The sequence below is a fragment of the Lentibacillus kimchii genome (assembly GCF_042666895.1).
GTDB classification, from domain to species: Bacteria; Bacillota; Bacilli; order Bacillales; family Amphibacillaceae; genus Lentibacillus; species Lentibacillus kimchii.
This window is the reverse complement of the sequence record NZ_JBHTGR010000015.1, coordinates 1-57,671: the sequence shown is the minus strand read 5'-3', so window position 1 is coordinate 57,671 and position 57,671 is coordinate 1. Positions and strand designations below refer to the sequence as shown.

Below are 57,671 nucleotides of genomic sequence, written 5' to 3'. Positions count from 1 at the left end.
CTGTGCGGCGCGGATCAATGCCAAAGCGCTCCGAAATTTGCTTGGCCAGGGAACCGACACTGATAATCGCAATGGTATTGTTAGCCGTTGACAGGTCAAACACCCCAACAATCCCGGCAATACCAACTTCAGCCCCTTTTCTTGAGTTAATGCGCTTGCTGATTGTCCGCAACAGAAAATCAATCCCGCCATTCACACGGATAAGTTCAACCAATCCGCCCAGTAAAATGGCTAACAGCGCCAGTTCCTGCATGCCTGCCATGCCATCGCCAAGCTTCGTCAAAAAAGCCATGACATTAAAGGAACTTTCATAAAAACCAACAGCTCCCGCTAACGCAATGCCGCCGATCAGGACATAAATGACATTAACACCTATAACAGCAAAAATAAGGACAGCAAGATACGGCAGCACTTTAATCAACTCAAATGGATGCTCACCGCTAATGGAGCCGCCGGCGTTCCATGTCAGAACACCAAACACAACCGCCGTTATAACAGCAGTAGGCAGCGCGATGAAAATATTCACCTTAAATTTATCGCTCATCTTCACAGCCTGCGTTTTGACAGCAGCAATCGTTGTATCCGAAATAATCGACAAATTATCCCCGAACATGGCACCGCTGATGATCGCACCCAAAATCAGTGGCATGCTCATGCCTGTCTCATCAGCCAAACCGACACCAATGGGGCCAAGTGCCACAACCGTGCCCACCGATGTTCCCATAGAAATGGAAATGAAGCAGCCAATCACAAACAAGCCCACAACCAAGAGACTTTCCGGCAGAATTGTCAGACCGAGATTCACCGTCGAATCAACAGCCCCAACGCCTTTAGCCACTTCAGAAAAAGCACCTGCCAGCAGGTAAATAATGACCATAAGCATAATATTCGGATGCCCTGCTCCTTTAGTCAGATAATCCAGCTTGTCGTTAAAAGGCATTTTCCGGTTCATCAATAAAGCTGCCAGAATAGCGATAAAGACCGCTACCAAAATAGGCAGTTTATAAAAGTCACCACTGATAATACCGGAACCGATAAACAGGACGAGAAAAATGACAAACGGGATTAACGCCGATGCACGCCCTTTATTCAAATCTGATGTATCCATGTCTACTCCTCCATTCATGATAGTTTCGCGCGTCTGCGTCCAGGACAGTTAAGCAAGGCAGACTGAACACTCGGCCTGCAAACAAATGGCTGTGCCGGCGTTTTAAGGGAATAAAAAAGCCCTCCGTTTTGGAAGGCGTTAGTCCGGACACCTTATCTGTCAAAACGCTCAAAACGCGAATTGCTGGATTTAGCACCTTGCATATTTGCAGGTTGCCGGGCTTCACAGGGCCAGTTCCCTCAGCCGCTCTGGATAAGTCATATGAAATTGGTTGATAATTCGAAAGTATAATAGAAGAAGCTGCATGTGTCAATAGCCGTACCTGTAAAAAGTGAATCGAATGGTGATACTTATGGCCGTAAGCCGCTTAAACTGCTTGATCATGCCCCTTCTGTTTATTATCAAATACAGGGTCCAGGACCGCCAGCAGTAATGAAAGAATCAGCTTGGTTCCACCCGAAAGTGTGATACTGTCTATAAACGCATCCACCGCCACAATAACTAACCAGTTCGACGCAAACGAAAAAAGCAATTGAACAAAAAATGCGAATCCCCTGCCTGTCATATTTTTAACAGACAGTTCAGCCATCGCCTCAAACGGCAGATCAACCACCGTTCCCAGGATAAAAAAGCTGGCCACAAACAACAGAAGGGACCAAATCGACTGGTACTGAACGCCCAGCAGCTCAAATGCACCCGCAAAACCAAAGAAGAACATCGCTAACACAAAACCGAGAACCAGGCTCATAAACAGCGTGGCGCCAATAACAGTAACGATTTTATCTTTTAATGTCATATCGCGAAACGAATGGTCCTGTTCATCAGACAAAAAGGGACCCTCCCAGCACGTTAATTAAAGAATAGTTCGATTGTAACATTTACCCATTAAAGGATCATATTGTGACGAATACCTACTTTCAAGCACCCTGCTTTATTTTTTCACGCCAACAATTTATGATGAACAGTGTACGGGATAAATTTGCGTTAGGAGACACACTAATATGCCTAAAAATATTCTAATGGTCGTAACCAATCATGAAAAGATTACAGAAGAGATCAAATCGGGTATATGGCTATCCGAATTTGCAGAAGCCTACAATGAATTTAAAGAGCAGGGCTACACGGTTATGGTTGCAAGTCCACAGGGCGGCAAATCGCCAGTGGATCAAAGCAGTATCGATGATCAGACACCACAGGCCATTCTCGATGCACAGCCCTATCTTGAGGAGACCGTCAAGCTGGATGAGCTGGATCCCCGGAACTTTGATGCGATATTCCTCCCTGGCGGCCATGGTGCCATGTATGATCTTCCGGAAAACCAAACGCTGCAGACATTTTTACGTGATTTCTATGAAGCTGATAAACCAGTAGGCGCTGTCTGTCATGGTCCAGCCGGATTGGTTGGTGTCACACTTTCGAACGGCGAACCGCTTATAGCCGGCAAGAAAGTCAACGCCTTCACAAATCTGGAAGAGCGCGATACAACACTTGATAACTATGTGCCTTTCTTACTGGAAAGCAAAATCCGTGATCTCGGAGCTATTTACGTCGCCGCTCCTAACTGGACATCACATGTTGAAAAAGACGGCAACCTGGTTACCGGACAAAATCCGCAATCAACGCTCGCCGTGACACAATCATTCATCAAACTGCTTGGCTAATAATGAATAGGGGATCAGCTGCGGCTGGTCTCCTTTTTTAATAGATGAAATAGAGTCTCCGGTCATGACTCGCCCATCATTAGCTAGTGCAACAGCCACTCCCCATTCAGAAAAAGCTATTCCACAACGACATCGACCACATCCGGAAGTGATACAACGCTGTCCGCTTGATCAAATCTTAAAACACCGGCAAACGTATCAATCATAAGCAGTCTCCCCCGGATTTTTTGAAAATCATGCAAGTCGTGATCATAGTACTCGGCTTCAATCATCAGATCATCGTTTATAGCCAGCTGCAGCTTTGTATCGATTTCCATCTGCTTCTGTTCATCAAGAATTGGTTTTTCTTTATATTCCTGCTCCTGCCATAGCTGTCTGAGCATTTCCTCATGTTCCGGCATCATCATAGCCGTCCATTTTTTAGTGCCGCGATCATTAATGTCAGCCATACAATCACTTCTTTCAAGAACATTTGTTCGTATTATATCATAAAAATAGCGATTGTCCAATGGTTACTTATATGGCAAATAAACTGAGACAACGAATGATGCCCGATCGAAATTGCAACACCAGCATTAAACTAAATGGTTCACAAAACACATTTTTATGGTATACTTTATACAGAATCTTCGTACATTAAAACCGGCAGTAAATCAGCGGTCAACAATAGACTGAACCCCTTTCGTCCCACGTCGAGCTGCCAACCCAGGGTGAGGTTTATTTGTTGGCCATGATGTACGATAAATTAGCGGTGTTTCTTCTATTATTGAAATGATTAAATTTGGTAAGACGAGCTATGAAAGGTGTGAGACCGTTTGAATTACATAAAATATTTAGAATCTGAGGATGGCACAAAATTATATACGAAGGTGAATGATGTCGCTGTCCCTAAAGCCAATTTGATTATATCGCATGGTATTGCTGAACATTTAGATCGCTATGATCAAGTTGCGGATTTTTTTCAAACGAATCATATAAATGTCATTCGATATGATCAACGGGGGCATGGACGCTCGGGAGGCAAATCCACCTATTATAGTCGCGTAGATGAAATTACAGAGGACCTTGACGCAATTGTGACATATACTCGGGCCAACTACAGCGGGAAAATTTTTTTACTCGGTCATAGTATGGGCGGGTATACGGTATCTCTTTACGGAACGAAATATCCTAACAAAATTGATGGCTATATTACCTCGGGGGCTGCAACTAGAATGAATAATAGTCCTTTCGGGGAAATCGATACCTCATTGTCAGATGACTATTATGTAGAGAACGCTCTAGCTGATGGCGTTTGTTCTGATCAAGAGGTAGCAGAAAAATATGAATATGATGACCTGGTAAGCAAAAAAATAGCGATGGGTCTTATCTATCGTTTAGCAGAAGGAATCGAATTTTTAAAACAAAATCCAGAATCATTTGTTGATCCTATCCTCATTATGCATGGCCGTCATGATGGTTTAGTTTCAACAGAAGATTCTTTTCAGTTTTATCGTGAAATTGCATCTAAGGATAAATCATTAAGAATATACGACGGACTTGAACATGAAATACTAAATGAATCATCCTATAATCATACAATATTCAATGATATGCTGAATTGGATTAATACCTATTTAGAATAAAACGGGCATTCAAACAAAGCAGCAATTGATAAAGCAAATTCTGCGTGAGTCTCCCCCACGCAGAATTTTTCGCAAAAGCATTCACCTGAAGTAACTTAGATATCTCCTGCTTAGTACGCACGCCATCCGCCGTCTACTGGCAGGGTGACGCCATTTCGAAGCGTTTTCTCCTAAGTCCCGGTAAACCGTGATAAAAGCATAATTGCGGGACGGCCAAATAGCCTATCTGATCATGTCAACCAGCCCTGCTGCGACGTCCATCGGGTCATTTTCGCCATGCGGATTAACGTCTGTCGCGACACTTCCCGGGTCGAGGAGTTCTACTTGCAGCCCATTAGCTTTTTCTTCTTCTGCAACTGTCTGAATCAGACCCTCGGCAGCTGCTTTGCCTGCCGAATAAGCACCGAATCCTTTCATATAAAAGTGCGCAAGACCTGATGTTACCGCAATAATAGCGCCACGCTCACGCTTGCGCAAAGCCGGCAGCATGTACTTGGTCACGAGGAATTGACTCGTCGCATTTTTATCGATTACCTGCTGCCATTGATCGAGTGTCAAGTCGTCAATCGGTCCTCTGGCAGGGACGCCGCCGACATTATTGACCAGAATATCAAGCCGCCCATCCGTTTGTTCCAGCAGTTCATCCCGAAGCTTTTGCACGCTCGCTTCGCTGGTCATATCACCCGGAATCACAAGCGTCTGCTGTTTGCCGATTTCCTCGCTGGCCTTCTGCAGCACGTCCTCCCGTCTGCCTGTCAGAACAACTGTCATGCCTTCATTCACGAGCGAGGCAGCAATCGCTTTACCCAAACCTGTGCCAGAACCTGTCACAAGCGCCACACGATTATCGTTTGCCATGAGTTCATCTCCTTAACGTTTTTTATCTATTTTTAAGCAGATCGTTGTTGTTTGGAAAGAACTATCCATTCGCGTCAGCCACTGCTTTTCAGTGAGGCTAATGACGTTTCGGAAAAAGGCCTCTAGTCCCCGCTGCCAGACAGTGATTAAATTAGAGCGTTTTAATATACCAAGCGTCCATTGCACCATGCTCCGAACCATCCAGCGGTTCATCCAGTTCCTGAAAACCAAACTTGTGATAGAGACTAGCGGCAACCTGGAGTTTCGTGGATGTTTCCAGATAACAATACGTATAATGCTGGCGGGCGAAGTCGAGTACTGTCGTCATTAATTGCTTGGACAGTCCTCTGCCTTGAAATTCAGGCGCAATATATAATTTCTGCAACTCGCCGACGTCGGATTCCTGTGCATAGGGAGCGATCCCCGCACCACCCGCGACTTCGTTCTTATCCGTCACGGCCACCCAATATTTGGCCGCGGTATACTCTTGGTAAAATTGCGCCAAATGACCCAGCTGAGGATCAAAGTAAGCTGTTCCGGGAATATCTAAGCCGGCATCCTCCAAACAGCGTCTAATAATACGTTCCAATGCCTGATTGTCCTTCGTTTCAATTTCGCGAATCTCCATCGTTTTTCCTCCCTCGTCTAAAGCCAGAACAAAGTCGAACGGCAATAATATGCAGCAATATCATGCCAAATTATGTAAGTTCTGCCGTAACAATGGCCGTACTCAGTAATGTTACCTTATAGCGTACCAATAGTCACTATTAGCTTTCCCGCCATGTCAGCTGTTAAACTAAAATGTGGAAAGTGCGGCCCGTCCAAATCAAACAACGGGGCCGTTGTGAAGCATGTTTTCAGGAATCATGCTTAATTGAATCACAATGCGCGCATACTGGAAAGGTGTGCCTTGTAACTTGCTCAGGCTGCATGATATTGTAACATTAGCTGAACGATTCCAGAGGAGGATCAATTATGACGCAGCCATTTTATAAAGATACACTCACCAGCACCGATTGGGTCAGCGATCATAAAGATGACCGCAACGTCCAGCTTGTTGAGGTTGACGTTGATAACACAGCCTATGAAACGGGACATATCCCGGGAGCGATTGCCTGGAACTGGACAACACAGCTCAATGATCAAACCCGCCGTGATATTTTAAACGGTGAGCAAATGGCTGAATTGCTCGGAAATTCAGGAATCACACCTGATACAATGATTATATTGTATGGTGATAACTATAACTGGTTTGCTGCTTACGCTTACTGGCAACTGAAAATGTTTGGCCATGAGCCTGTCAAAATCATGGATGGCGGCCATGTTAAATGGGAGCAGGAAAACCGCACCTATACAACCGACATTCCCGATGTCACGCCTGTCACCTATGAACCGACAACACTCGATCAATCGACACGCGCTGTACAGCCCGAAGTAGCCGAAGCGGTGAAACGCTCAGCCGCGCTCGTCGACGTCCGCAGCCCGCAGGAATACAGCGGTGACGTCATTGCACCGCCCGGCATGACCGAAACAGCTCAGCGCGGCGGCCATATCCCAGGCGCTGCCAACATTCCGTGGAGCCAGGCGGTTAATGCGGACGGAACATTCAAATCACCGGAAGAATTGAAAAAGCTGTATGCCGATCATGGCATTACACCGGATAAAGAAGTGATTACGTATTGCCGCATCGGCGAACGTGCCGCGCACACATGGTTCGCCCTGCATGAACTGCTCGGCTTTCAGAATGTCCGGAACTATGACGGATCCTGGACTGAATGGGGCAGCATGATCGGCGTCCCGATTGAAAAAGGAAACAGTGACCTTTAAGAGCACCTGATACGTAAAACAGCAGCCTTTTTAAAACTGGCAGCACAGAAGTTGTGCTGCCAGTTTTTATCGTTTTCTGTGCGGTGCTCGATCGACTTTCCAGTGCTCCCGATCGATTCTGTGCGGTGCTCGATCGACTTTCCGGTGCTCCCGATCGATTCTGTGCTGTGCTCGATCGATTTTCCGGTGCTCCCGATCGATTCTGTGCTGTGCTCGATCGATTTTCCAGTGTTCTCGATCGATTCTGTGCGGTGCTCGATCGATTTTCCAGTGCTCCCGATCAATTCTGTGCTGTGCTCGCGCGCCCCTGTGCGATGCTCGCGCGCTTTTGCGCGATGCTCGCGCGCCCCTGTGCTGTGCTCGCGCGCCCCTGTGCGATGCTCGCGCGCTTTTGCGCGATGCTCGCGCGCCCCTGTGCTGTGCTCGCGCGCCCTCGTCCTGTGCTCGCGCGGGCGCGTCCTGTGCTCGCGCGGGCGCGTCCTGTGCTCGCGCGCCTACTAATCCAAAGTATTCTTTTCAACTTTGCCGTCTTTCATGACCATTTGAATCGCGTCATTGGCGGCAAGAGAATCAATATCGTTAAGCGGGTTGCCGTTTACGACGAGCACATCTGCCAGTTTGCCGGATTCCAATGTACCAACCTGATCGTCCCATTCGAGGCATTCGGCAGCTGTTTTGGTTGATGCAACGATGGCTTCCATAGGTGACATGCCGATATCAGTCATGAGACTCAATTCACGCAGGTTTGTTCCGTGGTCCATGACGCCTGCGTCGGTTCCCATAGCAATTTTGACGCCTGCTTTATAGGCTTTTTCGATACTTGCTTTATGGGCTTCGATGACATCGCGTGCTTTTTGCACTGCTGTATCCGGCATGCCTTTTTCATCTGCCGTTTCGAGAACAGCGACCGGTGCCAGCAAGGTTGGTACGAGGAATGTATCGTTTGCAAGCATCAGTTCAATGGCTTCATCATCGAGAAAAATGCCGTGCTCAATGGAATGGATGCCTGCTTTGACTGCATTTTTAATGCCTTCTGACCCTTGGGCATGGGCCATGACTTTAGTTCCTCTGCGGAAACGGCCTTCTTCAACGATCACTTTTAATTCCTCAAGCGAAAATTGGGTGAATTCCGGATGATCGGTAGCGCTCATAACGCCGCCTGTTGCGTGAACTTTGATGACTTCTGCACCAGCGCGCAGCATCTCCCGTGTTTTCTTGCGGACTTCTTCTACCCCGTCGCAAATACCATTTGGCATGCCGCGATGGCCGGATGGCAGGATATCATTGGCATCCCCCGAAACCGTATAACCGTCACCATGACCGCCTGTTGTGGTTAGGGCGTTGATGCTTAATTCCATTCGTGGTCCGGAGATCAGCCCATCGTTCACAGCTTTTTTAACGCCGCGGTCGGTGCCCAGCGCATCACGCACCGAGGTGATTCCCGTATTCAGCGTCGTTTTCAAATACTGCTCCGCTTGATAATACATATAGGAGAATGGGGTTTCCAATTTTTCAGCTACTGGTTTATATTGCATCATCATATGCACATGGGAATCAATCAAACCTGGCATGATCGTTCCGCCCCCGGCATCCACGATTGTTTCATCACCAGTTGGTGTATAAGCCGCTTCCGGGCCTGCGAAAACAATCTGGTTATCCTCAACGACGACCGCACCATCAGGCTGAGCGTCGCCTCCGTTACCATCAATTAATTGGCCGTTTTTAATATATGTTCGCGTCATGGTGAATCCTTCCTTTCGCCATTAAATGTTTAAATCGTTTCGTGTCTTTGCTGATTCCTCAAAGCAGCGTTGCCGCATCCCCCCTTTTAAGAGTCGCCGCTCCGTATCGGATCATGCATACACCAATCAGCCTATCATATTTTCCATGCCTTTTACGTCACAAAAATCCGACTTTTCATATTATACTGTCTACAATGTGTTCACAAGCACGCCGGCTATCAGGACAGATACAACGGTTACGGTTGTAAACCCACCGATTAACATCGGTGATAACAATTCATTGAAAATAACATGCTCTTCCTGTTTAGTTCGTGCCACACTTCGGCTTGCCTCTTCACATAACAGGTAATCGCCGGGAAAGCCGAATAATGCCGTTAATGCAACAGGCATGCCTTTTAACGGATCCCAGTTCACCAGTTTGGAAACGATATAGCCGCCAAGTGACAAACCGGCTGTACCGAGAAGCAAAAGTGTGATGATCGCCGGCAGATTGGCCAGAACTTCCTGCGGTGTTACATCCGCCATGGTGCCAATAACGGCAAAAATAACGCCGATCATGGTAATGGTAAACGAATTGGCTTTCTCCAGGGACTTCTCTTCCAAAATCCCGAGCCGCAGTCCTATAATGCCAATCGCCAGGCACCACAGCGTGTAATGAATACCGGTGATATTGCCCAGCGCAACCCCGATGGCTGCCGCAACAAATACAAGGAACAATTTCAGCGTCATACTTGATCTGACAGGGCCCTCCGGCTTCGCTTCACTGGTTTGCGTCTCGTCTGCTGCCGCGGCTTGATCCGTTGCTGTGAACATGCCCTTATCTATCGCTCTCTGCACTTTTCTGGCGTACCTGCGGATGAAATTCAGCGCCAGCGGCATTCCCAGAACACCCTGGAAAGCAACCACCAGAGCAGGAATGACCACCAGACTCGCGCGCCCGACTTCTTTCAAGCTGTCTGTGGTGATCAAAAGAGCGATAAGGCCGCCATTAAGCGGGCCTACCCCAGCAACGGCGGTATGATAGTCAAATACCAGCGTGACAATTGTCAATATAAGGACGGCTGATACAACCATGCCCCCTAAAGCAACAAACACGGCTTTATACTGCTGTTTCAACAGCGAAAAGGGAATCATCGTCCCCATATGAACAATCGCAGGACCAATCAGGATCGATCCCAGCGCTGGAAACTGGGCCTTATCCAAAATGTCATCCGGAAAAACACCGGTCCACGATAAAACGAGAAATCCTACCATAGCCGTAAGCAGCATAGGGATTCTCGCCCGGGTTTTAATCGACAGCCACTCACCGAATGCGATGATGGCAAATACAAGCACCGTAGCTATCAACGGTTCGCTTAACATGAGAATCCCTCCGTTTAATCTTGTTGTTGTTTGTCACTTTTTAGCGAATTTTGTAAAAATAATCACGTGATAGTCGCTAATATAGCACCGTTCTTTTGTCTTGTCCATAGATTTTTTTCTGTTAATTTTTTATTTTCACTAATCTATTCGAAACCCTGACATAGCAAACTTGACGCATGACAATAACGTAAGCGGATACATGAATTCGATAAATTTTTAGGCAGAAAACGGCTTGAGTGATGGTTCTATTGACAACTGTATGTCATCATAATATAGTTGCCTTTGTTAATTATTAATAAAGGCAACTATATAGGAGGAGGAGCATGCAAGGGTTTTTTCAGCAATTTTTACGCTTGTACAGACCGCTTACCAATAAACTGAATGAGCTGCTGGCTGAATTCGGGCTGTCTTATTCGCTATGGCAGGTTATCTTTTATATTAAAAATATGGGCCCCTCACAGCTGTCATCGATTTCAGCTTATTTTTATATCGAACGGCCTTCTGTGACGAGAGTTGTGCAGCAGCTCGAGGAAAAAGGGCTTGTCGAACATGTCCCCGGGCAGGACAAGCGGCAAAAGAGTATTCAGCTTACAGAGCATGGTGTGGCGATTTACCATGCCTGCCGGGAAAAAATATCGGAACTGGAACACAGTATGCTGGCGGACATTCCAGACGAAACGCTGCAGACAGCTTTCGATCTGTTTCCTGAAATACGCCAGAATCTTATAGAGAAAGAGGAATAAATGTGACACCGACGAAACTATGGAACAAAGATTTTATTATCGTTTCGCTATCTAACTTATTTTTATATTTTATATTCTATTTATTAATTTCAACCATCTCTGTTTTTGCAATTAATCAGTTCGATGCCAGTACCAGTCAGGCTGGTTTTGCAGCTGGTGCCTTTGTGATTGGCATGCTCATAGCTCGCGTTTTTGCGGGACGGTATGTTGATTCATTCGGACCGAAAAAAATGCTGTATCTCGGATTCATTTTTACTGTTATAACAACATTCTTTTATTTTGCAGCCGGTAATTTAACGATGCTTTATATCGTCCGCATACTGCATGGCGGTTCGTTAGGCATCGCGATAACAGCAACAGGCGCGATTGTTGCGCGTATTGTGCCACCCGAAAAACACGGGGAAGGCATCGGCTATTATGCTTTAAGTATTCCCTTGGGCGCGGCAATAGGACCGCTTTTAGGCATGTTTATCACGCAGCACGCCCCATTTGATGTGAACTTTATTCTGTGCGCTGGTTTAGTTATCATCAGTTTCCTGTTTTCCCTTTTTCTAAAGGTTCCTAATGTGGCATTGACGGACGAGCAATTAGACGAAAAGGAAGGATTTAAACTCAGCAATTTCTTTGAATCCAAAGCATTGCCGATCGCGATTATTGCGCTGTTTGTCGGAACAGGCTATTCGAGTATTATATCCTTCCTGAATTCGTACGCGATCAACCTTGACCTCGTTGACATGGCCAGTTTCTTCTTTATTTTCTACGCAGCCGCAACGGTGGTTTCCCGGCCATTTGTCGGACGCTGGTTTGATTTGAAAGGCGAAAACGTCGTGATGTATCCAGCCTTTATAGCATTCGCAATTGGTTTGGCTGTCCTGAGTCAGGCCGATATTGCCGGCTGGTTCATTCTCCTGGCGGGCATCTTCGTCGGTCTTGGCTACGGCTCATTCATTTCCAGCGGACAGGCAATTGCTGTTAAAAACGCGCAAAAACACCGGGCAGGACTCGCAACGTCAACATTCTATATTTTCCTTGACGGCGGCGCGGGCGTCGGACCAAGCGTGCTCGGACTATTCATCCCCATGCTCGGTTTCCCCGGCCTGTACCTAACAATGGCCGGCCTCGTCATCATCAGCGGCATCCTGTATTACATGCTCCACGGCCGGAAAAAAAGCGCTGTGCAGCATACCGGCTATCAAGAAGCATCGTAATAATAATAAGAAGTACCAGGTACATACACAATTCTGAATAGTGTATGTACCTGGCACCAATGTATACCCGGCATTTTTCCGTCCAAACTATACGTAATACGACGAAAAAGATAGGATGAGTTAGATGCCATTATTAGAAAAGTTAACGCAAGCTCAAAGCACGTCTGGCTATGAGAATGAAGTACGTCAAATCATGAAACAAGAACTAGAGGGAGTAGCCAGCGAGATTTTGTACGATCGCACAGGAAGCATTTATGGGAAAAAAGCCGGAAACGCCGAAGGACCGCGCGTCATGCTCGCAGCACACATGGACGAAGTCGGTTTTATGGTGACAGGCATCACGAAAGACGGCTTCCTCCGCTTCACCCCGCTCGGCGGCTGGTGGGATCAAGTATTGCTTGCCCAGCGCGTCACCGTCATGACCAAACATAAAAAATTCACCGGTGTTATCGGTTCAAAACCGCCCCATTTACTAAGACCGGAAGAAAAGAAAAAAGTTTTCCCTATACGTGAGATGTATATTGATGTGGGCGGGCACAGCAAGGAAGACATTCAAAACTGGGGCATCTGCGTTGGCGACCCGATCGTTCCCATTTGCCCGTATGAAACCATGCCTGACGATGATACGATTCTCGCCAAAGCTCTCGATAACCGGATCGGCTGCTACATGGCAATTGAAACGGCGAAGCAATTAAAAGGAGCAGAACACCCCAACACCGTGTTTGCCGGCGCAAACGTTCAGGAAGAAGTCGGCCTGCGAGGCGCGGAAACATCACCATACGCGGTTGATCCAGACGTCGCCATCGTGCTCGACGTCGGTGTTTCCGAGGATACCCCAGGCACAAAAAGCGGTGATGTTGACCAGCCAGCTTTGCAAGAGGGGCCTCTTGTGTCATTTTTTGACGCCTCAATGATTCCCAATACACGGCTGCGTGATCTGGTCATCGACACCGCCGAAACGCATAACATTCCTTACCAGATTGAAGTCACAACTGGCGGCGGAACCGATGCCGGAAAGATTCACATGTATCAGGAAGGCGTGCCAACCATCGTCATAGGCGCACCCATCCGCTACATGCACAGCCACGTCTCACTCGCAAGCCAACAAGATATCGATAACAGCGTCAAACTGCTCACCGAACTAACCAAACGCCTCGACACCGACACATTCAAGTCCCTTATCAATTATTGATTAGGTGCCAGGTACATACACAATTCTGAATAGTGTATGTACCTTGGCACCAAGAAGAGCAAAAAGCCCTGCAGAGACTTATTTCCCTGCAGGGCTTTTAAACACAATATTATCTTTCTAAAGTGGCAACAATCTCATCCTCAATTAAACTGTTTTGATGCTCAACTATTGCAGGAACTAAGAACAAATCAACAATCAGCCAAACCCCGACAACAATCAAGGCGACAATACCAATTATCAGAATGGCTGTGAGCCAGCCGCCAACTGTCAGACACAGCTGAGCAATGGCTGATCCTTTTTTACCCAAATAAAAGCGGTGTATTCCTAAAGATCCCAGGAAAATCAATAAAACATAAGATAATAGCATGCTTTTTCCTTTTCGCTGCAACTCTGAATTCACAAGCATTCTTTCTTCATTTGTCAACTGCATTCTAATCACCTCCTATCCTCTATTGAATCAATTCGGGATATGCGACAAAAATCCTGCTGGTTGGCACACAAACAATTCTGAATAGTGTATGTACCTGGCACCAAAAAGGACACCCAGAAGTGATTGGCGCCCGTGCAGGGCTTTTCGGAAACAGGGCAGCTGCTGCACTCTATCTCGATCGATGTTGTCTGCTTCTCGTTCGGGTTTGTGTGTTGTTCTGGTTTGCTTCGTCCGGGTTCGCACTTTGGCCCCATTCGGGTGAGTGGTACAGCACAGCACTGAGGCCGACGCCGATGATAAACCATTGCAACAGGCCGATTGATGGCATATTGGAAAAGAACGAGATTTCCACACTCTGATAGACGAGCAGCCCAAGAAAAAAGCATGCTGTCCAGCGCACAACGGTTAAATTCAAGCGTTTCAGCAGCACTTTCCAGATTCCAAAAAGCAATAGTATAAAGAATGCAAGGCCAACCAGACCATTTTCCAGAAAGATTTGCAGATACTGATTATGAGCATGAACATACTGCGTACCATCCATAAAATCATTAGGATCGATACCCAGACCGTGTCCGAAAAATGGCTTTTCCAGCCCGTATTGAATCCCTTGCTCCCAAATATCCTGCCGTCCTGATAGTAATCGTTTGCCGAATGCATCGATCGACCACGCATTCAATTTCTCAAATAAACTCACATGGGAAGTCATACCAAATACTAATAGAAAAATAGCGTTAAAACCCATGACAGCGTAAAATAGTTTGGAAAACAATGGCTTAAACAAACTTAATACGATCCTGGCCGCAAGCATTACTAGAATTAACAGCATAGCAGCTCTGGCTGATGAAACATAAATAAGAATCAGGGCACTTGCTATGCTGATTCCAAGAAAAATCCGCCAGGCTGGCCGCACACGGTTGAAACGAACCAGCGGAAAAAACAGTAAGATAGACAGCAGGACACCCGTGATATTCGGATTGCGGATAAGACCTTGGAACCCTGTCAGTGGTGTTCCGGCGAATAGCCAATGAATTAAGAAAATCAGCGTCAGCCCTGCACTAATACAGGCAAAACGATTGAGCTGCGCGTCATTCCAAGCAATGTGGGCTGCTCCAAGCGCGAATGACAACACCAGCAAAATATGTATGAGCATAGTACCATCCTGATCGATGGGATTTGATATAAACAGCAATGCATTAAATACAGTAAATAGCAGCATACCCAAATAAAACAGCTTAAAAGATCGCAAAAAGACCATTTTTCGCGCAAATAAATAGCCAAGGATAAACAGCATCAAAAAATGAGTCAAACTCACCGTAACTATAGCCACGTCGCGAATCGGCAATTTGGTTAACATAAATGCATTAAACAATAATAACAAAAAAAATAGTGACGCCCGCCCAGCATAAGAGCCGGACGCAGTACCATTAGCATTCCATCTCTGCATAATAAGACCCCTTACTCCGTTTCTAACTGTTCTTGCCTAAGTTATTATATCAGTATCCGTACATGGGTACCAGGTACATAAACAATTCAGAAAACAACCCTGTGGATTACACCAGATAAACTGCGAACCAAGCAAGTTGATCAGGGACGTTCGCTGATTGATCCCAATTCAATGCATGACGATCAAACTATGAATATCGCGTTGGTGCTTTTTTTAAAAAACAGTGTCAATCTGTCAAATCCATATCCGCAACAAGCCTGAATGAGATCATTCCAAAAGCCAATTAAAAGATCCTGCGCAGGACTTTCCTCCACGCAAGGCCTTCCAATCAGCCAAATTGACAGAATTGTTTTTGTACCTGGCACCTATAGAACCATTGTCCGATAGATGAAGAGGACAAATTGGGATCGGGTTATGTTTTCTTCGGGGTTGAATGGATCGGCTATGGTCACATTGTTGTAGTACATTGTGTTGACTGGGCCTGGGTTCCAGAGCTTATCCTGATCTTCGAATGAATGCATCGATTCTGGCTCATCGTAATACGAATCAAATGCATCGTTCATAACCTGCGCCATTTGGGCACGCGTGAAGTACTCATTGGGGCGCAGTTTGCCGCCACCGCCGAGCAATCCCTGGTATTCGGCTTTACGCAATTGCTCCCTGTACAACTTAACTGCATCTGCATCTGACGCTTTTATATCATAATCGTCCGGGGCATCAAGGTCCAATATCTGATCAAGAATAACCGCGACGTGTTCCCTTTTTAACGGTTCATTAGAGCCAAAACGGCCATTATCATAACCTTTAATATAACCGTTCATCGAAGCATAGGCCAGTGCTGCCGCCCGCTTATCATCAATTGGATCAGAGAACACCATATTCTCGTTTCCCAGCTGAAGATATGCTGAAGCCACATAACCATCGGCTTGAACACCCTTTACCTTGTAGTAAGTAAAATCATTAGCAGGATTTGATGACTCGATCGGGTCACTGGTATCAATGGTTAACGGCGTATAAGGCCATAATCTCGTCGTCTCTCCCGTTATCGAGCCTGAATGTATATTGACATAACCATCTTTTCCGTCAATATAGACGACATCCCCCGCGTTATATTGCTGCTTCGAGGTGGTCTTGTGCGATGTTTTATAATGCTTGCCGGCAGGAAACTTCATCGTCTCATCCTCGTGCTCATACCGGATATCAAATTTCGGAAATTCAAAATACGTTTCATTCTTGCCATACAAAAGTGAGGCCTGTTCAATGCGCTGATAGATTTCCTGCTGATAGGTATCATCCGAATTGATGGCCGGATCATTCGTCTTGGCTAAACCATTATAGGCCATAATGGCAAAATACCAATCTTCCAGCACAGATTTCTCGTGCTGATTGATGTCCGGAAGATAACGTAGATTCCATTTATTCAAAAGCACCTGTGCTCCAATGTTAATATTATATTTCCAATCGGTTTTCAGCCGCTCGCGATCCACTTGCATATCGATGTTGTCAGGCGTTACTTGCATGATGCCAATGCCGCCATCCGGCGACGTATGCGGTGTTCCGTCGTCGTCAAACTGTCTGTAATTCGATTCATGGGCGGCAATCGCCTTTAAAATTTCTGGTGGAATATCCAGATCGTGCGCCACGTCCACTGCTTTTTCCTTCACCTCATCAACTGGCGGATTAACCGTTTCCGCAGCCGATGCATTGGCAGTCATCAAACAAAACAAAGCTGTGCAAACAACCGCCGCCATCATTAAACGTCTCACTGCCGACCCCCCTATTCACACATTTCTGAAGCTAATTATAACGCATATTTTCATAGATTAATAGAGGTGGTGCCAGGTGCATACACAATTCTGAATTGTGTATGTACCTGGCACCGCGCAGGAGGCACCCGCAGTAAGGCCTGTCAGGCATATCGTTCAGCCGTGGCGCTTTTTGTCAGCAGGCCGCCGCCTTCTTTCAAATATGTTTCCATGCCTTCTGCTGCGCGGTAAGCGAAGGCGCCGATGGTTTCGGTTGGGTTATAGTTGCTGAAATGCGGAAAGGATGATGAGCCGACAACGAATAAATTTTCCATATCCCACATTTGCGAGTACGTATTGACTGCGGATGTGGCTTTATCCGCGCCCATGATCACCCCGCCGCCATTATGAGAATTGGTATAAGCATTGTTGAATTCCACATCATCCGGCAGATCATCTGAGTCCACAATATCAGCACCCATTTTCTTCATAATCTCCGTAGCGCGCTTAATCGCGTATTGCCCCAGTTTGCGCTCCTGATCATGATATTCGTAGGTGACCCGCAGCAAAGGATTGCCGAGAAAATCTGTATATGTCGGATCCAGATCCATATAGTTCGTATCCCAGGGCATCGCACCGCACTGGGCATCGACATATAAATTGCGATTCGTATAATGGAGCATCTTATCCTTGAATTCCTTGCCCCACGTCGGCGTCCCATCAGGCACATTGTTATTTTCAATCGGCCGATTGCCCATCACACGAATATGCGGCTCAAAACCATGCAGAAAATCCAAATCACTGTGATCAATATTATCGCCGCTAAAATCATCCAATGTAGACGCGAGTGCGCCCGCTCCAGCAAAGTTATTGAATTTCTTATCATCAAAATACCCTCTCGCACCAAGGTAATTGATATTATTAAAATGACCGGTGAAATTTTTGCCTATAATGCCTTTGCCGGTTTTCGGATCATACGGTTCGCCAATATCCGACAAAAGCAACAAACGGGTATTGGTGAAGACAAATCCCGCCAGAACCACGATGTCCGCGGGCTGCTCGAATGTCTCGCCGGTTTTGTTATTAACATACTGAATGCCGGTCGCCTTCTTGCCGTTATGCAGCACTTTGGTAGCGGTGGACTGGTTGCGCAGCTCATAATTGCCGGTTTTTTTCGCTGTCGCCAGAACCGTAATAATCGGATCCGCCTTCGCGCCAAAATCACACCCAAACGTCTCGCAAAACGCACAGTACATGCACGCATTAATTTGTTCGCCATCCGGGTTGGTATAGGCCTCCGTTACGTTGGCAGATGGAATTTGATAGGGATGATAGCCCAGCTCCTTGGCCGCCTGTTTGAACAGCTTGGTAGATGGCGTATCTTTCATGGGCGGATTGGGAAATTTGTCAGAACGCTCCGGCCCGATCGGATTCTCCTCGCCAGAGATGCCAGCCGTCTTTTCATATTTATCATAATAAGGCTCCATGTCATCATAAGTAACGCCCCAATCCTGCAAATTCATGCCCTCGGGAATCTTATCTTTCCCGTAGCGATCAACAGTTTTGCTGTAAATTTCAAAGTCATAGGGCAGATAACGAAAATTGTGGCCATTCCAATGGACACCCGCCCCGCCTGTATTCGTCCCGAGAAACGCATTTTCGTTGCTGCGGACCGGCAACGCCTGTTTATCGCCATCGTTGCGCGACGTGATCGTTTCCTTCGATAAATCCTGCATCATTTCATAGCGCATGGAAAAACGAAGCTCATCCTTGCTTCCGACGTAATCATCATGATTTTTATCTTTCCCTCGCTCCAGACCGACCACCTGATAGCCTTTTTTGCTTAATTCAGCCGCCGTAATACCGCCAGCCCAGCCTGATCCGACAATCACCGCGTCCACTTTATCCAATTTCGTTGCCATTTGCGATCCCTCCATATAATGTCCCTGTCCGATTAATGATTTTGATAGGTCGTTAAACTGACAGGTTTCATATTGACAAATTCATCTTTTTCAATAATATTTTTATACGACGTTTGGGCACCGGGAAACTCTTTCATTTTCCAGCCTTCCATGTCCCGGTTGCCGCCATATAAAGGATCACTGAACGCGCCTTCCAGGGTCATCGTTCGCAATAACACGAAAAAATTTTGCGCCGCAACACCGCTCATCTGGATGTCACCGCTCTGCATATCCTGCAAAATCTTCGTCTGCTGATCCTCATTTGCTTCATCAAATGTCGTATCAAAACGCTGCTGACTTTCCTGATCCATTTTGCGCAGACCGTCAATCATAATCTCACCCCGCGTCATGCGGGACTGGTGACGCTGCAGATCCGTTTCAGTCTTATTAAATACATAAGGCGGATTCGTCGGCTGCGACTCTTCCTTTTTGCCTTTCATACTCTCCACCTGCTTAAATTCCGCAAATGGCCCCTGCCGGTAGTCACTGGCATTTTTGCCCCACTGGCCGGCTAATTGTTTATCAATATAATAGGGAACATGCAGCTCAACAGCGCCCGGCCCGTTATCATCCTTAGGCAAAATCCGCTCAGAAGCCGCTGCCAGCACATGAAAATCAGCTAGACGCATGAAAAATTGCCGCGCTTTGGGATAATCCGTCTGCGACTGCTTGTTATCAGTTGCCTTTTCATCCGTTTCCGAGGTGAATTGATCGGTCAAAAAACCCCCAAGCAAAGACCCGCCAACAACACCGCCCGCGGCTATACCTGTATTCTTCAAAAACTTCCGGCGCGTCGGATCATGACCTTCTGATTTCGCCGCATCCGGGTTCTTGTCAGATGACTGACGTTTATCATCGTCCGAATACTTATCTGTCAACGTTCATAACCCCCTTCAAAAAAACTGCTTAAAATCTATAACTAAACCTATTTTTCCCAGCGTTTCCACGAATATGTATATAGCAGGGTGCCGGGTGCGGGGTACATACACAATTCAGAATTGTTTATGTACCTGGCACCCCGCACAACACACAAAAAAGACCCTGCATGAGATTGCTCTCACACAAGGCCTTTCCATCGGGACGTTCGACAAAAACCGGGAAGTGACAGGCACCGTAATTATGGTATAATTTACCTATCTGTTTTGAAGGAGGTTTCATTTAATGGCATTATTCAGGAGAACGTTTGAAAAGGTGGTCGTTGTGCTTATCGGTCTGCTGCTTGCTGCCGGTTTTATGGCGGTACAGGCAAGTCCTGCTGAGGCGCAGGGACAGCCGGCTTACACGATTACACCGGACAGTAAAACGTATGAAGGCAACATGATGAATTATTCCACGTATAATGACAATACCAAGCATTATTACCTGCTGCGTTCTTATCTTGAGCAGCTGGAAGAAACAGACGGCGGCACACTTATTCTGAGTCAAGGCACTTATACCATCTCGAACACGCTTTATGTCCCGTCCAATGTCACGATTAAATTGCAGGATGGCGCCAAAATTGTCAAAGGCAATCAATCAGGCACCAGCCAATTTTCCGCATCCTCGTCCATTTTCCAGTTCATTCGCCCTTCCCTGGCCAAACAGGATGGCGTTTATGGCGGCTATAACGGCGAGAAAAATATTAAGATCAGCGGCAGCGGAGACGCGACGATCGACCTGAACGGTGTCTATGGCAGTCTTGCTATCATTGCCGGTCATAATCAGAACGTCACCATCGAAAATATTCATTTTAAACATATGCACGCGAACCACTTTATCGAAATGGATGCCACGAAAAATGCGGTGATCCGCCATAATACGTTCACCGATGCTAAACCATCGCCTAAGCGAAATAAAGAAGCGATCAACCTGGACACGCCTGACCAGAAAACAAATGGCTGGAGTCAGGATTGGAGCACCTATGATAAAACAGCCAATAAAAATGTGACGATCGAAAATAATGTATTCCGCGATCTGGAAAGAGCCATTGGGACGCATAAATATTCCGGCGGCAGCTTTCACGATCGGATAATTATTCGCGGAAACACCATTGACACGATGCAAAAGGACGCCATTCGTGTGATGAACTGGCGCGATTCGGTGATTGCGGGTAACCTGATCAAAAACGTTGCTCCCAGTTCCGACCATAATAACCGGGGAGTTCTGGTCAGCGGTGCTCACAATCCACATTTCCGGAACAACACATTTGTCAGCATGCCCCGCGCTATGCAATTCATGGTATGGCAAAATCATGGTGCCGGCTCAGAATATGATACAACATACAATGAGTTAAGCAGCCAAAATATCAAGGATTTGAAAACGAATACCATCGTCAACGGAGACGAGAATTTCATTCGCAACAATAAAAAACTCGGGGAATTCGGCAAAGATTATACCGATAATATCGACATCCAGACATCTCGATTCATCGATATGGACCAAAGTCAATCAGGCTATGATCAAGTCGTCAGTCTGATGGATCAAGGCATTATTAGCGGTTATGATGATAATACCTTCAGACCCTATCAATCTATCAGCAGGCAGCATGTCGCACTGATGCTGGCCAACGCGCTGAACCTGTCAGCACCAGCCGATACAAAGGCTGTTGTAAGTCAATTTGAGGATATTGATTCTGATCACTTGTATGCCGGGCAAATAGCGGCGATGGCCAAGGCTGACATATTCAGCGGTGCCAACGGCTTTTTCAAACCCAATGAAAATATCACACGCAGTCAAATGGCCACCGTTCTTGTAGGAGCAATGGGACTCGAAGCAACCGGCGAACCTGTCGAATTAACAGACATCGCTGACATTGGCGCGTCCCACCGGCAGAGTGTACGGATACTAGCGCAAAATAAAATAACCATCGGCAAAACAAATGCCAATGGCGATCACTATTACGACGGCACCGGCAAACTAACCCGCACCCAATTTGCCATCCTGCTGAAGAAAGCCATGTAAAAGGTGCCAGGTACATACACAATTCAGAATAGTGTATGTACCTGGCACCCACTCAAATCATGTACCTGGCGCCGTATACAGCGGCCATCTGTGGGCGCGATAGGCAAATTTGTGGCTGTCTTCGTTAAATCCGGAGAGTTTGATTTCGTAGAGCACATCGGCGTCGTCTTTGTCATTGGTTTCGACAATGCGGCTCTCACGCGCATCACCGTCCGGATTGGGTGCGATATAGCCGGATGTAATTAGGCGATTGCCTGTATCAGGCATATATTGCACATTGCCGACAATCGATGAATAAAAATCCTCGCCACGGCCTTCACCATAGGACCAGATTTCGTCAACGGTCTGTTCCTTTTCATTGATCCGATACTGCACCATACGGCTGTAATCGTCACTAATCGTCTCATCACCACGCGTCACGACATGATTATTATCAAAAAGAATAATATCTTCCGTGTCCGGATCGTCATCCATGTCCGGCAATTTTTTAACCGCATGCTGAGCAGTCGGGAATTTCACATCATCATCCACTGGTTCAAGCAACTTGTCCTCAAGATTATCGGACCAGCCCTCGTCAGCACCCAAAATCCACTGAACATCAGCATCCGGATAACTCAGGTTCATCACCGCGTCCTGATGCCGGCTGGATACGAGAATCGAGTTGTCCGCCTCATCAAACCAGACTGCATTCTGATGGAACCAATCGTTGTCATCGGCATATTCCCCGTCATAGTCTTCATAGACCTTTTCCGGAAAAATATCCTTAAGATCGATTTGCTGCACCGTTTTTCCTGTATTGCGGTCGATTTCAATCATAGTATCTTCCACATATTTGGAATCGGGATCATGCACAGTCGCGAGGAGATTACCGCTTGGCAGATCAATCACATCATGATGGATAAGGTTATCGTCATCATAATTGTCGATGCTGATCCGATAAGCATTGTAACGTTTTCCGAGCGGATCTATTTCCAGCATATCTTTGTATTGATCCTCGTCATTACCACGAACATTGATCAGAAAATGACCATTCGATAAGCGGCTCAAAATCAGCCGTGTATCCAGACTGCTGTACCAGCGAACATTCGCATCCTCATCCACTGCATACAAATAATTCTTGGCCGTTGTAATAAACGTCAGCCCATCCGCCATTTGCTCCGGATTCGAGGTCTTCAGATCTGTCTGCGGCATGTCATCTGGCAGTGGGTCTGTCTTAATCGACACCTCGGTTGACTTCTTGTTGCCATCCTTATCATAGGCCTTAATGAGGACCTGATTTGTTTCATCCGGATAAAGACCCAAAACTGGAATTTCATGCTCTGTTTTATACGCTGACCATGTCTTAGTAATGGGAACTTCACCATCTCCAGTTCCCGTAATCACTTCAATTTGCATCGGCTTGTCCGTCTCAAACTGAAGCAGTGCCGAAAGGGGTGCGGCATCATATGGATCAAGCTTCACATATGGGTCTTCCAGCGAATAATCACCCGAAGCAAGATCCTCAGCCAATCTTTTATCGGCATCCTTCTGTGCCTGCATCCGATCGTCATCATATTCCGTCAGCTGCGCTGCATCCGGATCCGACGCAGGATCAAACACCTTTTTCTGTTCATCATCGTTCCCCTCAGGCGGCCCACTCTTCCCTTCGTCCTGCTCCGAACAAGCCGCGAGCAGCCCGACAAGAAGAATAATGAGACCCAAAATCGAAACCAGCCTTCTCCTCTCCATCTCCGTCCCTCCAAATACTATATTTCCTGTTTATTATAACAGACATAACTCAGTACAGGGGACAGAAGGAGGCTGGAAGGAAGGCGGTGCCAGGTACATACACTATTCTGAATTGTGTATGTACCTGGCACCCTTAAAATAACCGCCGGAGTGTTTTTTCGGGGTCTGGGAATTCGATTTTTTTGTTGAGGAAGAAGTCTTTGATTAGAAATTCGCCGTAGCTGACCGCTTGGTCGTAGGTGATTTTTCCCGGAAGCGGGGCCATATCTTCTGTCACCACATCAATAATAGCGGGTTTGGCTGAGAGAAATGCTTGTTGCATGGTCGTGTCCAAATCCGCCTGCTTATCAACACGGTGCCCTTCTCCGCCGCAATTTTCGGCAAATCCAGCAAAGTCAATGGCTCCTAAATCCGTTTCATAATCGACGTTTCCGGTTTCTTGCTGTTCATATTTAATCATACCAATTTTGCTGTTGTTCAGGATGATTACTTTGATCGGCAAATCATACTTGACAGCTGTTACAAAATCCTGCATCACCTGAGCAAAACCGCCATCCCCGCAGATAGCAACGACCTGTTTGTCCGGATAAGCAAGCTGGGAAGCGATGGCACCCGGCAGTCCAATGCCGATCGTGGCGAGCCCGCCGGACAGCAGAAAGTGCTGCCTGGTAAGATAGAGAAAACGGGATGTCCAGACCGTTACGTTGCCCACATCACACGATACGACAGCATCATCTTGCATATTGTTCTCCACGGCACCGATGACTTGCGGTCCATAAAGGCTGCCTTCCCTTTTATTTTTCTCATCATCCACATGAGCATGCCACCGCTTCATCTTTTCCTGATAGGTTTCAAGAAAATCGGTGTTTTCTTTTTCTGAAATCCGCTCCGTCAGCATGGGCAGAATCTCTTTCGTATCCCCGCAAAGCCCCTCAGTAACGGGGTAAATGCCGCCTACCCGGTCCTGCATAATCTCAATCTGAATCGAGCGGACGTCATCCGGCAGATAACCCCGATACGGAAAACTAGTCCCGATGAACAGCAGCAAATCCGTATCCATCACTGCTTCAAAGGCCGGCTTGGTGCCAATTTGCCCGTGCTGTCCGAGGTTTAGAGGATGGCGATCCGGAATCGTCCCTTTTCCAAGCAAACTTAATACAATCGGTGCGTTGATTTTTTCCGCAAATTCAAGCAAGGCTTCCCTGGCTCCGTAGGCACCTTTTCCAGCAAGAATAACTGGCTTCTCTGCCGCCTCAATTAGTTGAACGGCGCGCTGCAGGTTATTCTGATGAGGAACGGGCGTGGACGCTGCCAGGGTTCTATTCGTTAGTTTTTTCTTATCCTGTTTTTGTTTCGCCGCGAACAAGTCATCAGGCACAATTAAAACCGAGACACTCCGGTGCGTATAGGCCATGCGAATCGCCGTATTCAGCATATCCGGGAGATGTGTGGCGGTCTCCGCGCGCCTGTTATAAACAGCCACGCCATCAAACATTCTTTCCAGATTAATTTCCTGATGCGTATCGGTGCCAACATCATCAGATGGCACCTGTCCAACAATCGCCAGCACCGGAACCCGGTCTTTTTTAGCGTCATACAAGCCATTCAGCAAATGAATACCACCCGGCCCTGCGATCGATGAACAAACACCCAACTTTCCGGTCAACTTAGCATAAGAGGATGCCGCGAGGGCGCCAACCTCTTCATGGCGAATTTGCACAAAATTAATAGCATCTTCCTTCTTGCGCAAATCATCCATGAATTCATTTATGGAATTTCCGGGCATGCCATAAATACGATTAACATCCCAATCAATCAGCAAATCAGCCATCACTTCACCAGTCCGATTATCAAACATGTCTATCGCCCCTTCTTTCGCGCGTTATCTATCTGCTTTTACTATAACCCATATAGCAGAAAATATGAGGTAAATCACAATTAGGTGCCAGGTACATAAACAATTCTGGCAATTGCCAATCGTGTATGTACCTGGCACCTATCGTTTACAGCGTGATATCTGGTTTCATTTCTTCTAGTGTTGCGGGGCCGATGTAGCTGACATTGTCTAGTTCTTTTAGTGTGTCGAATGAGCCGTGTTCCTGCCGGTAGTCTATTATATTTTGAGAGATTGCTGTGCCGACGCCGGTGATTAATTGAAGATCTTCCCTATCAGCATTATTGACGTTAATCGGATAAGGATCTGGATCTGGACTGGGCTCGGGCTCTGGATCCGGCTTAGGATCGGGCTCTGGATTTGGCTCAGGGTCCGGATCTGGCTCGGGCTCTGGTTCAGGTTCCGGTGCCGAACCATATTCTGACGCATCCACTTTATAAGCAAATTTATTGGAATCTACTGTGATGTCACCTGACTGCATCGTTGAATACAGGCTGGTGCCAGCATCATTCAAGCGATCCACGACTGCGTCATCAGGATGACCATAATTATTTTCCCCATACGACAATATGCCCACATCCGGCTCAACTTCATCGATGAAAGCTTGCGAAGTTGACGTACTGGATCCATGATGGCCAACTTTCAATATGTCAGATGACACATCGTAATTTTCCATCATTTTCTGTTCGTTTTTCGTCGTTGCATCACCCGTTAATAAATAATCAACATCACCTTGTGTCAGTTTTAGCACAATGGATGAATCATTATTATCACTGCTTGTGTTTTTGCTGTTCAGCACTTTAATATCCAAACGTTTATCCAGATCGAGCATTTCGCCGGACGCCGCTGTATCCATGGGAATATTTTTCTTATCAATCACGTCCGTGTATTCTTCATAAGTTTGCGTCGTATGCGATTTCCCGCTATCCAGCACACGATCAACGTTAAACTGTTTAAGGACATCGATAAGACCGCCAATATGGTCGGCATCGGGATGTGTTGCCACAAGAAGATCGATCGATTCAATGCCTTCCTGATGCAGGTAGTCAACCACGTCATCTCCCGCGGATTTAGGACCGCCATCAACTAAAATAGTTTCATCGTTTGGCGTCTCGATCAGAATGCCATCACCTTGCCCCACATCAATAAAATGGGCGGACATTTCTTTGTATTGATCAGACGTCACCTGCAAAGTCTTATACAGGAACGTGGCAAACTGACCGCGTGTCACTTTTTCAGCCGGCCGAAAGTCATCTGTCTGATTGGAAATGCCATGCTGTAACAATCGTTTCACATTCTTTTTGTGTGATGGACTCACGTTGGAAACATTGGCATCAACAGTGTTTCCGCTGTCCTTAATATCATAAGCGTGAACCAGCACCGTTGCCATCTGTTCCCGTGTTAATGGCTGACTGCCATTAAAATAACCATTTTTCCCTTTGAATATGTCAGCATCATATGTAGCAGCAATCGGGTCAGCATAATAATCTGAAGCTGATGTATCCTTAAAATGATTTAATAGACGCGACGGATGAGATGGTTCCGAGAGATCTTTAGCTTTGAAAAATAACGCCGCCGTCTGCTGTCTGCTGATGTCTTCATATGGATGGTACTCATTTGAAGCATAGCCGTGAATGATGTCATCTTCCGTTAATGTCGCTATCCCCATATAGTGAGAATTCTGCTGAGACACATCTTTAAAATCAGATGCGGCATCTGCCGGCGATGTAAAAACCGCAAGCAACATACCGACCAGAATAACAACAAAACCATACCTTCTCACTTAAATTCCTCCCCAATACTAAATTACGTGCAACATGATAGTACTTATGAAGGGAAGGAAACAAGAAAGAAATAGCGGTCGGTGCCGGCGGTGGGTGCCCGGCGGTGGGTGCCCGGCGGTGGGTGCCAGGTACATACACAATTTGGAATTGCCGGAATTGTTTATGTACCTGGCACCCCGAATCTGTCGCCTATACGCCAAAGCCACGTTATAATGGCAGGTGACTGAGATGTCAGCCTGTCATTAGATGCAGGGATTATGACTGCCGGATGATGAATGATTGAGTTTACGATATATTCAAGGAGGGATAAAACGATGATCGATGAGACAGATAGGAAGCATTTGCGCCGATGCGTTGATTTAGCGACGACAGCTTTGGAAAATGGAGATGAGCCATTCGGTTCCATCCTTGTTTCAGCTGAGGGCGATGTGCTTGCTGAAAAACTTAACCAGATTTCCGATGGTGACAAGACCCAGCACCCTGAATTTGCATTGGCACGCTGGGCAGGAGAAAATATGGCACCTGAAGAAAAAAGTAAAGCGACGGTCTATACTTCAGGGGAACATTGCCCCATGTGTGCCGCAGCTCATGGATTGGCAGGGCTGGGCCGGATCGTTTATGCAAGCTCATCCGAGCAGCTGGCTGAATGGTTCGACGAAATGGGCATAGCCGGAACACCACGCGCTATCGGCCGCCCTATTCAGGAAGTGATCCGCGACACAACAGTGGACGGCCCTGTTTCGGACCTTGCCGAAGAAGTGCACCAGCTCCAGCGACAATGTCATATGTAAAATTCAGGGGTGCCAGGTACATACACTATTCTAAATATACAGAATAGTGTATGTACCTGGCACCATTTATCCCAGCTCTTTCTGAAATACAATAAACTTGCTGGGTGCGTCCAGCTCTTTCATCAGCTCTGGGAATGAATCGTCGATGATATGGGTGTCAGCCTGCTGGTAGCCCATACGCGAGTACCAATTTTTTAAGCTTACTTTGCCGGGGTATGATCCTTCCCGTGGCATAAGCATCTCAAGCTGCATTTTGGGCAGCTGTTCGGATTGGCACCGCTGTTCTGCAAAACGGACTAATGCCCGGCCAGCTCCTGTGCCCTGAAATGCTTCATCTACTGCAAGCATTCCTAATCCTTCCGTCTCTGAATCAAGCTGCCGGACACGGACACAGCCAATTGTCTGCCCATTCGAACGAGCGACAGCGAGCTCCCCGTCACTGGTGAGCTTTGTCACATCCTCCACCGTCGTGCGCACAACCCAAGGCTTCATAACGCCTTTCTCAGCTCGTGCAAACGCGCGGTTCACGAGGTCTGTTATGTGTTCCATTTCGGCCGCATCCGTATGCGCCTCACGCGGCAGCATGTGTATATCGAAGGATTCCATAAGATTCAACACCACCCTTTCCAGCTTTCTTTAACAAGTATTTTAGCCATGTTACTTCTCGAAAAAACATCAACAGCACCATATGCAGCGATTCTAACCGTACAAAACACTGCCTTAGCTGGGTTTGTTTGAATATAAGGTAATTGTACTGAAAATCAAAAATGATATCAAAAAATAGGTACCAGGTACAGACACTATTCTGAATAGTGTCTGTACCTGGTACGCTACTTCTCCTCTTTCCGGCTCAGGCACCATTTAGCATAGGATAAACCGTCTGGATTATTCATTTTATTTAATAGGCCGGGCAGCATTTCGAGATGGATGTAGGGTTGGGGACTTAGCTGATTGCCAAAATAACTGGGATAGGTGGAATACGGATACATTTCAAGTTTTTGTGCCATCGGATATGTTGTTTCAATGGGATTCAGATGGATATAAGCCGAGGTATGCAGAAGTGCTTGAATACTTGTCACGTCTTTGGAATAATACCGGTTTTCATAAATTTGGCCAGTATAGTCATACCGATCCCGGTAATAATCGCTATACCGTTTGTTGATATGCCTCATAATGACACTTATATTCACATGCGGAGAATGAAGCAGCAGATGAACGTGATTCGTCATGACACAGTAAGCATGAATCTCAAAAAGATGCTTATAATAAACATCTGTCAAAATGCGGTGATACTCCTGTATATCCGTCGAGTCTGTAAATATTCCCTGCCGATTATTACCGCGCATTACAACATGATAAAACCCACCGGGATACCAATCACGCTTGCGTCTGCCCATCGCTTGTCCCTCCTTTCTTTCAATTGGTGCCAGGTACATACACAATTGGCAATTATCCGAATCATATGTGTACCTGGTACCCACATCATAGCCTAGATGTGAACTGCTGTAAAAAGCGTAAAAATTGATTTTGAGCGCAATAAGCCTTAAATCGCCCCGCCAATTTTCTCTTTCCAAACCTTCAACCGGACAAATCACACCCACTTTGTATGCAAATTATAATTTTCGGGGTGTCTTTGGGGTGGTGCCAGGTACATACACTATTCGCAGTTATCCGAATAGTGTATGTACCTGGCACCTGCAAAAAAGTGCACCGCCGTCAGTACGGGGTGCACTTTTTCGTCTATTCCGCTTCTGGTGATTGCGGTGTTTTCAGCAGGGCTGGGTCAAGGATGGTGTAACCTTGATCGCGCAGGCCTTTTACGATATCTTCCAATGCTTTATTCGTCCAGTCGCGGTCATGCATTAAGAGAATCGCACCGTCACGCAGCAAGCCTTCCGGGTCTGGATGAAGCATGATATCAGTCAGTTTAGCCGCATCTTCATAACCGGGTTTAAAATCATAGCCATATGACCAGTTCATCACCAGTGCATCGCGTTTTTCCGCCAATTGATCCGACACGTCGGTGTTAACACCATGCGGCGCACGGAAGAATTTAACAGGATTGCCCGTTATGTCTTCAATCTGATCATAAACCGGCGTCAATTCATCCCGCTGCTCCTGTCCTGACAGGTCGGAAAGATTAGGATGGGTATCTGTGTGGTTGCCCAGCGGAAAACCCATGTCATGAATTTTCTCCAGCTTTTCCTTGCCGCCATCCTGATCAACATACATCTTATTTATGTAAAAAATAGCACCAGCATCCATCTCTTTCAGCTTTTCCGCCATTTCCACCGCATGATCTTCTGGTGCATCATCAATCGTCAGCAGCACCACTTTCGAATCTGCATCATCAATGGGCTCAATGTAATAGTTATCCGTCATTCTATATTCCGGCTTTTTCTGTTTAAACGCGGCATCATTTTGCTTGTCCTTTTTATCTTCTGATTCATCCTCCTCTGCTGCCTCTTTCTCATCCTGATCCGCATCATCTTCTGCAACTTGCTCGTCCTCTGTTGTTTCGCCAGACGTCGTCGCTTCTGCCTGCTCAGAATCATCCGACTGGGATTCATCAGAAGTCGATGACGCAGAACAAGCGGACAAAGCAAGCATAACAGCCAACATTCCTATGGTGATTGCCCTCATGTGTCTAACCCCCTATTTAAATTCACCCCTTTATTATAAAGGAAATCTATGGCGTGTGCCAGGTACATACACAGTTCAGATAATTGTCAATCGTTTATGTACCTGGCACCCCATGATATAATAATAGAAAAAGTAAAACACTAGTAATACTGGAGGGGACTGACGTGACAAACTGGAAGCGAAGCAAACTCAGAAGGGCCGCAGCATCCACGATGGCAGCCATGCTCATGTTAGGTTCTATGCCGGCAATGGCTCAGACAGCGGGCGCATCGGATTCTATTCCGGCACCTCCCTCACTGGACGCGGGGGCGCAAGAAACACCGGACACGTCCCAGGTTACGAATGGCGCGTATATTCTAACCTTTAAAAATGGCATATCTAAACAACAGATGAAAGAGACGATTCACACGTATAACGGTACAAAAATCGATGGAAACTATAAATCTCATATAGTGTCTATAAAACTGGCAAACAAGCAATATGACAAGATAAAGCAGGATCCGGTCGTTGATACCATTGAGAAGAACCAATCTGTTAAAATACAATCTCAGGATTCCATGACGCAATACAGCCACAAAAAGACAAAGGTTCCCCAAGCCTGGCAGCATGACCTGACCGGTGAAAATGAAAAAATTGCAGTCCTGGACACAGGTATTTCTGACGAACATCGTGATCTGGATGTCGAAAAGGGCACTTCCACCGTGAATTATACGGATTCGTCTGCTGATGACAATGGCCACGGCACACATGTCTCGGGCATTATTGCGGCAAATAATAATGATATGGGCGTCACAGGTGTTGCAAGTGATGCAGACCTTTACCCAGTTAAGGTTCTGAACGCTGACGGCGAAGGCAATCTAATGGATGTAATTGAAGGGATCGACTGGGCCATTAAGCATCAGATGGACATGATTAATATTAGCTCAGGTACATACACCGCATCCCATGCATTAAAAACAAAGCTCGACGAAGTAGCATCTAAAGGGATCCTGATTGTTGCATCAGCGGGGAACAGCGGTGATTCCCCCATTGGGTATCCCGCCAAATATAATCATGTGATCGCTGTAGGCGCGACAGACAAGCATAATCAGCTTGCCTCCTTTTCCTCCAGAGGTCCGAATTTAGATGTTGTCGCTCCCGGCAAAAACATTGTCAGCACCTATTTGGATAATGACTATGCAAAAGGCAGCGGCACATCTCAAGCGGCACCCTATATTACGGGAATGCTCGCATTATTACAGGAACAGCACCCTGATATGTCTGCCGAAGATCTCACAGATACACTTTATGCCAGTTCACACGACCTTGGTGCGAAAGGCCAAGACACGACATATGGACGTGGACTGGTCCAATATCCGGATTTTGCTGAAGCAGGAGAAGGACAAGCCGGCAACGACGAGGATGACAATGCGGATCAACAGCCGAATAAAGAAAAATCGACACAACATGATTCAACCAATCAGAATGGGGAAACAGCTCCCAAAGATAATGGCGAAAACAGCACACCTTCTGATGGTTTCCCTGACGTTACAGAGGGAGAAACAGGCGGTCATTATAAGGCAATTATGACTATGTCCAAAAAAGATGCGATTAAGGGCAAACCCGACGGACGCTTTTATCCCTGGGAAGATGTTAAACGGGGACAAATGACCAACATAATTCAAAATTTACGTCACTTTCCTGTGCCAACTCTAAAACAAGTTTTAACAGCTTATGACGACATTAATAAGCATAATGACTATGCCAAATCCATTGCAACACTGACTCACGCTAATGTATTAAAAGGAGACAATGGCCATTTCGGGGAGTACGACAATCTCACAAGAGAACAAATGGCAACAATCCTGAATAAAGCATTCTCCCTTAATGATATTAATGAAAAGAAAAACAATGACGACGCTGATGTCTATCTAAATAACGTCGACCCCTCTCATAAAGAATCTGTGCAAATACTGGCTAATCTGGGCATAACAACGGAATTAGACGACTTCCGTCCATATGAAAACGTCACAAGAGCACAAGTTGCCACCTTTTTGGACAAAGTGCCAGGTACATAAACAATTCAGAATTGTTTATGTACCTGGCACCCGCACCGCACCGGGGCAGCCGCACCGCTATATAGATTCAGCTGGCAGCGGTTTGCTGTAATAGTAGCCTTGGTATTCTTCGCATGCTTTACCGGAGAGAAGCTGAAGCTGGCTTTCGTTTTCGATTCCTTCAGCGATAACGTTGAATTCCAGGCGGTGTGCCATATGAATGATCGCATCCACAATCGCTTTTTCCTTGCTGCCCTGTTCCATGTTATCGACGAAGGACTTGTCGATCTTCAGCGTATTGAGCGGATAATCCTTCAGATAGCTCAGAGAGGAATACCCCGTCCCAAAATCATCAAGCGATATTTTAACGCCCATTTCCCGTATCTCGTTCATAACGGGAACGGACTTCTCGGGATCTTGCACGATGCTTTCCGTCATTTCCAGTTCCAAAAATTCTGCGGGAAGTCCTGTTTCAGCAAGAACGTCTTTCACCATCTGTACAAAGTCCGGCTGCTGGAATTGAATGGCGGATATATTCACCGACATTCGGGACACTGCTTTGCCCTGATTCAGCCACGAGACCATCTGCCGGCACGCTTCTTCCAGCACCCACTGGCCAAGCGGCACAATCAGGCCCGTTTCTTCAGCGAGCGGAATAAAATCGCCGGGCGAGACCATACCGCGCTCTGGATGCTGCCACCGGATAAGCGCTTCATAGCCTTTGACGTCACCCTCCGCGACACTGACCTGGGGCTGATAATAAAGCAGAAAGTGTTCCTCTTCCAGCCCTTTTCTGAGCTCAGATTCAAGGATTAGTTTTTTCGATATCTCCTCGTTCATGTCCGGCGTGAAAAAACGGAATTCAACCTGACTGTTGTTCTTGGACTGATACATCGCGGTATCCGCATACCGGATCAATTCTTCCGCCGTCTTTCCGTTCTGAGGGTACATGCTAATGCCGATAGAAGCCGATACAAACAATTCATACCCTTCCACCAGAAATGGACGCTTCAATGTTTGAATCAGCGAATTAGCCGTTTGCACCGCTTGATACTGGTTCGCATTTGGAAGTACCGCTACGAATTCATCACCGCTCTGGCGGGCAATGAATTCCCCTTCCTGAAGCTCCTCACTCACCCGTTCAGATGTCGAAATAAGCAGGCCATCCCCGACTTGGTGACCAAACACATCATTCACATTTTTGAAACGATCCAGATCGATGAAAAGAACCGCCACCTGAAATACAGCTTTTTGATCGAGCATATACTGCAAGTGTTCATTCAGCATACGCCGATTCGGCAGTCTTGTGAGCTCATCACGATACACCAGTTCCTGGATTCGCTCATTCTTTTTGACCCGATCAGAAACATCGCGGACAATGCCGGTGTAATAGCCCTGATCGCCACGCCCCTGCCTGGAAAGCGAGAGTTCAATTGGGAATGTACGGCCATCTTTGTGCTGCCCTTCAAGCTCCACCAGTTGTCCCGTCATGTTTTTTTCTCCGCTCCACTGCTGTCCCAATGCGGGAATGATCTTCAGCGCGTCTCCGCCGACAGCCTCTTCTTCGTCATAACCAAAAATGCGTTCCGCTGCTCGATTCCATGATGTGATGGTCCCATCCTGTTTCGCCGTCACGATCGCATCCGTGGCGGAATGGATAATCGACTGATACAGATCTTCGAGATATTCCGACTTATCTTCACTTGATTCAACTTTCCGGGTAAAAACAGCGAGGATGATACTGGTCGTCGAGATCATCATCACAACCATCGTTATCAGGACAGACAGCATCTCTGGTCCGATGAATGAAGAAGATGCCGGACGGATACCGTCTCCGTTTAGCTTAAAATAGGTTCCCGCCATGGCCGTATAATGAAGCCCGGAAATCGCGATTCCCATTATGATAGAACTTCCAGTGAATCCTGCCTCCCTTTTCAAAGGGTGCTCAATGGAAGGAACAAATGAAAGGAGCCGGAGTGCGGCAAACGAAGCAGCCAAGGCTATCAGACCCGACAGCGTGACATAGGTCCCGTCATAAATCAAATCTGCGCCTAGCTTCATGGAGGCCATACCAATATAGTGCATGGACACAATGCCGGCACCAATCAATACTGACCCAATCAGATGATTAATAAGTTTCACGTGAGAAAACTGCAGTATCAAAAAGGCCAGAATGCTTGCTACCATCGCGCAGACCACGCTGAGTGCAAAAAGCAGCGGATCATACGTAACAGCTATCCCCATGTCATAGGCCAGCATTCCGACAAAATGCATCGACCATATCCCGCCGCCTAGGCAAAAGCCGCCAAAAATCGCCCAAATGAGTTTGTTTTTCGTCGTTGAACCGTTAAGCCGGCCCGCTACATGAAAGGCTGCATACGAAGCGAACACGGCAATAAAAAGAGATAATAGCACAAGAAACGGCTTATATGTTCCCTGCATCATTTCCACCGATATCACATTTCCTTCCTATATCCCAGTACAAAAACCAAAAACGAAAGCAAAAGCTGCCGATAATGGCTGCTCATAAAATGACTACTTTTAATATCGGTAGAAATAAACAGACGTTTAACAGATATTATGACAAAATTTTCAAAGTGCCAGACACACAAATGATTCACGGTATTATGAATTGTTTGTGTCTGGCACCCGCAACACTTATGCCCCTCACACCCGCTCGGGCACCCGCTCTGCGCCGGGAGGAAGGGGCTGGCTGTAATAATAGCCTTGGTATTCGTCACATGCCTTGTCATAAAGAAGCTGAAGCTGGTTTTCATGTTCAATTCCTTCGGCGATGACGTTAAAGTTCAGGTTGTGCGCCATATGAATAATGGCTTCCACAATCGCTTTTTCCTGGGAGTCTTGTGTCATATTAACCACAAAGGACCGGTCGATCTTCAAGCTGTTGAGCGGAAAATTCCTCAGACAGCTCAAAGAGGTATATCCCGTTCCAAAGTCATCAAGTGATAGTCTGACACCCATTTCCCGCATTTCTTCCATAATGAAAACAGCCTGCTCGGGATCTTGCATAATACTTTCCGTCAATTCCAGTTCCAGATAGTCGGCAGGAAGCCCTGACTCAGCAAGAACATCTGTCACCATCTGCATAAAGTTCGGATGATAGAATTGAACAGCAGATATGTTCACAGATACTCTGGACACTGTTCCCCCTTCCTTCCACCAGGACATCATCTGCCAGCACGCTTCTTCCAGCACCCATCGCCCCAGCGGCACAATCTGCCTTGTTTCTTCAGCAATCGGAATGAAATCGCCGGGATATATCAGACCATGCTCCGGATGTTCCCACCGGATAAGTGCTTCATATCCTTTGATTTCTCCATCCGCAACACTGATCTGCGGTTGGTAATAGAGCTGAAATTCCCTCGCTTCCAGCCCTTTCCTGATATCAGACTCGCGGAACCCTTTTACCGACATCTCCTCATTCATATCCCGCGTGAAAAAGCAGCATTGATTCTCGCTGCTATTTTTCGCGTGATACATCGCGGTATCCGCATACTGGATTAATTGTTCTGTCGTTTTACCATCTTCAGGGTACAGACTAACGCCGATAGACGCCGAAACAAACAATTCATACCCTTCCACAACAAACGGGCGATTCATGACGTCAATCAGCGACTGGACCGTATGCTGCACTTGATCCTCAGACACATTCTGAAGCACCGCCACGAACTCATCACCGCTCTGACGGGCAATGAATTCGCCTTCCTGAAGCTGCTCACTCATCCGTGCCGATGCTGCAATCAGAAGTCCATCCCCGACATGATGGCCAAATACATCATTCACACTTTTGAAATGGTTCAGATCCATGAAAAGGACCGCAATACGCGATACTGATGCTTGATCCAGTATGTACTGCAGATGCTCGATCAGCACACGCCGGTTCGGGAGTTTCGTAAGCTCATCCTGATACACGAGTTCCTGGATCCTTTGATTCTGCTCCACCCGTTCGGTAATATCGCGGATAATGCACGTGTAATAAGTCATCTCACCGCGTCCCTGCCTGGAAAGCGATAGTTCAACCGGAAAGGTATGGCCATCTTTATGCCGCGCTTTTAGTTCCACCACGCTTCCAAGCACAAATTCTCTTTTTTTCCGCTCGTAGTTTTCCGGGAAAAAATTCATGAAATCGGTGCCGAGAATCTCGTGTTCCGCATAGCCATAAATTTGCTCCGCCGCTTTATTCCATGAAATGATCGTGCCTTTTTCTTCTTCTGCTGTCACGATCGCATCCGTAGCGAAGTGGATGATCGACTGATACAGATCTTCGAGGTAGCCTGACTTATATTCACTTGATTCCACTCGTCTGGTTAAAAAGGCGATAACGACCGCGGCCGTTAATATCATGGTCACCACAATACTTATCAGGACAGACAGCGTCCCCGGTCCTATGAATGAAGAGGCTGACGGACCCAAATCCCCCTCGTTTGTCTGATAATAGGTCCCCGCCATGCCACTATAATGCATTCCGAAAATCGCCAAACCCATCACGATGGCACTGCCAAGGAATATTTCTTCCCTTTTTAAACGCCGCTTAATAGAAGGGAGAATCGAAAGCAGCCGGAACGCGGCAAACGAAGCAGCCAAGGCTATCAGAACGGACAGCGTCACAACATCGGTCCCATCATAAACCAGGTCTGCCTCTATCTGCATAGAGTTCATACCCAAATAATGCACGGACAAAATGCCGGCAGCCATGATAGCGGATTCAATTAAACGAACAAACCATTGAGGCTGACAAAAATGCAGTAATAAAAAGGTCAGAATACTTGCCGTCACCGCACAGATAACACTGAGGGCAAAAAGCATTGGATCATAGGTAACCGTTATCCCCAGGTCATAAGCCAGTATCCCGATAAAATGCATGGTCCATATCCCGTTACCGAGACAAAAACCGCCCATGATTGCCCAAAAGGTTTTGCTTTTCGCAGTCGAACCATTGAACCGGAACGCAATATGGAAAGCTGCATACGACGCGAACACGGCAATAAAAAGAGATAACAGCACAAACCACGTTTGATAGGTTCCTTGCATCAGTTCCATCGCTATCACATGCCCTTCCGATATCACAGTACAAACGCCCGATAAAAAGCAAAGGCTGCCGATAATACCAGCAGCCTTGTCAAAGTCTTTATGAATCGTCTTCTGCGTTTAAACCACTCGTCAAAACTGGCGGAGAGGCCGAAGTAAAAACATAGTCAGTAAGATCGCAAAGACTGGCTGTCATCCGTCTCTGCGATCTCACAGGACTTGACAATGAAGATGGCATATCGACATCCAAATCAGGGGACTGATTGTCACTGATACTCTCTCGATGGCATGTCCTGATGAATCCCCGTTTATATATGGAATCTGCTAATCACATCAGCTATCTGCATTCGAAATATCTGGTAAAATATCTCAACAAGTTTGTTTATTATATCGCCTTTCCACACGTAAATCAAGATAATAGGCACATAGAATCAGGAATAAAGAATCAGGGTGCCAGGTACATAAACAATTCAGAATTGTTTATGTACCTGGCACCACCGCGTTAAGCATAATGGCGAAATGCTCGCGGCTGATAGTTTCGTTTGGTCTGAACGTCTGATCTTCGTAGCCTTTCGCTATATCGTTTGCGACAAGCTTACTGATCACATCGTGCGCCCAGTGATCGCTGGCAATATCAGCAAATTCCACATCAGCTGACCCCTTCAGGTCATAAGCACTAACCATAATTGCCGCCATTTGCCCACGTGTCAATTTCCCATACGGATCGGCGGTACCATTGTCTTTTCCTGTTAGGATACCCAAATCAGCTGCTGTTTTCATAGAAGCATAGGTTGCAGAATCCTGATCGATATCCTTGAAACCAGGATTAGGAGCATCATAATTTTCCGGATCGATCGCCATTTCCTTCAGAATCATGTGCACAGCTTGCAAACGGGTGATATTATGTTTCGGCTTAAATTCGCCGTTCGGATAGCCGCGAATGATGTCCTGTTCGACTAATTGCGCAATCGGTTCCTGATAGTGTTTAACGTCAGAGAATTGCGTGCTTTTTGCCTTTATAGTGTAATCGGACGCTGACCAGTGCTGATTATCGTCATAGACGGAAAGATGATAGGTCCCTTTTTCAGCCTGGAACGAAAAGCTTTCATCTTCTCCGTTTTCTCCGTCGTCATAAAATCTTCGTTTCCCGTCCGGATCATCGAGCGCAACCACCAGATCAAGTGTATCGGTCGGTATTGTCACATCGATTGTCACCAGACCGTCATCTTCCACTTCAAAACGATACCAGTCCACATCCATCGGGTAATTGATGGCGTTTTGTTCCTTCTGAAAAGCCGTGATCGGCTCTGCTTCACCTTTTTGACTCGGTGCGTTATCACGCCAATCAGGCAGTTCATCGCGTTCTAACGTCCTGTCGGCATCCATACGCCCGTAGCCGCGTTCATCATTCCATTCGACATTATCAACAGCAAACGCCCCGTCTTCCAGCGCCCAGGCCATCTCATTATTGGTCCAGTCAGGATGTTCTGCTTTGACAAGTCCTGCCAGACCACTGACGAGCGGTGCAGAAAAAGATGTCCCGTCGACTTCATGGTAGCCTCCTTCAGGATCGGCGGCTTTGATAGCTTTTCCGGGCGCAGCCATATCAATCGTATTGCCGTAACTTGAAAAAGAGGTGAGCGTGTCATCTTTCCCGGTTGCGGACACGTTGAGGACACCAGGGTAGGAAGCAGGGAAGGACGGAAGACTGCTCGCTTCGTTGCCTGCCGCTGCGACCAGCGTAATCCCGGCATCATAGGCATCAGCAATAGCGTCCTTTTCCAATTCACTATATAAACCAGCACCGTAGCTCATATTCATAATGTCAGCATCATGTTCGATCGCATAATAGATGCCATCGACAATGTGATCGGTGGTCACCGTGCCAGTTGGGCCAGTCACTTTAACCGGAAGAATGCCAGCATTTAAATCCATCCCTGTCATCGCCTCTTCGCTGCTGGCCGCAGCAATAAGACTGGAAACAGCTGTCCCGTGACCAAGGTCGTCCGATGTATCCTTATTATCACCTATAAAATTATAGCCATCGAGAATCCGGCCTTTCAGGGCAGGATGATCAGCATTCACACCGCTGTCCAGAACGGCGATGACCGTATCGGCAGACCCCTTTGTTTTCTGATGTGCGCCGTCCAAATTGATTTTTCCAGTATACCATGGTTCATCGCTTTCGTCGCTTACAGACGGACCGTGCAGCTGCCGCTCGTAGTTCGGCTCCGCCTGTTCAACCTGCCCGTCGTCAGCGATAGCGCGCACTGTCTTGTCAAAATCGCTATCTTCCGGTACGCGGGCAACAATGTAGCGGTCACTTTGCATCCCGGAATCGCGGGAGGCTTGTTCGAGTCCCCATTTTTCTGCGGAAACATCCGCTCCTGCTTTAAGTTTTATCACAACCTCACGATTATGTATCGACTCCAAATCCATACTCTGAAGCTGCTTCACAGGCCTGGAAGATTTATGATGCTGGAACATCGGCATATCTTCATACGCGCCAATAGCCTGTTTGGCCCTCTCATCCTGCAAATCCTTGGCTTCGGCACTCAAGCCAGCCGATCCGAATGCCATAACGGCGGCCGAACATACAAGTGTCGCTGCCAATATCCTTTTCAGGTGCAGCATACCCTTACCTCCTTAAATGCTCGTAAACTCGTTTCATAATAGCCGTATCGACCATCTATGAAGCTATATAATACGAGCGGGAAGACAGCGAATCTCCCCGCTCATGTTTTATATACGGTCTCTAGTCAATGTCCTCGACTTCATCGGGTACATCGCCCGGAGCTCCCGGTACTTCATCCGGCAGCTGATCTTCCATGATGTCGTTAAATTCTTCTTCGGTGATCGTTTCGTCCTGATCCGGTTTCTCGATGGTGACATCGCCGTTTATATTCTGCTTCGTTTGCTCGGAAGACAGATTCAATCCAGCGGTTTCACCTTCATTGGTAATAGCCAAATCCAGATCCATCGCGTTGCCTTGCATAAAGTTGTCACGGTTGATGGCGGTATATTGTTCAAATGTCTTGATATCAACGGTGTCGTCGATTTCCGATTTGATATCTTCAATATTAGCCTGCATGTCATTCATTTGTTCCTGGGCTTTCTGGATGTCTTCTTCGGTCAATCCCAGTTCATCAGCATAGTCTTCTTCTTCGATAACATTCAGAAATTCAGGCAAGAAGCCCGTCAGCAGTGTGTCAGCAAAAGGCTGCAGATTTTCATTGTTCAAATTGAATTTCACAACCTGGTTCTCATTGACATAGTCAGGAAAGTCATAAGAACCTGCTTCAACCTGATTGTAATAATCCTTTGCGAAGTAGTCGATGAACATATTTTGAATGTCCTGGCCCAGTTTCATATTGATATCTGAGCCTGCTGGCATTTGGCCTTCTGCGGCTTCCAAATCATATTCAATGTATTTACCTGCAATTTCTTCAGGTAATTCCTTGCCTTCTGGCTGCGGCTGCTTCATCCACATTTTATCTTCTGTCATAACCATAGGAAGCGAAACCGTTTGTTCTACGCCTTCACCCGCCTGCATAGTGACGTCGACGGTCATATCCATTGCCATCGGATCCTGCTGAAACGACCCTGAGAAGTCGACTTGAATATCATCCAGAAGCTGGGCTATAGCCTCATCTCCCGCTTCCGTCTGTGCAGATTCCGGAAGATCGACGCCGATATTGGCATGGCCTTCCATGTCATAAGCGTCCAGATCCTGTTCATTGGCATAAGCCTTTTTCAGAAGTCCTTCAATGTCGTCGCCGTTATTTTCTTGTGCATCAGTCGCATGGTCAAGAAAATTCAGCATTTGTACGCGCTTAACATTTTCGTAAGGCCGGAAATCCTCCAGCTGGTTCGTGATGCCGAGGTCGCCCAGTACTTGCACGTTAGCCTTATGGGAACCGCTCACATTGCCGAGGTTTATATCCGCTTGATTGTCTTCACTGGTTAAATCCAAGCCTTTGACAAGGATGGTTGCCATTTGTTCGCGTGTCAGCTTTTCAAAGGGTTTAAAATGATCATCATCGCCGGTCATAATCCCCTCTTTGGCGACAGCAGCTATTTTATCAGCATTGCCATCATCAGCCTGGACGTCGTCAAAATACTTTGTGACACTACTACTCTCTGGAACATCCAAGTCCAGAGCTTCGGTCAATATAACAGCAGCCTGCTTCCGCGTCAGGTCGTCAAACTTCCTGAATGTACCATCTTCATAGCCATTGATGACACCTTCGTCGACATAATGATAGATAACATCGGCTGCGGGATCATCCTTGTCCACATCTTTAAACGACGTATCACCAGATGCACCTACAGTCGCCGCCGGAAATGCAAGACTAGCAGTCACCGCCAAAGCGGCCATAAAACTACCTTGTTTTTTCATTCTGTTCCTCCTCAACTAGATTTTATTTCCAACTATTCCAACAATTTACACTGTAACATAAAGTGCCAGGTACATAAACAATTCGTAATTGTTTATGTACCTGGCACCACCGCATAAGCCTCTTACTTTCAATTACTTTGTTTCTTGTTTACTATCAGATTTCTTTTCTTGTTCGACATCATTTGATTCGTCCGAATCACCAGCATCAGCCTTTTGATCTGATTCATCTTCACTGCCGGATTTTGATTCATCTCCTTGACGATGTTCATCTTCCTCGTCAGATTCAGATTCCTCTTCTGGTGCGGACTCATTTTGATTATCGGCATCTTCATCAGTTTTTGATTCATCCTCTGATTCAGATCCATCTTCATTATCAGATTCGGGCTTATTATCAGGTTTAGGTTTATCATCCGTTTCGGGCTTTACATTAGCCATTTTACTTACTGCCTGCTTGACAATACTGTCCAATCTCTGTTCATATGCGTTATTATTTGAAGAACTGCTTGATTGGTTCGACTTATGCTTTTCAATTAATTGATCTGCATAATCCCGGAGTTTCTTTTTGGCTTTTTGTTTTTCCTGCTGCACATTAGTATTAATATCTTTTTCTGCAGAGTCAATGACAGGGCCCAGATTTTCCTTCAGACGTGCCGTTTGTCTATCCAGTTCTTTATTAACAGTATTATCTATTTCGGTAATGGCATCATCACTTTTGCCCTGAAACCATTCCTTTAGCATACCTGAAATGTCAGGGCTGGCAGCTACAGAAACACCACTTGCTATCATGATCAAAAAAAGGGCTGCAATCATAACTAATTTCCTGGTTCTCAAAGTAACACCACCTTCTAAAAAATAAGGGGACTTTGCAAAGCCCCCTTATAACCTTTCATATTAGTTATTCATATTAGTTACAACATCATCTAAAGAGCCTTTGGCGTCTTCAACCTTTTGATGAGCTGCAGTCTGAATAGCTTTTTTGCTTTGAAATACCAGATCCTCTGACACAGACTTTGTTTGATCTTTAACATCTGATACAGCTTTATCTATAGCTTTTTTCAATTCGGTCTCTGTATCTTTAGATTCATTTTCCAGCTTACCGGTAAGATCATTTTTTGCTTCAGAGATAGCTTTATCTAACTGTTTTACTGCTTTGTCCGTCTCAGCATCAAGTTCGTTATTTACTTCCTCAATTGCATCTTCCTTGTTACCATCGATGCTATTAGTCAAATCTTTTTCAGCCTTTTCTTGAGCTTTACTCTTAATGTCATCTAAAGCAGCCTTCCCTTTAGCAAATAATTCATCGAATTGTTTGCTCATTGAATTTTCAATGCTGGACTTCTCCTGCTCTAATTTAGCAATGCGATCTGCTTTTTCATCGCTAATATCCTTTTTTGCTAAATGCTTTTCTGCAGCTTTTGCTACGTCAATCCTATCACCAGCATCGGATTTTAGATCATTGTGATTTTCAAGAGCATCTTTTGCTTTCCCCTTACCATAGTTAATAACATCTGTTTTCCCTTCTTCTACTTGTTCAGTAAATTGACTATCATACCAATCCTGAAACTGAGCCCCAATGTCAGTGCTTGCGTATGTAACAGCACCACCGCCTGCTACAAGAACCAAACCAGTTGCTCCAGCTACCACTTTCTTTTTCCCTGTGTCTAAGAATCTCATAATTCCTACATTCCTCCTAAAATAAATTTATATATATTAAAAACCCGATTAGGTTTCTAATCACAATTAATCAAGCAATTTCTGCAGAACTTTTTCTGTTCTGTCGTCAATTTCCTCCTGCTTGTTTTTCTTGTATGTTTCAAAGTTTTGCTTCTGCAGCGCTTTTGCTTCATCTTCCAAATCAGATAGGCGGTCGTTATAGTATGTTTCTATATCATGCTGAGATTGTTTCAGATATGTTTTCTGCTTATCATTCAAAAGGTTAACGGAATCTGTGATCTTGGATGATGTGTTTTTTTGTAATTGATTTTTTGTTTCAGATAGTTCTTCAACATTATGGGAGCGAGTCTCTTCCTGGATGTGTTGATTTTGATTGTGTAATATATCTGCAGTATCTGGTTGATGTGCTGATACGTCTCCGGATACGAAACTAAGCGTTCCTACTAACGTAATGGCCGCACTGGCTATTAATTTATTTTTAATTTTCATCCCTGCGAGACCTCCTATATTTCCTTTTTGAATTAAAGCACAATTGTGACTATACAGGCATATCACGTATAAGTCGAAACAATTTCACGTACAATTCAAGACAAAAATATGGTTTTTTGGGCAACTTTTAACGGATTTTGTAAATTCTAGTTCTTATGGGCGATTGTCAAAAATGAAAAATATGTCGATAATAGGAGTGATTACACGAAAAAATCATAGGGGTGATCTAATTTGTCTTTGGAATCAAAACGAATTGACATAAGAATTCCCGTTAGATTAATTAAAAAAGTGGAGAAGTATCAAGAAGAAAAAGATATTGCTACTCGAACTGGAGCCTTTTTAGAACTAATTCGTATTGGCTTAAAACACTCGGAAGAATAACATCGGCTTAAGTGCCAGGTACACAAACAATTCTGAATCATTTGTGTACCTGGCACCACCCAAAAAATAAAGTCCCGCAGAGAATTCTCTCCACAGGACTTCTGATGCATTCACCCATCTTAACTGCTTTAAGGCAACTGGGATGGGAGACTGCCCGCGTATATGTATATGATTACATTTCGTCTGGACGGCGGATGAACTTGGGTAAATCTTTGACGCCAATCAGGTGAAGATAGGTGAACAACTGACCTTTATTGTGAACCTCATAATCAATGGCATGGGAAAACCAATATGTACCGGGTGCACGCATATCACCATATAAAACGTACCCTTTCATCTGCCAGGTGAAAATCGATGAAATCTCTTCCTGCGTCTGATCAGTGTAATGCTGTACGATAGTGCGCAGTTCATCTATGGTTTGATAATCCCCCACATTGGGCGGCTCATCGAATTCGCCTTTTTTAATGCCTGTCATAAACTTATGAGTTGTGGTTACGAGATGTATCGTCAGTTCCCCAAGAGACATGGCGCCTTCCCATGGCCTGTAATGCAAGTGCGCATCATCGACCAGTGCCAGCAAATCATCCAGTACCATCCGATGCTGCAGCCAGCCATTAACAGCACCATCCATTGCGTTACTCATTTAAATCCCTCATTTTAAAAAATTATTATACAATTAGTATAACCCCTATCAGCAGGATTTCACATCTATTACGTTTGCTAGAGTTGTTAGAGTGCCAGGTACATAAACAATTCGGAATTGTTTATGTACCTGGCACCACCGCACCACAAAAAAAGCTCTGCAGAGAACTTATCTCCGCAGAGCTTTTAGTTTTATTAAGAACGTTCGTTCGATAAACGGGAAGGACAGGCACCCAAGCGTTTTACTCATTGCTATCTTCGTTCTTTTTGCTTTCTTTTAGGTGCTTATCAAAATCATAAGTTTTTTTCTGTTGTTTCGCCATTATCATCAGTGTAAGAAACGTCAACGGTGTCAGGCGCACCCTCCACTTCAACTAATGCTGGGGAAAGATCGAAGTCTCCATCAGCATCGACAGTTGCTGTAAAGTCTTGGTCTTCTTCGTCTTTTTTAGAGTGGAATATGAATTCAATTTCTTCACCTTTATCAACGTTAGAAACTGTGCCAGTTACTTCATACATATAGTTTCCATATTCTAGTGCATGCTTATTTGGAGCTACTGCCTCGGCAGAAACATTACTGAATGAAACCTCATCAACTTCTTCCTCGTTATCTTCGTCAGGTTCGTTTTCTGAAACATTCACCGTAATAGCCGTTGCTGTCTTGTTGCCATCTTCGTCTGCAGCGGTGTACGTTACAATGTAGCTTCCCGCTTCTGATGTATCAATGCTATCTACTTTATTGCCATCTGAATCCGTGATTTGTGTGTCTACCTTAACGGAACCATCTCGATTATCTTCCGCTGTTGCTTTTGGAATGCTGAAATCAGCATCATGGTCCACATTGACTGTGCTATCACTGTCAACGCTGATATTTGGCGCTTCTTTATCAACACCTGGCGCATATCCTTCAATCATTTTTTGCATTTCATACATGAACGTTGCAAACTGGTCACGGTAAAGTGCGCCTCTAGCATCGAAACCGTCCGTTTGATTCGTGATGCCCAGGTTAGCTAAGATTTGAACGTTACCAACGTGTGACGCATCAATGCCATCTGTATTTAAATCAACATCGTCACCGTTGTCATATTTATCCAAGTCATATGCTTCAACAAGGACAGTTGCCATTTGTTCACGGGAAATCGTGCCATACTCATCGAAATGGCCGTTTTCACCTTGGAAAATGCCTGCTTCCGTTACAGCCGCGATAGCCTCAGCATGATCATTGGTTGCATCAACATCATCGTATTGTTCAAGTACTTTATTGACATTGTCAGGGGTATCCAGGTCAAGTGCTTGTACGAACATCTCTGCTACGCCGCCGCGCTTCATTTTTACATAAGGCGCGAAAGTTCCATCATTATAGCCATGGATAATCCCTTGTCAGGCCAGCGCCATAATGCTTTCGTAGTGTGTATTGCTTTGATCAATATCAACAAAGTCCACTTGATTGTCTGCCGATACGGCTGCAGGTGCTACTGCAGCAACTGTTGCCGATACTGCCATTGTCGAAATGGCTGCGTTACGAAACGTTTTCTTATTCATCGTAAAACGAATCCTTTCTTTGCTGTATATCTTTCACCGGATCTGAGTATAGAAATAAATCCGAGAAAAACTCGTAAACTACTCCAATAGAACATAGTAACTATGAACTATGCATTATTGTAGAATTAGCAGCATGTAAAAAACAACAGTCCTGCAAGTATATTCCCTCGGTAACTGAGACCAGACTGTCCAACTTTTACCTCAATTACTATGAATCCAGCATGAAAGCAGTCTGCATGATTTCAAGCCGTCCTTTAGTTACCGGACGTCGCTGGGGATGGACCACCACTTGTATTTAAAGGTGCCTGGTTATTATAACCCTTGACAGCCCCTTGAATATTCCAAAGATAGCCTTCAAAGTTACTTATAATCTGCTCCTCGACATACAATCGCAGCGACTCAGGCTCTACTTTTACAAATGAAACACCAATAGATTCTCCTGACCTAACCATTTTCTTGACTTCCGTTAGCTTTGAACCTGTTTGTACGTTCTTATCGATTAAATGCTGCGTTATCCGCTCACGCATGCCACCCGTCTTTCGCTCTCCCACGTACATAGGTATCCATTTCTTATCTGCCGCGGACCATTTATGTATAGCGTAGATATTGGCATTACGGCCAAGGTTCGACAGGAGATCGTCATTTTTCTGCTTCATCACATCTATATATTCCTGCCATGTCGATTCATCATTATCATGCCGTACCTCATCCGGATAAACAAATTTCTCGATATTTCCGCTTTCTTCAAGCAATTTTTCTCCGCAGTGCTTAGCGAACTCATTTAAATCTTTATAAGCCATTATTGGAATGGGTGCCATATTGATAACATCCTCTTCTTTATAATTATTTGTTATAATTACTTTAACATATAATTCCATAAGGCAGCTTCATTTTCCACGATTAACTGGAAAGTTTTGTTTTAGGTTTCTCAACTGCTGAATAATGTTCACTAGCAGGAAATTAATCGACTATATCTTAATTGTTTATGTACCTGGTACCACACCGCACCACAAAAAAAGCTCTGCAGAGAACTTATCTCCGCAGAGCTTTTTTAACAAGAACTTTCGTTCGATAAATATCGGGAAGGACAGACACCTCACCTTTTTCGTTTACTTTGCGGTATTTTCCTCAAATTCGTTACCAGATACGTCATATTGATTGTCTTGAGGGAAATTCGACTCTTCTGTAGAATTGTTAATGGCTTCTCGATGATCACCACTGCCATCGAACAATTCAATTCCAACTTCACTGAATGTAATATCATTGTTCTTAATAGTTACGTTCTCACTAGTATCGGCACCAATACCTTTTCTGGAATCAGTGATTTCATTTCCGATAACTTCACCGCTGCTATTCTTATTGAAATAAATAGCCATTTGACCAGTGTTATTTATCACGTTATTTTCAAGATTAGCTTCAGTTACACCGTGTGCAACATCAATTGCATTAGCTTCCGCAACATCTAAATTTAGATCCTTAACGGTAACATTATCTGAAGTAATTTTTACTTCTTGATCAATACTATGACCATTACCATCTAATGTTACCTGACTATTCAAGTCTAATGGTGAGTTTAAATCAATGTTTCCACCCAAAGTGATGGTATCAGCTGCATCATCACTAGTGTGATCTATTGCATACTCTAGTTCATTTGCACTATCAACTGTGTTTTTAACACTAAATGCTACTGTTTGAGTAGAATCTTCACCCGTATTAAATTTGACATTGACTATCGTTTCGCCAGCACCTTTGCCTGCTATCCTGTTAGTGTCATTATCATTCACAAAATGGTTTAATATATTATCGTTAGATACGTCAACAGATTCAATATCATCTTCATCTAATGTTGCTTTTACATCATTGCCGTCACTGTCTTCAGTCATCATGACGTCGCCATTCTGGTCAGTCATCGTAACGCCTTGATCATTAAGAAGGTCGACTAAGTCTTGTTTTTGGCCTTCCAGTTTAAAGGAGTTACTGTCAAAGGAAACATGATTTAACTCTGGTGTAGAGTCAACTACTTTAAAGTCTACACTGCCGTAGTCAAAGCCATTTTTAGAAGCTGAAAGTGTATAGTTGCCTACTTCCAGGTTACCTGAATTAACCTTGCTTTGAACATTATAGGTTTTAACAGTTTCACCATTAGAAGTATCGATTTCTTCTCCGTCTTCATTAGTAACTTTGAAATCAACACCATTTTCAGGATCTTTATCAGTATGATTACCGTCAGCGTCTACACCATAAACACTGAATTCTAGTGAATCATCATCGGCATTTTTATCATATTCAAGATTATCACCAGTATTGGCAATCTCGTAATCATCTGTGTCTCCAGCTTCCGTGACATTAACAGTAATCGTCTGCTTATCAAGTTCACCTACTTTAACGTCTACCGTTGCTTCACCTTTTTCTTCAGGCGTAATCTCTATGGTTGCTTCGCCATCTTCGTTAGTGGAAATGCCATCATTAAGAGAAACACTGTCACTATCTGTTTCAGCTGTTACGTCTTCTTCATCAACAGCATTACCATATTGGTCTTTGACCGTTACAGTAACGTTTTGCGTATCAGCAGTGTTTGAAGTATTAATTGATGAATCAGATAGTTCAAAATCACTTACCTCAGCCGGTTCTTGAACATTCACATTAATGACTTTTTCAAAGTTAGTGCCTGGAGCTGTGACTTTGACTTGAGCATTACCATTGTCATAAACGCCCTTAATTTCACCGCTGTTTTCATCTACGAGCATCGTCTCTGGGTTCAGAGATTCAAACTTGAAATTGCCATCGGTAATAGCCTTACCGAATTGATCATTAACGTGAGGAACAATATAGTTACCTACTGTATCAGCGTTATTATTAACGGTTTGTTTGGCATCTTCAGTTTTAAGATCTTCGTCAACGTCTCCATTGTCATTGATTGTGAAGAACTGATAACTGTCGGCCATTGAATCTTCAACTGTAACAACTTGCTTGTCCGACTCAATAGCATTATCGCCAGAACCAACGTGTGCTCTTACTATGAACGAATCGCCATCTTTCATATCACTGGTATCAACTGAACCGTCTTTTTCAACGTCACCAGAATCAGATGTGTATGTGACATCAAAGTCTTCAGTAACATTTTGATCATCAGCTAATACTTCGGATTTCAGATTAACAGAGTCTTCACCTTGAGCAACTGTCTCAGTTGTTACATTAATATCAGTTGGTGTTGCTTTTTCGTAAGTGAAATCAATAGTTTGATCCTCATCCTGACCAGTATAGGTCAATTCATAGTCAGTATCTTCAGAAAGAGCTGAGGTTAGGGCAAGATTAATATTGCCATCTTCAGTTGACATACTGTCGATTTTCACATCGTCATATTGATTGTCAGTATTTTCAATTTCAAAATCGTCTTTGCTGACATCATCCGGTAGTTGATTGAAAGTAACATCTACTGTTTTAGAAGTAACCGCACTCACATCTTCAACAGCTGGTGCTTCAATTTCGAATTTACCGCTTTCGGATTTCAGTGAGCCATGGTTGCCATTTTCCATGCCCATGATCGTGTAGCTATAGTTACCTGCATCAAGTTGATCTGATGTGAAACTGAAGCTATTGTCATCTTTATTAATGTCAATATCCTCGTTGTTGATGACTTTTTTGCCGTCTCCATCTGTTACGATGAGATGAGCTGAATCGGCGATACCAGTTGCTGAGCCACTGATGGAGAATGTATTATCATCATTCACAGTTGTCTCAACATTTTCAACGCCTGGAGCGTTTTCTGATACAACTTCTTCCGTTTTTGCGATCATTGTTGCGAACTGATCACGGCGCTCTTGTTCATAAGCACGGTAGTTATCCAGTTCTATGGTGATGCCCAGGTTAGCCAATGTCTGCACGTTATCTACGTGAGAATTACTGATATGCTCTCGATTGAGATCAGCATTCATGCCTTGATTGTCATATTTGTTTAAATCATAGGCTTCAACTAAAGCAGTTGCCATTTGCTCACGCGTGATGTTCTCGAACTCGCCAAAGTGACCATGGTCACCTTTGAAAATATTAGCGTCAGTGACAGCTGCGATTACCGGAGCATAATCACTATTGCCGTCAACGTCGTCGTATTGCGCCAGGACTTCATCCATATTGTCAGGCGTATCGAGATCTAGTGCATTCGTCAGCATAGCGGCAATTTGACCGCGTACGATATTGTTGTAAGGTTTGAAAGTGCCATCTGGATGACCTTGAATAATTCCTTGTTCTGCCATCTTAATTATATTATCATAATGTGTATGTTCTGGGGTTACATCGGAAAAACTAACATCTTCTGCCGATACGGCCGCAGGTGCTACAGCTGCGACAGTTGCTGATGCAGCCATAGTCGAAATCGCTACGTTACGAAATGTTTTCGTTTTCTTACTCATAGTCAAATGTCCTCTCCCTTTGCTAAATATTTTTTCATCAGGACAAGGCTTAAAAGCAAGTCCCTGAAAAAATGAACAAACGATTGTTTAATCGTTCTATTAGAATATTTTAGTGACAATGACAAATAAAATCAACAGTTCCTGCAACTAGTTTAACTGGTAACTAGAGTCAGTTTACACAAGTTTTTCCTCATTTTCCAGAGTGCCCACACACAGTGCCAGGTACATAAACAATTCTGAAAATATCGAATTGTTTATGTACCTGGCACCCATAAAATGATAATTGTCGTTTTCCTGTTCGTTATACGTCCTCATGTTCCATCAAATCCTTAATAAGGCTTGGTGTAATCTCAGCTCCTGAATTAACAATCTTAAGAATTCGTTTTTGCTTCTCAAGAGGCAGGTTAAGGTTTTCCAAATGAAGGTTTTGCATAACACGTTTAAATTCCTTGGATTCCAATGTTAAATGCTTCAAAACACTCGCCCCTTTCATCTATTCCCTTCACTGCATTAAACAGATAAAACGTCAGTCATGAGCGATTCCCCGAATCACGGTGATCCGCAAGAGGTCTATACGCCCCCATCTTAATCCCATTGTTTAATTGTTCCAGATAAATCTTGCTTTTATCGAGTGCTTCGTTAAGCTGTTTAATCGTATCGTCCTCCGGCAGCTCACGCTTAATAAATTCGCTTTCCGTCAAAAACGCTTGACTGATGGCTCTATCCGCGAAAAGATCCGCTAACAGATCACTCACACCAGATCGCCAATCTCTAAATTCGTCAAAAGGCTGACCTCTCAGGTTATTGGAAAGTTTTATTTTGTCAAGCTGTCCTACCTTCTGATTAATTTCCTGGATAGCTGTATCAGGTTCCTTTAATAAACTATACTCGACCATTGTCCACCCTCCCTATTATGACCATTGTATCATTCCTCAATTGGTTTTGATGGTATCGAAAAAACAAAACAGCCTGTGTATGCTGATACAAAATCAGGAAGGGAGAATCATTATGGATGGATTTAACCACAAAGCGCAGGAGCGGGGGTCTGCTGCAAGGCAGCCAAACCATGCCATCAGTTTAAAGAAGACTCTGGAAGCGATTGATATAAGCACAGACGTGGAAGTCAGGTCATTTTATAGCGACCAGGACATAAAGGAAATGAGACAAGAATTAGCCAAATATGATCTTAAATGAGCCGTTTACCACCAAAATAAGCGTGGAATCTACCATTTAATTGGTGGATTCCACGCTTATTAAACGCACTCACCGGGGGGTTGTTTATGGCAGAATTAAAGTACATAATTTGGCAGCCTAAAACTACACAACTGCCATTATAAAAAAGAGCCTTGCCAGTCATCCCAAATTCTATTAACCTCTTACATGAATACAGCAATAAACATGGGGAGGTATGAAAGGAATGCTAGCAATGGCTCAAGTAGACTATATCAATTTTTTGCGCGAAGAGGAAGGGTTATCAATCAATTCGTTGGCAAAACGCCTTGGCATTAATTGGCGGACTGCCAAAAAATATGCTGATCGGGATGATTGGAGCCCTGACATCCGGCATCGCATGAAGCGTTACCCCATTCTGGGCCCGTACTTAGATATCATCGATGCATGGTTGACGGAGGACCTGTCCCGGAAGCGTAAACAGCGTCATACCAATATACGAATTTATCAGCGTCTTCGGGATGAATGTGATTATACCGGAGGTGTTCGAACCGTTACCGGTTACGTGTCGGAACGAAAAAAGGCTCTGATGCAAGATCAAAAGACCTATAGCGACCTGATACATCCAGGCGGTGAAGCACAGGTTGATTTTGGGACAGCCGACGTGATCTATGACGGGACATGGCTTCAGGTCAAATATTTGGCGATGTCTTTTCCATACAGTAATGCCGCTTATCTGGCGGTATTGCCCAGGGAGAATACCACCTGCTTTCTGGAGGGACTTAAACAGCTTTTTGATCAGGCAGGCGGTGTGCCGCGCAAGTTATGGTTTGATAACTTATCTGCCGCTGTTGCGAAGATAAAGGGGCACGGAGAACGTGATTTAACGGATATGTTCCGCCGTTTTAAGCTTCATTACCGATTTGAAGCTGTATTCTGTAATCCTCGTGCTGGTTATGAAAAAGGCCATGTGGAAAATAAAGTTGGCACAAGCAGAAGAAACTGGTTTGTGCCTGTTCCGGTCATGACATCGTGGGAACAGATTAACAACGTCATGCATCAAAAAGCCCTGAGGGCTATGGATCAGGAACATTATAAACATAAACAACTCGTTCAATCATTGTAGGAAGAAGAACAGGTCAAGCTTCTACAGCTTCCCCGGGATCCGTTTGAAGTCGTTCATTTGGAAACAGCGACACTCGACAAATATGGAAATGTCCATGTGGACCGGGAACGCCTTCCAGTACCAAAAGGGATGGCTCAGCAGTCTGTCACTTTAAAAATCTATTGGGATAGCCTGGAGGTAATGGATGAAACATATACAACATTAGCTGTTCTTCCACGTCCGAATAGTCTTAAACAACAGAAAATCAATTGGACTCAGGAACTCGAGCAGATCCAGAACAAACCCAGAGCTGTTCCCTATACAATGGTTTATTCAGCCCTTCCGGAGGTGCTTCAGCGATACCTGTCCATTGACGATCTCGTGTACCGAAAAAGACGCTTAAAGTGTCTCATCCAATGGCTTGGTAAGGATTATCAAATTGATCAGATTGCCGAAGCGATTACGCATATCGCCCCACACCTTTGGGATGAAGAAGGCGTGGTTTATCAGGAATTGTATCGTACGATACATCCCGAAAAACCTAGCCCATTTGACCGTCTTGAAGAATCCTATACACCTTCAGGTGTCAGGAATTATGAGCCTGTTCTCGAGGCGTACGATGTACTTACAGGGGAGGTGTGGTCATAATGTCAATGGATGAACGCATCCAGGCTTACTGCAAGAAATTAAAACTGGGCCATGTGGGAGCCATTTATGATCAAATTGAGGCTGATACCCATGAGGAATTCCTTCTGCGCTGCTTAGAGAAAGAGGCAAAATCACAGGAAAACAATAAAGTGCAGCGCTTAATTAAAAAGGCTGGATTCAGCCAGTTCAAAAGCATGGAGGACTATGACGAAGCCTGGGCTCCCGAGTTTCCATCAACGGTTACACTAAGTTCATTAAAGGATTTAACTTTCATGAAAGACCGGGAAAATATTATGATGGTTGGATCTGTCGGAACGGGTAAAACACATCTGTCCACCGCGTTGGGAGTCGAAGCATGCCGGAACGGCCAGGAAGTAAGATTTTACCGGGTTAACAGTCTCGTATCCAAACTGTTGGAGAAGCATCAAAATGGTCATTTGAATCGATTTATGCAGGGTTTTCGAAAGGCAGATCTGGTCATTTTGGATGAACTGGGTTTTGTGCCCTTTCATAAAGACGGGGCTGAACTCCTGTTCAGCCTAATTGCCGAGTGTTATGAGCAAACAAGCGTGATTGTAACGTCCAATCTTGAGTTTGGACAATGGAATACAATATTCGGCGACAAACGTCTGACGGCAGCTATTATGGATCGACTGGTGCATCATGCCCACATAATCACCTTTACAGGTGATAGCTATCGATTGTCAAACGCTTTAGCCAAGAGTTTTGAATAATTATTAGCATCATATGGGATAACTGGCAAGGTTATGTAAAAAGTATTGCCATTTTATGTACTTTTAACTTGCCAAACACAGGGGTGTGACTGCTAAACTAAAATAGACAGTTTTTGCTCGATAAAAATGAACACTTTCTAAAACTCATGGGTTGAGTCAGCGTCATCGAAAATACAATCGTATGATTGGATCCCAAGTATCTCATCCTCAATAATGATCCGGATTTCCGTTCTAAAGAGATTAAGGATTTTTTAGCTTCTTCGGGGATTCAACCAAAAACGACATTCTACCGTTCTCCTTGGCAAAATCCTATAGCCGAAAGTGTAAACGGGACACTTCGCAGGGAATCATTTAATTATCTTAATCCATTAAGTGAAGCTCATTTGCAAAAGGAACTGCCCGAATATGTTCATAACTACTATAATTCCCATCGGACGAACCAAGGAATCAACTTTAATACGCCAATACCAACGCCAACGTATTTACCTGTGAACGTAAATCAGGCAAAACTAAAAGTTATTCCTGTCCTAAATGACTTATACCATACTTATAAAAGAATCGCTTAATCTTTAAATCCTATAACAGCACTTCAAGCCTTTAGATCTTTCCTATGAAGGCTTGCTTATCATGCTTTATTTTCCTTTTAATCTGCATTGTCCCTATCTTTCCGTGCATCTCCCACATACAGTGCCAGGTACATAAACAATTCTGAATTGTTTATGTACCTGGCACCCCCCAAAACCAAACCCGCTACAGCTCTGCCAGCGCAACCCATGCCGGATAGTCCATATCATGCATAATACACGACCGTTTAATTTTTCCGACAAACCAGACATCAATCAAGAATGGCACATCGTCAACGTCTTTAGCGACTAAACTCGCTAATTCGTCTTGTGCAAAAATACCGGGATAATCTGTTTGAGCACAGATAGACTCGTAGTGCCAGCCTTCAGACGCACATTCGGCCATGGTGTCGGGTAAAAACAGACCGCAGCCACTATCGCATGAAAAAACGTCGTCAACCATTATTTCCGCCATATCATCGGCAAAAAGCGCCTGAAAATGGTCACGTACCTCCTCAGCTTCAGCCCGTGTCTCATAGGTTAATTCGATCGTATTGTCCTGAAGCAGCCAGAATTCCGGGACGGCAAAGCTCAGATCCAGCCATTCGATTAAGACATGCTCCGCGCGCCCCGTTCGTGTCCTGATTTCCTCTTTCAGGTGCCGGACACCTGTCTCATGCATATCCCGCAGCTGCACCGGGCTTTGCCGCCTGAAAATCACGGCCACCTGGTAATACACGTCCCGCTCCGGCCGCCACTGAATAATAGTCTTTTCAAGCTGGTTAAGTTTGTGCAAGTACTTCCTGATCTCAGCATGAAAAACGCCATCATCGCCATCTGATAGATAAAAATCCATATGTTCGCTGATCAAAGCATCGATGTCACTGATCATCTGATTGACTTCATCGATATATTTGTCCGCCAGAATTAAACGGTCTTCCCAATCTTCCATCCAGTGTATGTACTCGCGCCGCACATACTCATACACATCAATATAAGGGTGATGCCGGTCCGTATGCGCATCATCACCGCATGCCTCATAGCAATCATCCCCGCAGAAGATAGCCCCATCCTCATTGACACGGTACTTAAAGGAAACCTCACGTCCGCACTGAACACATGTCATGTGTGCACCTCCTGTATTATTTCCGGATAAATCCATGGAGAACGCGCCTGCCGTCTGCCAAATACTCGACACCAACGTTATATTTATAGTTCTTCGTACCTTTGAACGTTCCTTCATATTTCAGGCTGCCATCGATATTATACAGGCATCCTTCAATATAATTCCGCGTGCCATAAAAGAAATAGTGACTTTTCTTCTGCGTCCCTGTGAATTTAACATGGCCATTTTCATAGAATTCGGTTCCATAGCCGCAAAATTTAATGTCACTTATTTCCCCGCGATAGCGTATCCGGCCGCTGGGAAAGTACATCTCACCCCAGCCATTGGGCTTCCCCTGGCTAAATTCACCCTTGTACCATATAACGCCTGTTTCCCAGTAGGCGATTCCCTGGCCTGCAGGATTGCCGTCTTCTCCTTCGCCACTGTATTTCAAGCTGCCATCAGCATAATATAATTTCATCTTACTTCTCTCCCTTCACCGGCATAATACAAAGGGCATTTGGGTTTTTCGACGCTTTAAGGGCGGGAGAGCTTATAAAAAAAGCACCTGCGATGAAGAATGATTCGATCACAAGTGCTTGTCAGCTAGTCCAACCTATTCCCGCTATCAGTTAAACACAGAAAAAGAGAACCAGTTATAAGGGACTGCTTCTCCCGCATTTAATCAATATTATAATCACTATCATTCCCGCCATATCCATCCCATGTCACGAGTATTGCTATTAGACCTATGGATGCAAGTTTATCATCAATTCAGATTAAGGGGAAATTCGTCCGCTTTGTTAACTATTAATCAGCATATTAAGTTTTTCTCGCCCTCCCATCTTAAAAGACAGGATTCAAACAAAAAGTTACTTCTAGACCTAGTAAAATTGTATGTATATAGTCTATTAGTATAAAAGGCTGTTTTAACCTTGAGAGCGTAAAATAGTTTGTGTAAATCGCAATGACTCAATAATGGTCATAGAAAAAGGAAGACCCTTTCCTGTAGAATAGAGTTAGCCAAAACACACCCACA

At 45.1% G+C, this 57,671-nt stretch carries 50 protein-coding genes, 1 pseudogene and 1 riboswitch (1 of these 52 running past the window's edge); of the genes and pseudogenes, 15 read left to right on the top strand and 36 right to left on the bottom strand.

The window, feature by feature from the left end; all coding sequences use genetic code 11:
- Positions 1-1,108 carry the 5' portion of a Na+/H+ antiporter NhaC family protein gene (locus tag ACFQU8_RS07805; RefSeq protein WP_382358650.1) on the bottom strand. The gene continues 200 nt to the left of window position 1, outside the view, so the window shows 1,108 of its 1,308 coding nt (coding positions 1-1,108); the start codon lies at positions 1,106-1,108; its stop codon lies beyond the left edge, outside the window.
- 149 nt (positions 1,109-1,257) lie between these two features.
- A riboswitch (SAM riboswitch) is annotated at positions 1,258-1,367 on the bottom strand.
- A 108-nt stretch (positions 1,368-1,475) separates the two neighbouring features.
- Complete coding sequence (locus ACFQU8_RS07800; RefSeq protein ID WP_382358649.1) at positions 1,476-1,937, bottom strand: YrvL family regulatory protein; 462 nt, start codon at positions 1,935-1,937, stop codon at positions 1,476-1,478.
- A gap of 172 nt (positions 1,938-2,109) precedes the next feature.
- Here ACFQU8_RS07800 and ACFQU8_RS07795 point away from each other — a divergent pair, with 172 nt between their 5' ends.
- Positions 2,110-2,769, top strand: coding sequence for a type 1 glutamine amidotransferase domain-containing protein (locus ACFQU8_RS07795; RefSeq protein ID WP_382358648.1), 660 nt, complete (start codon positions 2,110-2,112; stop codon positions 2,767-2,769).
- Between the two features lie 116 nt (positions 2,770-2,885).
- Here the strand turns inward: ACFQU8_RS07795 and ACFQU8_RS07790 are convergent, their stop codons facing one another.
- Complete coding sequence (locus ACFQU8_RS07790; protein ID WP_382358647.1) at positions 2,886-3,218, bottom strand: YolD-like family protein; 333 nt, start codon at positions 3,216-3,218, stop codon at positions 2,886-2,888.
- 366 nt (positions 3,219-3,584) lie between these two features.
- Here ACFQU8_RS07790 and ACFQU8_RS07785 point away from each other — a divergent pair, with 366 nt between their 5' ends.
- On the top strand, positions 3,585-4,394 hold the full coding sequence (locus tag ACFQU8_RS07785; RefSeq protein WP_382358646.1) for an alpha/beta hydrolase: 810 nt from the start codon (positions 3,585-3,587) through the stop codon (positions 4,392-4,394).
- Between the two features lie 222 nt (positions 4,395-4,616).
- Here ACFQU8_RS07785 and ACFQU8_RS07780 read toward each other — a convergent pair whose 3' ends face one another.
- Positions 4,617-5,252: an SDR family oxidoreductase gene (locus tag ACFQU8_RS07780; protein WP_382358645.1), complete on the bottom strand. Its 636-nt coding sequence runs from the start codon at positions 5,250-5,252 to the stop codon at positions 4,617-4,619.
- A 151-nt stretch (positions 5,253-5,403) separates the two neighbouring features.
- Positions 5,404-5,880 (bottom strand): GNAT family N-acetyltransferase, encoded by a 477-nt coding sequence (locus tag ACFQU8_RS07775; RefSeq protein WP_382358644.1) that lies wholly within the window; start codon positions 5,878-5,880, stop codon positions 5,404-5,406.
- Positions 5,881-6,227: 347 nt separating this feature from the next.
- On the opposite strand from ACFQU8_RS07775, the gene ACFQU8_RS07770 reads away from it, so the two are divergent.
- Positions 6,228-7,079, top strand: coding sequence for a sulfurtransferase (locus ACFQU8_RS07770; protein ID WP_382358643.1), 852 nt, complete (start codon positions 6,228-6,230; stop codon positions 7,077-7,079).
- Here the strand turns inward: ACFQU8_RS07770 and ACFQU8_RS07765 are convergent.
- From ACFQU8_RS07765 to ACFQU8_RS07755, 3 genes are all read right to left on the bottom strand, one after another.
- Positions 7,076-7,363 carry a hypothetical protein gene (locus ACFQU8_RS07765; RefSeq protein WP_382358642.1) on the bottom strand — a complete coding sequence of 96 codons (288 nt, stop codon included), beginning with the start codon at positions 7,361-7,363 and terminating at the stop codon, positions 7,076-7,078. The genes ACFQU8_RS07770 and ACFQU8_RS07765 overlap by 4 nt on opposite strands.
- 213 nt (positions 7,364-7,576) lie before the next feature.
- Complete coding sequence (locus ACFQU8_RS07760; protein WP_382358641.1) at positions 7,577-8,821, bottom strand: metal-dependent hydrolase family protein; 1,245 nt, start codon at positions 8,819-8,821, stop codon at positions 7,577-7,579.
- Between the two features lie 189 nt (positions 8,822-9,010).
- Positions 9,011-10,183: a hypothetical protein gene (locus ACFQU8_RS07755; protein ID WP_382358640.1), complete on the bottom strand. Its 1,173-nt coding sequence runs from the start codon at positions 10,181-10,183 to the stop codon at positions 9,011-9,013.
- A gap of 323 nt (positions 10,184-10,506) precedes the next feature.
- On the opposite strand from ACFQU8_RS07755, the gene ACFQU8_RS07750 reads away from it, so the two are divergent.
- The 3 genes from ACFQU8_RS07750 (at position 10,507) to ACFQU8_RS07740 (ending at position 13,326) form a co-directional block, all read left to right on the top strand.
- On the top strand, positions 10,507-10,926 hold the full coding sequence (locus ACFQU8_RS07750) for a MarR family winged helix-turn-helix transcriptional regulator (RefSeq protein ID WP_382358639.1): 420 nt from the start codon (positions 10,507-10,509) through the stop codon (positions 10,924-10,926).
- A gap of 2 nt (positions 10,927-10,928) precedes the next feature.
- Positions 10,929-12,134 (top strand): MFS transporter, encoded by a 1,206-nt coding sequence (locus tag ACFQU8_RS07745; protein ID WP_382358638.1) that lies wholly within the window; start codon positions 10,929-10,931, stop codon positions 12,132-12,134.
- Positions 12,135-12,258: 124 nt separating this feature from the next.
- Positions 12,259-13,326, top strand: coding sequence for a M42 family metallopeptidase (locus ACFQU8_RS07740; RefSeq protein WP_382358637.1), 1,068 nt, complete (start codon positions 12,259-12,261; stop codon positions 13,324-13,326).
- 109 nt (positions 13,327-13,435) lie between these two features.
- Here the strand turns inward: ACFQU8_RS07740 and ACFQU8_RS07735 are convergent, their stop codons facing one another.
- From ACFQU8_RS07735 to ACFQU8_RS07715, 5 genes are all read right to left on the bottom strand, one after another.
- Positions 13,436-13,756: a TM2 domain-containing protein gene (locus ACFQU8_RS07735; RefSeq protein WP_382358636.1), complete on the bottom strand. Its 321-nt coding sequence runs from the start codon at positions 13,754-13,756 to the stop codon at positions 13,436-13,438.
- Between the two features lie 169 nt (positions 13,757-13,925).
- Positions 13,926-15,200 carry an O-antigen ligase family protein gene (locus tag ACFQU8_RS07730; protein WP_382358635.1) on the bottom strand — a complete coding sequence of 425 codons (1,275 nt, stop codon included), beginning with the start codon at positions 15,198-15,200 and terminating at the stop codon, positions 13,926-13,928.
- A gap of 365 nt (positions 15,201-15,565) precedes the next feature.
- On the bottom strand, positions 15,566-16,966 hold the full coding sequence (locus ACFQU8_RS07725; protein WP_382358634.1) for an S-layer homology domain-containing protein: 1,401 nt from the start codon (positions 16,964-16,966) through the stop codon (positions 15,566-15,568).
- A gap of 143 nt (positions 16,967-17,109) precedes the next feature.
- Positions 17,110-18,867 (bottom strand): GMC family oxidoreductase, encoded by a 1,758-nt coding sequence (locus ACFQU8_RS07720; protein WP_382358633.1) that lies wholly within the window; start codon positions 18,865-18,867, stop codon positions 17,110-17,112.
- A 32-nt stretch (positions 18,868-18,899) separates the two neighbouring features.
- Complete coding sequence (locus ACFQU8_RS07715; RefSeq protein WP_382358632.1) at positions 18,900-19,784, bottom strand: gluconate 2-dehydrogenase subunit 3 family protein; 885 nt, start codon at positions 19,782-19,784, stop codon at positions 18,900-18,902.
- 283 nt (positions 19,785-20,067) lie between these two features.
- Here ACFQU8_RS07715 and ACFQU8_RS07710 point away from each other — a divergent pair, with 283 nt between their 5' ends.
- Positions 20,068-21,846, top strand: a complete 1,779-nt coding sequence (locus tag ACFQU8_RS07710; RefSeq protein WP_382358631.1) for an S-layer homology domain-containing protein — start codon at positions 20,068-20,070, stop codon at positions 21,844-21,846.
- A 57-nt stretch (positions 21,847-21,903) separates the two neighbouring features.
- Here ACFQU8_RS07710 and ACFQU8_RS07705 read toward each other — a convergent pair whose 3' ends face one another.
- From ACFQU8_RS07705 to ACFQU8_RS07695, 3 genes are all read right to left on the bottom strand, one after another.
- Positions 21,904-23,574 (bottom strand): aryl-sulfate sulfotransferase, encoded by a 1,671-nt coding sequence (locus tag ACFQU8_RS07705; protein WP_382358630.1) that lies wholly within the window; start codon positions 23,572-23,574, stop codon positions 21,904-21,906.
- A 133-nt stretch (positions 23,575-23,707) separates the two neighbouring features.
- Positions 23,708-25,432, bottom strand: coding sequence for a pyruvate oxidase (locus ACFQU8_RS07700; protein ID WP_382358629.1), 1,725 nt, complete (start codon positions 25,430-25,432; stop codon positions 23,708-23,710).
- 145 nt (positions 25,433-25,577) lie between these two features.
- Entirely contained in the window at positions 25,578-27,251 is a 1,674-nt protein-coding gene (locus ACFQU8_RS07695) for an S-layer homology domain-containing protein (RefSeq protein WP_382358628.1), read from the bottom strand.
- Between the two features lie 315 nt (positions 27,252-27,566).
- On the opposite strand from ACFQU8_RS07695, the gene ACFQU8_RS07690 reads away from it, so the two are divergent.
- Positions 27,567-28,043 (top strand): nucleoside deaminase, encoded by a 477-nt coding sequence (locus ACFQU8_RS07690; protein WP_382358627.1) that lies wholly within the window; start codon positions 27,567-27,569, stop codon positions 28,041-28,043.
- A 66-nt stretch (positions 28,044-28,109) separates the two neighbouring features.
- On the opposite strand, the gene ACFQU8_RS07685 is transcribed toward ACFQU8_RS07690, so the two are convergent.
- From ACFQU8_RS07685 to ACFQU8_RS07675, 3 genes are all read right to left on the bottom strand, one after another.
- Positions 28,110-28,649: a GNAT family N-acetyltransferase gene (locus ACFQU8_RS07685; protein ID WP_382358626.1), complete on the bottom strand. Its 540-nt coding sequence runs from the start codon at positions 28,647-28,649 to the stop codon at positions 28,110-28,112.
- Positions 28,650-28,873: 224 nt separating this feature from the next.
- Positions 28,874-29,440 carry a transposase gene (locus tag ACFQU8_RS07680; protein ID WP_382358625.1) on the bottom strand — a complete coding sequence of 189 codons (567 nt, stop codon included), beginning with the start codon at positions 29,438-29,440 and terminating at the stop codon, positions 28,874-28,876.
- 343 nt (positions 29,441-29,783) lie between these two features.
- Positions 29,784-30,686: a polysaccharide deacetylase family protein gene (locus tag ACFQU8_RS07675; RefSeq protein ID WP_382358624.1), complete on the bottom strand. Its 903-nt coding sequence runs from the start codon at positions 30,684-30,686 to the stop codon at positions 29,784-29,786.
- 164 nt (positions 30,687-30,850) lie between these two features.
- Here ACFQU8_RS07675 and ACFQU8_RS07670 point away from each other — a divergent pair, with 164 nt between their 5' ends.
- The gene (locus ACFQU8_RS07670) at positions 30,851-32,743 is read left to right on the top strand and encodes a S8 family peptidase (RefSeq protein ID WP_382358623.1); all 1,893 of its coding nucleotides are present in this window, start codon (positions 30,851-30,853) and stop codon (positions 32,741-32,743) included.
- A gap of 57 nt (positions 32,744-32,800) precedes the next feature.
- On the opposite strand, the gene ACFQU8_RS07665 is transcribed toward ACFQU8_RS07670, so the two are convergent.
- The 7 genes from ACFQU8_RS07665 to ACFQU8_RS07635 all read right to left on the bottom strand — a co-directional run bounded on the left by ACFQU8_RS07665 (position 32,801) and on the right by ACFQU8_RS07635 (position 44,333).
- A complete protein-coding gene (locus ACFQU8_RS07665; protein WP_382358622.1) occupies positions 32,801-35,182 on the bottom strand; it encodes an EAL domain-containing protein in 2,382 nt (793 codons plus the stop codon).
- Positions 35,183-35,389: 207 nt separating this feature from the next.
- Complete coding sequence (locus ACFQU8_RS07660) at positions 35,390-37,783, bottom strand: bifunctional diguanylate cyclase/phosphodiesterase (RefSeq protein ID WP_382358621.1); 2,394 nt, start codon at positions 37,781-37,783, stop codon at positions 35,390-35,392.
- Positions 37,784-38,251: 468 nt separating this feature from the next.
- Positions 38,252-40,405, bottom strand: coding sequence for a S8 family peptidase (locus tag ACFQU8_RS07655; protein WP_382358620.1), 2,154 nt, complete (start codon positions 40,403-40,405; stop codon positions 38,252-38,254).
- 121 nt (positions 40,406-40,526) lie between these two features.
- Positions 40,527-42,170, bottom strand: a complete 1,644-nt coding sequence (locus tag ACFQU8_RS07650) for an S-layer homology domain-containing protein (protein ID WP_382358619.1) — start codon at positions 42,168-42,170, stop codon at positions 40,527-40,529.
- A 132-nt stretch (positions 42,171-42,302) separates the two neighbouring features.
- Positions 42,303-42,980: a hypothetical protein gene (locus tag ACFQU8_RS07645; protein WP_382358618.1), complete on the bottom strand. Its 678-nt coding sequence runs from the start codon at positions 42,978-42,980 to the stop codon at positions 42,303-42,305.
- A gap of 81 nt (positions 42,981-43,061) precedes the next feature.
- A complete protein-coding gene (locus ACFQU8_RS07640) occupies positions 43,062-43,844 on the bottom strand; it encodes a hypothetical protein (protein WP_382358617.1) in 783 nt (260 codons plus the stop codon).
- A gap of 66 nt (positions 43,845-43,910) precedes the next feature.
- A complete protein-coding gene (locus ACFQU8_RS07635; protein WP_382358616.1) occupies positions 43,911-44,333 on the bottom strand; it encodes a hypothetical protein in 423 nt (140 codons plus the stop codon).
- 237 nt (positions 44,334-44,570) lie between these two features.
- Between ACFQU8_RS07635 and ACFQU8_RS07630 the strand changes: the two genes are divergently transcribed.
- The gene (locus tag ACFQU8_RS07630; protein ID WP_382358615.1) at positions 44,571-44,714 is read left to right on the top strand and encodes a hypothetical protein; all 144 of its coding nucleotides are present in this window, start codon (positions 44,571-44,573) and stop codon (positions 44,712-44,714) included.
- Positions 44,715-44,886: 172 nt separating this feature from the next.
- Here ACFQU8_RS07630 and ACFQU8_RS07625 read toward each other — a convergent pair whose 3' ends face one another.
- From ACFQU8_RS07625 to ACFQU8_RS07590, 8 genes are all read right to left on the bottom strand, one after another.
- A complete protein-coding gene (locus ACFQU8_RS07625; RefSeq protein ID WP_382358614.1) occupies positions 44,887-45,357 on the bottom strand; it encodes a DinB family protein in 471 nt (156 codons plus the stop codon).
- 293 nt (positions 45,358-45,650) lie between these two features.
- Positions 45,651-46,685 (bottom strand): immunoglobulin-like domain-containing protein, encoded by a 1,035-nt coding sequence (locus tag ACFQU8_RS07620; protein WP_382358613.1) that lies wholly within the window; start codon positions 46,683-46,685, stop codon positions 45,651-45,653.
- 51 nt (positions 46,686-46,736) lie between these two features.
- Positions 46,737-46,898, bottom strand: coding sequence for a hypothetical protein (locus tag ACFQU8_RS07615; RefSeq protein WP_382358612.1), 162 nt, complete (start codon positions 46,896-46,898; stop codon positions 46,737-46,739).
- 254 nt (positions 46,899-47,152) lie between these two features.
- A complete protein-coding gene (locus ACFQU8_RS07610) occupies positions 47,153-47,776 on the bottom strand; it encodes a hypothetical protein (RefSeq protein WP_382358611.1) in 624 nt (207 codons plus the stop codon).
- A 231-nt stretch (positions 47,777-48,007) separates the two neighbouring features.
- On the bottom strand, positions 48,008-51,307 hold the full coding sequence (locus tag ACFQU8_RS07605; protein WP_382358610.1) for an S-layer homology domain-containing protein: 3,300 nt from the start codon (positions 51,305-51,307) through the stop codon (positions 48,008-48,010).
- A 174-nt stretch (positions 51,308-51,481) separates the two neighbouring features.
- A complete protein-coding gene (locus tag ACFQU8_RS07600; RefSeq protein WP_382358609.1) occupies positions 51,482-51,622 on the bottom strand; it encodes a hypothetical protein in 141 nt (46 codons plus the stop codon).
- A complete protein-coding gene (locus tag ACFQU8_RS07595) occupies positions 51,609-51,782 on the bottom strand; it encodes a Zn-dependent hydrolase (protein ID WP_382358608.1) in 174 nt (57 codons plus the stop codon). Before ACFQU8_RS07595 ends, ACFQU8_RS07600 begins: the two co-directional genes overlap by 14 nt.
- A gap of 55 nt (positions 51,783-51,837) precedes the next feature.
- The gene (locus ACFQU8_RS07590; RefSeq protein WP_382358607.1) at positions 51,838-52,203 is read right to left on the bottom strand and encodes a hypothetical protein; all 366 of its coding nucleotides are present in this window, start codon (positions 52,201-52,203) and stop codon (positions 51,838-51,840) included.
- Between the two features lie 79 nt (positions 52,204-52,282).
- Between ACFQU8_RS07590 and ACFQU8_RS07585 the strand changes: the two genes are divergently transcribed.
- The 5 genes and pseudogenes from ACFQU8_RS07585 to ACFQU8_RS07565 all read left to right on the top strand — a co-directional run bounded on the left by ACFQU8_RS07585 (position 52,283) and on the right by ACFQU8_RS07565 (position 55,530).
- Positions 52,283-52,501, top strand: coding sequence for a hypothetical protein (locus tag ACFQU8_RS07585; RefSeq protein WP_382358606.1), 219 nt, complete (start codon positions 52,283-52,285; stop codon positions 52,499-52,501).
- A gap of 214 nt (positions 52,502-52,715) precedes the next feature.
- Positions 52,716-53,603: an IS21 family transposase gene (gene istA, locus ACFQU8_RS07580; RefSeq protein ID WP_382358605.1), complete on the top strand. Its 888-nt coding sequence runs from the start codon at positions 52,716-52,718 to the stop codon at positions 53,601-53,603.
- A gap of 39 nt (positions 53,604-53,642) precedes the next feature.
- Positions 53,643-54,230 (top strand): annotated as a pseudogene (locus ACFQU8_RS07575) (hypothetical protein); the annotation flags it as partial.
- A 5-nt stretch (positions 54,231-54,235) separates the two neighbouring features.
- Complete coding sequence (gene istB / locus ACFQU8_RS07570) at positions 54,236-54,964, top strand: IS21-like element helper ATPase IstB (RefSeq protein ID WP_449280300.1); 729 nt, start codon at positions 54,236-54,238, stop codon at positions 54,962-54,964.
- A 185-nt stretch (positions 54,965-55,149) separates the two neighbouring features.
- Complete coding sequence (locus tag ACFQU8_RS07565; protein WP_382358603.1) at positions 55,150-55,530, top strand: integrase core domain-containing protein; 381 nt, start codon at positions 55,150-55,152, stop codon at positions 55,528-55,530.
- Between the two features lie 184 nt (positions 55,531-55,714).
- Here ACFQU8_RS07565 and ACFQU8_RS07560 read toward each other — a convergent pair whose 3' ends face one another.
- Together ACFQU8_RS07560 and ACFQU8_RS07555 are read right to left on the bottom strand one after the other, a co-directional pair.
- Complete coding sequence (locus ACFQU8_RS07560; protein ID WP_382358602.1) at positions 55,715-56,653, bottom strand: hypothetical protein; 939 nt, start codon at positions 56,651-56,653, stop codon at positions 55,715-55,717.
- A 16-nt stretch (positions 56,654-56,669) separates the two neighbouring features.
- Entirely contained in the window at positions 56,670-57,113 is a 444-nt protein-coding gene (locus ACFQU8_RS07555) for a toxin-antitoxin system YwqK family antitoxin (protein WP_382358601.1), read from the bottom strand.
- Positions 57,114-57,671 lie beyond the last annotated feature (558 nt).

Coding starts and splice junctions, on each gene's coding strand:
- ACFQU8_RS07645 (WP_382358618.1), bottom strand. CDS start 42,980: ATGATTGCAGCCCTTTTTTTGATCATGATAGCAAGTGGTGTTTCTGTA.
- ACFQU8_RS07700 (WP_382358629.1), bottom strand. CDS start 25,432: ATGTTTGATAATCGGACTGGTGAAGTGATGGCTGATTTGCTGATTGAT.
- ACFQU8_RS07780 (WP_382358645.1), bottom strand. CDS start 5,252: ATGGCAAACGATAATCGTGTGGCGCTTGTGACAGGTTCTGGCACAGGT.
- ACFQU8_RS07590 (WP_382358607.1), bottom strand. CDS start 52,203: ATGGTCGAGTATAGTTTATTAAAGGAACCTGATACAGCTATCCAGGAA.
- ACFQU8_RS07660 (WP_382358621.1), bottom strand. CDS start 37,783: ATGGAACTGATGCAAGGAACCTATCAAACGTGGTTTGTGCTGTTATCT.
- ACFQU8_RS07600 (WP_382358609.1), bottom strand. CDS start 51,622: ATGAGGACGTATAACGAACAGGAAAACGACAATTATCATTTTATGGGT.
- ACFQU8_RS07615 (WP_382358612.1), bottom strand. CDS start 46,898: ATGAATAAGAAAACGTTTCGTAACGCAGCCATTTCGACAATGGCAGTA.
- ACFQU8_RS07760 (WP_382358641.1), bottom strand. CDS start 8,821: ATGACGCGAACATATATTAAAAACGGCCAATTAATTGATGGTAACGGA.
- ACFQU8_RS07640 (WP_382358617.1), bottom strand. CDS start 43,844: ATGAGATTCTTAGACACAGGGAAAAAGAAAGTGGTAGCTGGAGCAACT.
- ACFQU8_RS07685 (WP_382358626.1), bottom strand. CDS start 28,649: ATGGAATCCTTCGATATACACATGCTGCCGCGTGAGGCGCATACGGAT.
- ACFQU8_RS07650 (WP_382358619.1), bottom strand. CDS start 42,170: ATGAAAAAACAAGGTAGTTTTATGGCCGCTTTGGCGGTGACTGCTAGT.
- ACFQU8_RS07605 (WP_382358610.1), bottom strand. CDS start 51,307: ATGAGTAAGAAAACGAAAACATTTCGTAACGTAGCGATTTCGACTATG.
- ACFQU8_RS07735 (WP_382358636.1), bottom strand. CDS start 13,756: ATGCAGTTGACAAATGAAGAAAGAATGCTTGTGAATTCAGAGTTGCAG.
- ACFQU8_RS07560 (WP_382358602.1), bottom strand. CDS start 56,653: ATGACATGTGTTCAGTGCGGACGTGAGGTTTCCTTTAAGTACCGTGTC.
- ACFQU8_RS07655 (WP_382358620.1), bottom strand. CDS start 40,405: ATGCTGCACCTGAAAAGGATATTGGCAGCGACACTTGTATGTTCGGCC.
- ACFQU8_RS07635 (WP_382358616.1), bottom strand. CDS start 44,333: ATGAAAATTAAAAATAAATTAATAGCCAGTGCGGCCATTACGTTAGTA.
- ACFQU8_RS07770 (WP_382358643.1), top strand. CDS start 6,228: ATGACGCAGCCATTTTATAAAGATACACTCACCAGCACCGATTGGGTC.
- ACFQU8_RS07790 (WP_382358647.1), bottom strand. CDS start 3,218: ATGGCTGACATTAATGATCGCGGCACTAAAAAATGGACGGCTATGATG.
- ACFQU8_RS07730 (WP_382358635.1), bottom strand. CDS start 15,200: ATGCAGAGATGGAATGCTAATGGTACTGCGTCCGGCTCTTATGCTGGG.
- istB (WP_449280300.1), top strand. CDS start 54,236: ATGGATGAACGCATCCAGGCTTACTGCAAGAAATTAAAACTGGGCCAT.
- ACFQU8_RS07750 (WP_382358639.1), top strand. CDS start 10,507: ATGCAAGGGTTTTTTCAGCAATTTTTACGCTTGTACAGACCGCTTACC.
- ACFQU8_RS07585 (WP_382358606.1), top strand. CDS start 52,283: ATGCTGATACAAAATCAGGAAGGGAGAATCATTATGGATGGATTTAAC.
- ACFQU8_RS07555 (WP_382358601.1), bottom strand. CDS start 57,113: ATGAAATTATATTATGCTGATGGCAGCTTGAAATACAGTGGCGAAGGA.
- ACFQU8_RS07690 (WP_382358627.1), top strand. CDS start 27,567: ATGATCGATGAGACAGATAGGAAGCATTTGCGCCGATGCGTTGATTTA.
- ACFQU8_RS07720 (WP_382358633.1), bottom strand. CDS start 18,867: ATGGCAACGAAATTGGATAAAGTGGACGCGGTGATTGTCGGATCAGGC.
- ACFQU8_RS07710 (WP_382358631.1), top strand. CDS start 20,068: ATGGCATTATTCAGGAGAACGTTTGAAAAGGTGGTCGTTGTGCTTATC.
- ACFQU8_RS07620 (WP_382358613.1), bottom strand. CDS start 46,685: ATGAAGCGCGGCGGCGTAGCAGAGATGTTCGTACAAGCACTTGACCTG.
- ACFQU8_RS07755 (WP_382358640.1), bottom strand. CDS start 10,183: ATGTTAAGCGAACCGTTGATAGCTACGGTGCTTGTATTTGCCATCATC.
- istA (WP_382358605.1), top strand. CDS start 52,716: ATGAAAGGAATGCTAGCAATGGCTCAAGTAGACTATATCAATTTTTTG.
- ACFQU8_RS07775 (WP_382358644.1), bottom strand. CDS start 5,880: ATGGAGATTCGCGAAATTGAAACGAAGGACAATCAGGCATTGGAACGT.
- ACFQU8_RS07740 (WP_382358637.1), top strand. CDS start 12,259: ATGCCATTATTAGAAAAGTTAACGCAAGCTCAAAGCACGTCTGGCTAT.
- ACFQU8_RS07680 (WP_382358625.1), bottom strand. CDS start 29,440: ATGGGCAGACGCAAGCGTGATTGGTATCCCGGTGGGTTTTATCATGTT.
- ACFQU8_RS07705 (WP_382358630.1), bottom strand. CDS start 23,574: ATGGAGAGGAGAAGGCTGGTTTCGATTTTGGGTCTCATTATTCTTCTT.
- ACFQU8_RS07610 (WP_382358611.1), bottom strand. CDS start 47,776: ATGGAATTATATGTTAAAGTAATTATAACAAATAATTATAAAGAAGAG.
- ACFQU8_RS07675 (WP_382358624.1), bottom strand. CDS start 30,686: ATGAGGGCAATCACCATAGGAATGTTGGCTGTTATGCTTGCTTTGTCC.
- ACFQU8_RS07795 (WP_382358648.1), top strand. CDS start 2,110: ATGCCTAAAAATATTCTAATGGTCGTAACCAATCATGAAAAGATTACA.
- ACFQU8_RS07625 (WP_382358614.1), bottom strand. CDS start 45,357: ATGAGTAACGCAATGGATGGTGCTGTTAATGGCTGGCTGCAGCATCGG.